At 50.8% G+C, this 57,671-nt stretch carries 39 protein-coding genes, 3 tRNA genes and 2 CRISPR repeat arrays (1 of these 44 only partly in view); of the genes, 17 read left to right on the forward strand and 25 right to left on the reverse strand.

Annotated features, from left to right (window positions below; translation table 11 throughout):
* Positions 1 to 7: 7 nt before the first annotated feature.
* From AC286M_RS19680 to AC286M_RS19710, 7 genes are all read right to left on the reverse strand, one after another.
* A complete protein-coding gene (locus tag AC286M_RS19680; RefSeq protein ID WP_488206007.1) occupies positions 8 to 1,435 on the reverse strand; it encodes a CHASE3 domain-containing protein in 1,428 nt (475 codons plus the stop codon).
* Positions 1,436 to 1,635: 200 nt separating this feature from the next.
* A complete protein-coding gene (locus AC286M_RS19685) occupies positions 1,636 to 2,784 on the reverse strand; it encodes a chemotaxis protein CheW (protein WP_488206008.1) in 1,149 nt (382 codons plus the stop codon).
* A 291-nt stretch (positions 2,785 to 3,075) separates the two neighbouring features.
* Positions 3,076 to 4,623 carry a CheR family methyltransferase gene (locus AC286M_RS19690; protein WP_488206009.1) on the reverse strand — a complete coding sequence of 516 codons (1,548 nt, stop codon included), beginning with the start codon at positions 4,621 to 4,623 and terminating at the stop codon, positions 3,076 to 3,078.
* Between the two features lie 225 nt (positions 4,624 to 4,848).
* Positions 4,849 to 5,139 (reverse strand): membrane protein insertion efficiency factor YidD, encoded by a 291-nt coding sequence (yidD, locus tag AC286M_RS19695; protein WP_488206010.1) that lies wholly within the window; start codon positions 5,137 to 5,139, stop codon positions 4,849 to 4,851.
* Positions 5,140 to 5,263: 124 nt separating this feature from the next.
* Positions 5,264 to 6,313: a tRNA dihydrouridine(20/20a) synthase DusA gene (gene dusA, locus AC286M_RS19700; protein ID WP_488206011.1), complete on the reverse strand. Its 1,050-nt coding sequence runs from the start codon at positions 6,311 to 6,313 to the stop codon at positions 5,264 to 5,266.
* A 221-nt stretch (positions 6,314 to 6,534) separates the two neighbouring features.
* Positions 6,535 to 6,732: a hypothetical protein gene (locus AC286M_RS19705; RefSeq protein WP_488206012.1), complete on the reverse strand. Its 198-nt coding sequence runs from the start codon at positions 6,730 to 6,732 to the stop codon at positions 6,535 to 6,537.
* Between the two features lie 241 nt (positions 6,733 to 6,973).
* Entirely contained in the window at positions 6,974 to 9,820 is a 2,847-nt protein-coding gene (locus AC286M_RS19710) for a cation-translocating P-type ATPase (RefSeq protein WP_488206013.1), read from the reverse strand.
* A 291-nt stretch (positions 9,821 to 10,111) separates the two neighbouring features.
* On the opposite strand from AC286M_RS19710, the gene AC286M_RS19715 reads away from it, so the two are divergent.
* From AC286M_RS19715 to AC286M_RS19735, 5 genes are all read left to right on the forward strand, one after another.
* Positions 10,112 to 11,206, forward strand: coding sequence for an ATP-binding protein (locus AC286M_RS19715; protein ID WP_488206014.1), 1,095 nt, complete (start codon positions 10,112 to 10,114; stop codon positions 11,204 to 11,206).
* 312 nt (positions 11,207 to 11,518) lie between these two features.
* A complete protein-coding gene (locus AC286M_RS19720; protein WP_488206015.1) occupies positions 11,519 to 12,373 on the forward strand; it encodes a SirB1 family protein in 855 nt (284 codons plus the stop codon).
* Between the two features lie 314 nt (positions 12,374 to 12,687).
* Positions 12,688 to 15,309 carry an alpha/beta hydrolase gene (locus tag AC286M_RS19725; protein WP_488206016.1) on the forward strand — a complete coding sequence of 874 codons (2,622 nt, stop codon included), beginning with the start codon at positions 12,688 to 12,690 and terminating at the stop codon, positions 15,307 to 15,309.
* Positions 15,310 to 15,950: 641 nt separating this feature from the next.
* Positions 15,951 to 16,940 (forward strand): sodium-dependent bicarbonate transport family permease, encoded by a 990-nt coding sequence (locus tag AC286M_RS19730; protein WP_488206017.1) that lies wholly within the window; start codon positions 15,951 to 15,953, stop codon positions 16,938 to 16,940.
* A gap of 374 nt (positions 16,941 to 17,314) precedes the next feature.
* Positions 17,315 to 17,641: a P-II family nitrogen regulator gene (locus tag AC286M_RS19735; RefSeq protein ID WP_488206018.1), complete on the forward strand. Its 327-nt coding sequence runs from the start codon at positions 17,315 to 17,317 to the stop codon at positions 17,639 to 17,641.
* Between the two features lie 18 nt (positions 17,642 to 17,659).
* Here the strand turns inward: AC286M_RS19735 and AC286M_RS19740 are convergent, their stop codons facing one another.
* On the reverse strand, positions 17,660 to 19,483 hold the full coding sequence (locus AC286M_RS19740; RefSeq protein WP_488206019.1) for a PhnE/PtxC family ABC transporter permease: 1,824 nt from the start codon (positions 19,481 to 19,483) through the stop codon (positions 17,660 to 17,662).
* 60 nt (positions 19,484 to 19,543) lie between these two features.
* Positions 19,544 to 19,616 (reverse strand) — tRNA-His (locus tag AC286M_RS19745).
* Between the two features lie 322 nt (positions 19,617 to 19,938).
* Here AC286M_RS19745 and AC286M_RS19750 point away from each other — a divergent pair.
* Entirely contained in the window at positions 19,939 to 20,364 is a 426-nt protein-coding gene (locus AC286M_RS19750; protein WP_488206020.1) for a DUF4359 domain-containing protein, read from the forward strand.
* A gap of 30 nt (positions 20,365 to 20,394) precedes the next feature.
* A complete protein-coding gene (locus tag AC286M_RS19755) occupies positions 20,395 to 21,189 on the forward strand; it encodes a sirohydrochlorin chelatase (protein ID WP_488206021.1) in 795 nt (264 codons plus the stop codon).
* Between the two features lie 66 nt (positions 21,190 to 21,255).
* On the opposite strand, the gene AC286M_RS19760 is transcribed toward AC286M_RS19755, so the two are convergent.
* The 5 genes from AC286M_RS19760 to AC286M_RS19780 all read right to left on the reverse strand — a co-directional run bounded on the left by AC286M_RS19760 (position 21,256) and on the right by AC286M_RS19780 (position 26,841).
* The gene (locus AC286M_RS19760) at positions 21,256 to 22,689 is read right to left on the reverse strand and encodes a dihydrolipoyl dehydrogenase family protein (RefSeq protein WP_488206022.1); all 1,434 of its coding nucleotides are present in this window, start codon (positions 22,687 to 22,689) and stop codon (positions 21,256 to 21,258) included.
* Positions 22,690 to 23,111: 422 nt separating this feature from the next.
* Positions 23,112 to 23,852: a sulfite exporter TauE/SafE family protein gene (locus tag AC286M_RS19765; RefSeq protein ID WP_488206023.1), complete on the reverse strand. Its 741-nt coding sequence runs from the start codon at positions 23,850 to 23,852 to the stop codon at positions 23,112 to 23,114.
* 252 nt (positions 23,853 to 24,104) lie between these two features.
* A complete protein-coding gene (locus tag AC286M_RS19770) occupies positions 24,105 to 25,271 on the reverse strand; it encodes a pyridoxal phosphate-dependent aminotransferase (protein ID WP_488206024.1) in 1,167 nt (388 codons plus the stop codon).
* Positions 25,272 to 25,586: 315 nt separating this feature from the next.
* Positions 25,587 to 26,324, reverse strand: coding sequence for a phycobilisome rod-core linker polypeptide (locus tag AC286M_RS19775; protein WP_488206025.1), 738 nt, complete (start codon positions 26,322 to 26,324; stop codon positions 25,587 to 25,589).
* 43 nt (positions 26,325 to 26,367) lie between these two features.
* Positions 26,368 to 26,841, reverse strand: coding sequence for a bilin-binding protein (locus tag AC286M_RS19780; RefSeq protein WP_488206026.1), 474 nt, complete (start codon positions 26,839 to 26,841; stop codon positions 26,368 to 26,370).
* 721 nt (positions 26,842 to 27,562) lie between these two features.
* On the opposite strand from AC286M_RS19780, the gene AC286M_RS19785 reads away from it, so the two are divergent.
* The 3 genes from AC286M_RS19785 (at position 27,563) to AC286M_RS19795 (ending at position 31,547) form a co-directional block, all read left to right on the forward strand.
* A complete protein-coding gene (locus AC286M_RS19785; RefSeq protein ID WP_488206027.1) occupies positions 27,563 to 28,594 on the forward strand; it encodes a hypothetical protein in 1,032 nt (343 codons plus the stop codon).
* A gap of 56 nt (positions 28,595 to 28,650) precedes the next feature.
* On the forward strand, positions 28,651 to 29,835 hold the full coding sequence (locus AC286M_RS19790) for an aldo/keto reductase (protein WP_488206028.1): 1,185 nt from the start codon (positions 28,651 to 28,653) through the stop codon (positions 29,833 to 29,835).
* Positions 29,836 to 30,098: 263 nt separating this feature from the next.
* Positions 30,099 to 31,547, forward strand: a complete 1,449-nt coding sequence (locus AC286M_RS19795; RefSeq protein ID WP_488206029.1) for a protein adenylyltransferase SelO — start codon at positions 30,099 to 30,101, stop codon at positions 31,545 to 31,547.
* A gap of 109 nt (positions 31,548 to 31,656) precedes the next feature.
* Here AC286M_RS19795 and AC286M_RS19800 read toward each other — a convergent pair whose 3' ends face one another.
* From AC286M_RS19800 to AC286M_RS19815, 4 genes are all read right to left on the reverse strand, one after another.
* Positions 31,657 to 34,842: a DUF6923 family protein gene (locus AC286M_RS19800; protein WP_488206030.1), complete on the reverse strand. Its 3,186-nt coding sequence runs from the start codon at positions 34,840 to 34,842 to the stop codon at positions 31,657 to 31,659.
* Positions 34,843 to 34,923: 81 nt separating this feature from the next.
* Positions 34,924 to 37,059 carry an OmpA family protein gene (locus tag AC286M_RS19805; protein ID WP_488206031.1) on the reverse strand — a complete coding sequence of 712 codons (2,136 nt, stop codon included), beginning with the start codon at positions 37,057 to 37,059 and terminating at the stop codon, positions 34,924 to 34,926.
* A 9-nt stretch (positions 37,060 to 37,068) separates the two neighbouring features.
* The gene (locus AC286M_RS19810) at positions 37,069 to 41,049 is read right to left on the reverse strand and encodes a TonB-dependent receptor (RefSeq protein ID WP_488206032.1); all 3,981 of its coding nucleotides are present in this window, start codon (positions 41,047 to 41,049) and stop codon (positions 37,069 to 37,071) included.
* Positions 41,049 to 41,999 (reverse strand): CLIPPER-2 domain-containing protein, encoded by a 951-nt coding sequence (locus tag AC286M_RS19815; RefSeq protein WP_488206033.1) that lies wholly within the window; start codon positions 41,997 to 41,999, stop codon positions 41,049 to 41,051. Before AC286M_RS19815 ends, AC286M_RS19810 begins: the two co-directional genes overlap by 1 nt.
* 695 nt (positions 42,000 to 42,694) lie before the next feature.
* On the opposite strand from AC286M_RS19815, the gene AC286M_RS19820 reads away from it, so the two are divergent.
* The 3 genes from AC286M_RS19820 (at position 42,695) to AC286M_RS19830 (ending at position 44,373) form a co-directional block, all read left to right on the forward strand.
* Positions 42,695 to 42,768 (forward strand) — tRNA-Val (locus AC286M_RS19820).
* A gap of 177 nt (positions 42,769 to 42,945) precedes the next feature.
* Positions 42,946 to 43,018, forward strand: a tRNA-Thr gene (locus AC286M_RS19825).
* Positions 43,019 to 43,197: 179 nt separating this feature from the next.
* Positions 43,198 to 44,373 (forward strand): Arm DNA-binding domain-containing protein, encoded by a 1,176-nt coding sequence (locus AC286M_RS19830; protein WP_488206034.1) that lies wholly within the window; start codon positions 43,198 to 43,200, stop codon positions 44,371 to 44,373.
* 1 nt (position 44,374) lies between these two features.
* Here the strand turns inward: AC286M_RS19830 and AC286M_RS19835 are convergent, their stop codons facing one another.
* Positions 44,375 to 44,842, reverse strand: coding sequence for a helix-turn-helix transcriptional regulator (locus AC286M_RS19835; RefSeq protein WP_488206035.1), 468 nt, complete (start codon positions 44,840 to 44,842; stop codon positions 44,375 to 44,377).
* Between the two features lie 207 nt (positions 44,843 to 45,049).
* Here AC286M_RS19835 and AC286M_RS19840 point away from each other — a divergent pair, with 207 nt between their 5' ends.
* From AC286M_RS19840 to tnpA, 3 genes are all read left to right on the forward strand, one after another.
* Positions 45,050 to 45,466: a hypothetical protein gene (locus tag AC286M_RS19840; protein WP_488206036.1), complete on the forward strand. Its 417-nt coding sequence runs from the start codon at positions 45,050 to 45,052 to the stop codon at positions 45,464 to 45,466.
* Positions 45,453 to 47,252: a hypothetical protein gene (locus AC286M_RS19845; RefSeq protein ID WP_488206037.1), complete on the forward strand. Its 1,800-nt coding sequence runs from the start codon at positions 45,453 to 45,455 to the stop codon at positions 47,250 to 47,252. Before AC286M_RS19840 ends, AC286M_RS19845 begins: the two co-directional genes overlap by 14 nt.
* A 134-nt stretch (positions 47,253 to 47,386) precedes the next feature.
* Positions 47,387 to 47,719: direct repeats of the CRISPR family, unit length 37 nt; unit sequence GTTTCAATCCCTGAGAGGGTTTGAGGGTGATCGCGAC.
* A 50-nt stretch (positions 47,720 to 47,769) separates the two neighbouring features.
* Positions 47,770 to 48,213: an IS200/IS605 family transposase gene (tnpA, locus tag AC286M_RS19850; protein WP_488202591.1), complete on the forward strand. Its 444-nt coding sequence runs from the start codon at positions 47,770 to 47,772 to the stop codon at positions 48,211 to 48,213.
* A gap of 67 nt (positions 48,214 to 48,280) precedes the next feature.
* A CRISPR array of direct repeats spans positions 48,281 to 53,059; the repeat unit is 37 nt; unit sequence GTTTCAATCCCTGAGAGGGTTTGAGGGTGATCGCGAC.
* 251 nt (positions 53,060 to 53,310) lie between these two features.
* On the opposite strand, the gene cas2 is transcribed toward tnpA, so the two are convergent.
* The 3 genes from cas2 to cas4 all read right to left on the reverse strand — a co-directional run bounded on the left by cas2 (position 53,311) and on the right by cas4 (position 55,360).
* Positions 53,311 to 53,583, reverse strand: a complete 273-nt coding sequence (gene cas2, locus AC286M_RS19855; protein WP_488206038.1) for a CRISPR-associated endonuclease Cas2 — start codon at positions 53,581 to 53,583, stop codon at positions 53,311 to 53,313.
* Positions 53,584 to 53,674: 91 nt separating this feature from the next.
* Positions 53,675 to 54,676, reverse strand: a complete 1,002-nt coding sequence (gene cas1d, locus AC286M_RS19860; RefSeq protein WP_488206039.1) for a type I-D CRISPR-associated endonuclease Cas1d — start codon at positions 54,674 to 54,676, stop codon at positions 53,675 to 53,677.
* 90 nt (positions 54,677 to 54,766) lie between these two features.
* Entirely contained in the window at positions 54,767 to 55,360 is a 594-nt protein-coding gene (cas4, locus tag AC286M_RS19865; RefSeq protein ID WP_488206040.1) for a CRISPR-associated protein Cas4, read from the reverse strand.
* A 75-nt stretch (positions 55,361 to 55,435) separates the two neighbouring features.
* On the opposite strand from cas4, the gene AC286M_RS19870 reads away from it, so the two are divergent.
* Complete coding sequence (locus AC286M_RS19870; protein WP_488206041.1) at positions 55,436 to 55,783, forward strand: four helix bundle protein; 348 nt, start codon at positions 55,436 to 55,438, stop codon at positions 55,781 to 55,783.
* A 60-nt stretch (positions 55,784 to 55,843) separates the two neighbouring features.
* Here the strand turns inward: AC286M_RS19870 and cas6 are convergent, their stop codons facing one another.
* The 3 genes in view from cas6 to cas7d are tightly spaced (at most 12 nt apart) and all read right to left on the reverse strand, a layout consistent with a single transcriptional unit that may run on beyond the window.
* Complete coding sequence (cas6, locus tag AC286M_RS19875; protein WP_488206042.1) at positions 55,844 to 56,770, reverse strand: CRISPR-associated endoribonuclease Cas6; 927 nt, start codon at positions 56,768 to 56,770, stop codon at positions 55,844 to 55,846.
* Positions 56,771 to 56,782: 12 nt separating this feature from the next.
* Complete coding sequence (gene cas5d, locus AC286M_RS19880) at positions 56,783 to 57,496, reverse strand: type I-D CRISPR-associated protein Cas5/Csc1 (protein ID WP_488206043.1); 714 nt, start codon at positions 57,494 to 57,496, stop codon at positions 56,783 to 56,785.
* A 2-nt stretch (positions 57,497 to 57,498) separates the two neighbouring features.
* On the reverse strand, positions 57,499 to 57,671 hold the 3' portion of the coding sequence (gene cas7d, locus AC286M_RS19885) for a type I-D CRISPR-associated protein Cas7/Csc2 (RefSeq protein WP_488206044.1). 838 nt of this gene lie beyond the right edge of the window; 173 of the gene's 1,011 nt are visible here — the last part of the coding sequence; its start codon lies beyond the right edge, outside the window; its stop codon occupies positions 57,499 to 57,501.

Consider the following 57,671-nt stretch of genomic DNA (forward strand, 5'->3'; position numbering starts at 1 on the left):
TATGATCTCATATTGAGATCGCTTTGGCTATTTTTCGAAGTACCCTAATACTGCTTGCCGTGTCCTTAGCGGCTAAATCCAGAGCCGTCATCACATCCACGACCTGGCTAATCGCAGTGGACTGCTGTTTTGAACTCAATGAAATCTGCTGGACATTGTTCACAATCGTATTAACTGCATCTGAAACGCGCTGAAACACATCGGCAGTTTGATGCGAAATTTCGGAACCTATCTGAGCGGTTTGAGTACTATCATCGGTTGCCAAAACAGCCGCCGTTAAAGCAGACTGAATATCGTTGACCAGGATATTAATCTTCTCTGCCGACACGCGGCTTTGATCAGCCAGTTTGCGAATTTCCGCTGCGACAACGGCAAAGCCTTTGCCATGTTCGCCAGCTCGCACCGCCTCAACCGCCGCATTCAGCGCCAGCATGTTGGTTTGATTCGCTAAATCGCTCACGAGAGCCGAAATATTGCCAATCTGGCTGGTTTGATCACTAAAGTGGGCAATCTGCTCAGCCACAGTTTGTACTTTTTGCGTGAGCAGCATCATGCTGTCTAAGCTTTGCTCAACTGCTTTATTGCCACTTTCAACTAGTTGCAGCACCTGCCGAGCACTTCCTGAAGCAATCTCAGCCTGTTCTGCGGACTGGCGTGACGAGATGCCGAGTTCTTCCATCGTGCTGGAGGTTTGGGTCACGGAGGATGCCTGTTGTGAAGCAGCCTGTTCCTGCTGCTGCACAGTGGCCGCCAGTTCAGTTGAGGAAGTCGCTAAATCAGTGGCAACTTGATTAATGGGACGAATCACTTGTCGATTAATAAAAAACAGGACGCCCAAGCCCATCAGCAGCACAAGGCTGACACCACCGATCGAAACGATTGAGGCCAAGTTGGCAGCGGCGGCATTATCGGCTTCTCGCTCAGCCAACAGTTCTTCTTCAATGGCCAGCATTTCATCTGTAAGTTGACGAATTTCATCCATTATCTCTTGGCCCTGCCCAGACGAAATCAGCGCCATTAGCTCCTCTTCCTGACCGCTGCGCTTTAGTTGAATCGTGGTAGTTATCTCGTCAAATTTGGCATCGGATAGTTCTTCAAGCTGATCAATATATTCAAGCTGAGTGGGGTTAATTGACAACCGCTGGCGGAGGTCTACAAAAACACCGTCAATGCGGGCCTTAGCTGCATCGTAAGGCTGTAGAAAACTATCCTGATTGGTAATAATGAAGCCTCGCTGTCCCGTTTCTGCATCAACTAGGGCTTCTTCAACTGAGTTAATTAAGCTGATTGCTCGATGGGTATGATCAACCCATTGACTGCTTTCTACTAAATGATTGGTAGTCAGTTTGGAAATGATTCCGACTCCTGCGATGACGATAAAGATGGAACCAAAACCGAACTGGACAATTTTGCCAAGTTTGTATTTTTGCTGCATGACTTTGATTTGTTTCCTTTGCCGAATAAATACCTGGGCGTAATTAAAAACCAGATCTTCAAACCCTGCGCTGCCCGATGCGCAGGCGGCGCAGGGTTTGAGGTTGTTTTGTATTTGATTGTGGTCAGCTACTTAGTTTAGGGATGGGCTGGATTGATAGGTTGATGAGATGAATTAAGGGGCTTTATTAAGAGATTTCGTTAGGGGACTTCATTCACATCTAATTCGCCGTTGGCTAAAATTTCAGGTAAATCTAAAACCCCTATAAATGAATCGTTATAGGCTACAACACCTCGCAAATAGTCTTGTTTGGCGGTGTGGACGGCAGTTGGAACGGCTGAAATGTTGGAGGGATGGATATACATCACGTCAAACACTTCATCGACTGCGATACCGGCTACTAGATCATTTAGCTTGACGACAACGGCTTTACCTGCGGAACGGCTGGCACTGCCCTGAAGCTGAAGTAAATGGCGAATATCGATTAAGGTCAACACTTCACCGCGCAGATTCATATTGCCGATGACGTGAGCGGGGCAACAGGGAACGGGTGTAACCTGCCGGATATCGGTAAACTCCTGGACGGCCTCTACACCAATGGCAAAACGTTCCTCCCCAAACCGAATCACAGCCAGAGGAGTTAGGCTGGCGGAGTTGTCTTGCTCTAGAGTAGACAGCAAGTTTTGAGCACGGGTATGCAGGACGGTGCGCTGATCGGGAGTTGCTGTTGGGAAAAAGTAGTCTGTCGTCGCGTCAGAACTGGTGGGGGGAACGCATGTAGCTGTTATAGGTACAGCCGACGTGGGCTGATTTCCATTTGCTGATTGACCTGATAATTTGTCAGGACTAGATAGCTCGGATTTCAGCGGTAATGGGAGAGAATGTGTGTTTGGCTTAGCTGATTTGGAGGAAATCGAGGTTTCACCCCAGCGCATCAGCATTGATGCATCAATCAAGTTAATTAGTTGCGAATTTAGCTTTGCTATGCCCGTAATCAGAGCTGTGTGGCGATGATCAGGTTCCAGCAAATAATTGAATTCAACATCCTGCGGTGTAATGAATTCGACTTCGTAGACGTGACTGACCACGAGCCCCACCCGTTGCTGCTGATTGGTTATCACAATGATGCTGTCTGTGGTGGCGAAATGGTGTAAGCGTCTTTCTAACCGCTGACTCAAATCGAAAATTGGCAGGATATGTCCCCGCAGGTTAATCACACCCAAAATGAGCGGAGAGGCTTCTGGGATGGAGGTGATTTCGGGCAGCAAAAATATCTCTTCAACGATATGAGCATCTAATCCATAACGCTTGTGAGTTGACTCAAAAATTAGATAGGGTTGGCTCTTCATTTCACACCAGTCACAAATTAAGAAATAGAACAGTCTAGTTGTGTAGAATGGGTCACTTAGACGATTTGCTCTAAATGCTCTAGATCTGTTAAATTTGGGGGCTCAAATTGCTGTTTGATTTCTGTTTTTATACCAAAATTTGTTGATTTATTAGCAAAACAATCTCTAACCTACGCCTTTAGACTTCCCTGCTGAATTATGTGATCTGCGATCGCAGATCAACCCGTAACCTTTATTCAAAGTCCTCAATATATAGCGATAGAAAACCCAGCAGTTGTTTTTCCAAACAGGCTATGCAATACCGATCTGCTGCAAATACTGGCGGGCATCGCCAACGGTCGTGTAGCTATAGCCCGGTATCGCGGCTGAATCGGGCATAGTCCTCAACAGCAAAAATGCATGGTGTAGTTGCTTTGTTGCCCGTTTTGGGTCGCCTTGTTGCTGATAGATCATCGCCAATTCCAGGTAAGCTGCTGCAGCATTAGGATCGAGATAAATAATTTTTTTGAGCAGTATTTTAGCCTGTTCTAGATCACCATTTTCTTCGGCTAAATGAGCCAGCAAATACAGTGGCTCAACTCGAAAGGGCTGAAGCTGAATCGCATATTGACAGGCAGATAACGCTTCTGCATATTCTCCTGAATCAGCATGATTTTCTGCTGCTTTTAAGTAATTGCGATAGGCCGATTCATTTTGCGAGTCAGGCTGATTGAACTGGCTGGCTGGAGACTGCAACTGGGCTGAATCAACTAGCGTATTCTGTTGCGCGATCATAGAGAATTGAAGCGGATATTTGACTGAGCGAGACGGTCGATTTGCCTGAACCGATCGCTGATGAACGGGTGGGTTTCCCACTGCTAATGATGCCGTGGTTGGCGCTTCAGCTAGCGCGTTGACTGGCAAGGGAGATGTCGAATTTGACCCGTGATAGGCTGTCTGATTGAGCGATCGCTGATACAAAATCGATTCCGGAAAGCAGCAAATCTGAAACGGCTGTGTTTGGATACCCTGCAGTTCCGTATGCCCCGTCATCAAATAGCCCTGTGGGGCCAGCGTGGTATAAAACTTGCGCAAGACCTGTGCGATCGCATCCGGGTGAAAGTAAATAAAAACGTTGCGGCAGATCAGAAAGTCAATCGTTTGTGAGCCAAGCTGAGGATTAGGTACGGTATCGCTGACTAAATTCAGCGGATAGAAGTGCACTATTTGCTTCAGTGCCTGGCTGACCTGCCAGCCTTTGGCCGTTCGAGTGAGGTACTGGGGTCGAACGGCGGGCTGGGTATGGCGAAACGACCAGTCCGGATATAGACCCATTCGAGCTTTTTCAATTGCGATCGCATTAATATCGGTGCCGATGATCTGAATATTCCAACTGCTCCAGTCCGGCAACAGTTCCTGTAGCATAATGGCCAATGAATAAACCTCTTCCCCAGTGGAACAACCAGCGCTCCAGAGGCGCAGCGATGGTCGTGCATGAGAAGAGGATGGAGCAGCGGTTGCGATTGCAGATTGTCGCTTTCGTTGAATGAGTTCAGGGAAAATGCGTGTCTTTAGTAATTCAAACTGCTTAGTATCACGAAAAAAATAGCTTTCACCAACGGTTAATTGATTAATTAACTGCTGCCATTCTTGAGTTGCCAAATTCTGAAAGCGCCAGTTTTTTTGTTCAGCGGAAACGGTTTGTAATAAGGCACAATAATCATCAATATGTGCTAACCGCAATCCTTTAGTTCTGACCTCAACATAACACTGTAGCGATGCAAGCTGTTGACCACTCATTTTGAGACCAATGCGATCGCTAATCAACTGAATCAGCGATGTTAGATCGTGATTTTCCATACAAACTTAGTACGAAAGCTATAGTTTGAGAACGCGTATCGCTTTTAGCGTTATCACCCTTAGCGTTCCCATTAATCCTAACAATGAGTTGCAGACTTCATACTCGGACGTATTACTTAAAAAAACGCATTGCATTAACGCGAAAGAGGTAATTCACTGGGTCTTTTGGCAGCAAATTACCTCTTTCTGTGTGAGAGAAGCTTGAGTATTTCAACTTGACTTGACTTAGATTGGAATGCAGCAGGGAATGATGATACATCCGCTGTCAGACTTCCGTTTCTGCATGGTTTGGGCGGCGGCTTTGCAGGCTTGAAAGCGCTGAGGGGCCAGTTGAATAGCTGCGGTTAAACTTTGGGTAGTCAAAATTCGTCTGACATAGTCAGAACACGATTCATCACCATGTAGCAATCGATGAGGACAGGAGAAACCCTTTCGGGGCGAAACATGGGTACGGTAAACATCAAGGGATGCGATCGCAACTTGGGTGGCAAATGACTCAAAGGTGTTAACAGCCATAGGCTTTGGCGGAGGTGTAAGGGACACCCCACTTTTATCTAACGCTACATCAACAAAACTCTATCAGGAGGTTCAACTTGCCCGGAGTGAGGATGAGAAAGGGTGGAGGGCTGGGTGCTAGGTGTTAGGTTTTGGGTGTTGAGAATGACATTTGCCTCAACGCTTCTCGAATCACGTCTGAACCGTTACCGATTCGGCATGAATTCTCGGTGATCACTCGTTTCCAAATGCGGCTACCGGGTTGACCGTAGAAGAGTTGCAGCATGTGGCGCGTAATCGTGTTCAGCTTAAAGCCTTGGGCGACCCAGCGATCGCAGTAGTCGAGCATTGCGATCGCAACGGCTTGCCGCGACAGGAGTTCAGTATCGGAGCCGTAAAACTGGTGGTCGGCTTGGGCAAAAATGTAGGGATTGTCGTAGGCTGCCCGACCAATCATCACGGCATCGACCGCTGGTCGCTGAACTTGAGCCTGTTCCAAGGTTTTGAAGCCACCGTTGATTTCAATCGTGAGCTGGGGAAAGTCTTGCTTGAGCCGATGCACATCTGCATAGCGCAGCGGCGGCACATCGCGGTTTTCTTTAGGACTCAGTCCTTGCAGCCAGGCTTTACGAGCATGAACAGTGAAGCGCTGACAGCCCGTTTGGGAGACGGTCTGCACAAAATGGGCCATGTCTTCGTAGCGATCGAGGTCGTCTACGCCAATGCGGTGCTTAACGGTTACAGGTAAATTCGTGGCGGCCATCATGGCGGCGATGCAGTCGGCCACACGCTGCGGCTGGGCCATCAAACATGCACCAAAGTTGCCGCTCTGGACGCGATCGCTGGGGCACCCCACGTTTAAATTAATTTCGTCATAGCCCCAATCCTGGGCAACGCGGGCACATTCGGCCAGTTCGGCTGGATTGTCGCCGCCCAGTTGTAGGGCTAGCGGCTTTTCAATCTCGGAAAATCCCAGCAGCTTATCCCGATCGCCATGCAGAATGGCGGCAGTGGTGACCATTTCGGTGTAGAGCAGCGTCCGCTTCGTAATCTGCCGCATGAAGTAGCGGTAGTGCCGATCGGTGCGATCCATCATGGGCGCAATGCTGAGCGGATATGCCGTTGCGGGCTGACCTACAGGTTGATCGAGGTTGGAATAGGAATGTGCGATCGCAGAAGCCGAGGAATTAACCATTAACAATCTAGAAGCGATAGATAAGCAGCTCAATTTCTAAGGTACCAGTTTGGTTGGGACATTGCTGGCAGTGACGTGAGTGGCACCTGTAGACATTGGAAAAATCGCTCAGTGACTGGATTGAGCAACGACCGCCGAAGCGTCGCTACCGCTGGCAGCGACGATAGGAGACTTGGCAATACGGATGGGGAGAGAATCTGAGAATGAATCGCGTGCGATCGCTAACCGTCTGGAAACTGCCAGCAGGCGATATGTTCAACATTGCTGCTGCCACAAGCACAATCTTCTGCCGAGGAGGCGACCCAAGTTTCGTCGCAATCGCGGCAGTGACAGAAGATGTTGTTGAGATTAGCCTGCTGCAGCCCAAACTGCCAGCGCTTCAGCTCTTCCGGCGTTAAATAAGACGGGGTGTCAGACATAATACGAAATGTGCGATCGCATTTTCTTGAGCAGTTTGGTTATAGCATTTCTCCGCTGAATACAGCGCTATGTAGACTGCCATAACTGCGCTAGCGCAAAATTAGCTCAGGTGTTTGCCACAGGCCATAACCCAACATACAAAGTCCGGTTAAACCCGATGATTTCTTTTTGTGAAAGCTTGACCTAGCCAAGCTTTCACAATTCACAAAAAGGAGTTGGGTCTTATAAATGGACTCGATATTAGGATTGCTTGCGCTTTAGCATTAGCTGAATGAACAGCTTTTCGAGTTCTAACCAAATGAAAATCAGCGCACTAAAGCCAAAGCAAACCGCCAGTTCCAATTGAGATAGAGGATACAAGCCGAAGAACTGCTGCAGTGCAGGCACATAGATCAGCAGAATCTGCAATCCCGTCGTTAGCAGCACGGCTCCCCATACATAGGGATTCGAGAGCGGATTCAGTTGAATGGTTAGTCGGATATCAGAGCGGGCTGCTAAGGCGTGACCCATCTGCGCCAGACAGAGCGTGGTAAACACCATCGTCTTCCAGGTATCGGGATTACCAGCATAGTCGGCAGCATGGGTATGGCGATAGGCCCAGGCCATCAATCCAATCGTCAGAACGGCCAGCAGAATGCCAACTCGCACCATGTAAGATCCCAGCCCGCGAGCAAAAATACTTTCCTTCGGGTCATGCGGCGGACGCTGCATCACGTTTGGCTCGGCAGGTTCCATTGCGAGTGCCAGCGCGGGGACACCATCCGTTACCAAGTTCATCCACAAAATTTGCAGGGGCGAGAGGGGAACGCCACCCAATCCCATCAGCGGTGCAGCCGCAATGGTCAACACTTCACCAATGTTGCTGCCCAGAATGTACTTAATGAAGCGACGAATATTGTCATACACGACCCGTCCTTCTTCAGTGGCGGCCACGATGGTAGTAAAGTTGTCGTCCAGCAGCACCATGTCGCTAGCTTCCTTACTCACGTCGGTGCCCGTAATGCCCATCGCAATGCCGATATCGGCCTGCTTCAGTGCCGGGGCGTCATTCACACCGTCACCCGTCATCGCGACAAACTCGCCTCGCTTTTGCAGCGCTTGCACAATTCGGAGCTTGTGTTCCGGTGCGACCCGAGCATAAACGCTAACCTGGCTAACCGTTTCCTCCAGCGCTTCAGTGGTGAGGTGGGTCAGGTCGCGCCCCGTCAGAATCGTGTCTCCCGGTTGGGCAATCCCCAGATTTTCTGCGATCGCTTTTGCGGTCAGGGGATGATCACCCGTAATCATGACTGGGCGAATCCCGGCGCGGCGGCAGGCGACTACTGCGTCTCGCACTTCAGGCCGAGGCGCATCCAGCATCCCCACCAGGCCCAGCCAAATCAGGTCTTGTTCTTCGGCTTCTAAATCCTCGGAGCTATTGGAGCGACCGTTAAGTGCTGTATTTTCCAACGGCTTCGTCGCGAAACCGAGCACCCGCAGTCCCCGTGAGGCCATCAGGTCATTCTGCTCCAGGATGGCCTGTTTTTTGGCCGACGTTAACAGTACTAATCCGCCTGCGGCTTGAGCCGACTGGCACCGCTCCAGCACTAATTCTGGCGATCCTTTGGTGAACATGACTGGATTAGCCTGATTCAGCGCAAACGCTTCTGGAGCATGGCTTTTCACCACGACGCTCATGCGCTTGCGCTCGGAGGTGAAGGGGATTTCAGCCATGCGATCGCACTGTTGGCTTAACTTATCCGCGTTGAACCCACCTTTACCCGCCAGCGCCAGCAGTGCGCCTTCGGTCGGATCACCCAAAATCGTCCAGAGGCTACCCGTGTGGCTCAGCGTCGCGTCATTGCATAATGCACTGGCGACCAGCAGCGCCTTCAGTGCGGCAGAATCTTCCACTTGAACGACTTGGCCGTGAGCCAGAATGCTGCCAAAGGGCGCATAGCCTTCGCCAGTGACCTGATACTCCGTATCTAAGGTCTTGACCTGCTGCACAACCATCTTGTTTTGGGTCAAGGTACCCGTTTTATCCGAACAAATGGTGGTGACAGAACCCAGAGTTTCAACGGCGGGCAGCTTGCGGATCAGGGCATGGCGACGCACCATCCGCTGCGTACCGAGCGCCAATGTCACGGTGATCACGGCAGGCAAACCTTCAGGGACAACCGCGACGGCCATACTGAGCGAGACTTCCAGCAGCTCGTCAAACAGGCTGAGGTTGCCCGTCCGCAGCAAGCCCACGGCTACGACTAGCGCCACCAGCACCAGCGAGCCGGATACCAGCACGTTGCCGAGCTGAGCCATTCGCTGCTGAAGGGGAGTGGGTTCCGATTCCACGGACTGAATTAGGCTAGCGATGCGGCCTAGTTCAGTCTGCATCCCCGTTTGCGTAACTAAAACCGTACCGCGTCCCTGCAAGATTTCCGTGCCTTGAAACACCAGGTTGAGGCGGTCGCCCAACGCCGACTCTTCTGGCAGAACGGCATCCGGCTGTTTGATGACGGCTTCGGCCTCACCCGTCAACGCCGCCTCCCGCACCTGGAGATTGGCAGCGTTCAACAATCGACCATCGGCAGGCACCTGTCCCCCTGCTTCCAGCAGCACAATGTCGCCGGGTACCAGGGCTTTGGCATCAATTTCCTGCTCTTGTCCCTGCCGCATCACCCGCACGCGGGGAGAAGTCATGCCCTTCAGCGCCGCTAGAGCTTTCTCCGCTTTGCTCTCTTGCAGATAGCCCAGTGCCCCGTTCAGTAGCACAATGGCAAAAATTGCGATCGCATCTTTAGGAAAGCCACCCTTCTGCAAGTCCAAAACCAAAGACACCAGCGCCACCGCAATCAGCATCAGCAGCATGATGTTCTTAAACTGATCCCACAGAATCTCCCAGGGTTTGCGAGTTGCACTCTCCTTGAGTTCATTCAAACCATAGATCTGCTGTCGCCGCTGTATTTCACTCGCACTCAGACCTTGGGCACTACTTTCTAGTAGAGTAACGGCTTGATGGGGGCTGAGGGTATGCCACTCATTGGAGAGTGGTTTAGCAACCGTACTGACTTCAGAGTCAGGAGAATCAGAGAATTGGCCGAGAACCATAAGATCCTGTCTACCTTAAAAGAATGAGTGGATAGTGTTTAAGTAGGTTGGCATAAATAAACGCATCTAAAAAACCGGGGGAGCGCCCCGGAGGAGCGCTCCCCCGGTTTTTTAGATATGCATTTCTTTGATATGCAGCTACTTATCATCTGGACTAGAGCGGTTTAGGCAGGTAACGGGGTCAAGTTGCCTAAACCGTTGGCATCTGGACTTGAAGACGATGGCTATACTATTGAGTAGTATTCAATATCTAGTTATAGCACTAAAAAATAGTGCAAACTCAAAAATTTGATGATGCACTTTTTCGTTTCCCAGCTACAAATATGTCGTGATGCAGAACTAGAGCGGGTTCAAATCCTGCTGAGGCGGGACAATGATTTTGTTGTGACCGGGGTGCCTGGCATTGGCCGACGATCCCTGATTCGTCACGCTGCAAAATTAGAAGGGATTCGCTGTCTAGAAATCGATTTTTTGCGCTGTCGTACCGCCAATCAGTTTTTGAGGGCGCTAGCAGACGGCTTGACGCGCACGTTTTCAGAACCGGACGAGCTGGCCAAAATTCAGCAGTGGAGCATCGACCAGCCCCTAACGCTCGATCAGACATTTGCGGCTCAAGCTCAGCTCGTTTGGCCCATGACGCCTGGTAAAGAATGGTCATTATTTGAAGGGCTGTTGGCACTGCCGCAGCAACTCGCTGAGTGGTTCAACTGCCAAGTCGTCATTGTCTTCTATAACTTCCCCCACATTCGCTCCTGGGATCGGAAAGGCAAGTGGGAAACCCATCTGCGGCAAGAGATTCAGCGCCACAGCCGCGTTAGCTATGTTCTGATTGCAACCGTGGCTGAACCCTGGATGTACGCTAGCCAACTACCCGTCATTCAGCTGGCTCCGTTAAGCAGTGCGGCACTGCAGCCCTGGATTATCAGCAGTATGGCGGCAGCAGGCTTAAAGTTCGATCCCGATAGTCAAGCGCTAGAGCTGTTTTTGAGCTACGTGCAGGGTCATACCAAAGATGCCATTGCTTTGGCCCAGCGGATTTGGTTAGACTGCACCGCGATCGCACCTCAGGGTGATCCTAAATTGGTTCAGGCTCATCGGGTTCACAGCAGCATGCTCGCCCTCGTGCAAGACATGAGCGTCACGTTTGAAGCCCTGATTTTGCTCCTGCCACTCGCCCAGGCCCGTTTGCTAGAGAGCCTGGCGCTTGATCCCACTGACAGTCCCCAATCCAATGCCTATATCAAAAAGCATCAGCTCTCTCGGGGCGGCGGTCTACAGGGTGCGCTTAATAGCCTGGAGCAGAAAGGCCTGATCTATGGGCCGCAGTTTGGCTATCACATTGCTTTGCCGCTACTGGATTTTTGGTTGAAGCAGAGATTGCGGTGAGGGGTTAGGAGTGTAAGAGTGCTAGTAATACGGTTTTTCAAGCTGTGGTTGCTTGTGAGGCTTCCCTGCCCCTTCTGTTTCTGTTCTATTTTCTTTACCGCTCTAGTGGTTTATTAACATTGCTGTAGTAGGTTTTGATGGTTGATAGCTTGATCAACGATCAGGATGGCTATTGACTCTAAAAACTAGTGCTGTGCTGATTGGCATGTTGGTTTAGATGCCCTCATGCGTTGCCGCTGCCGCATTGCTAAAACGGATTGTTGACTTCACTCGGAATAAGGTGATGAGCAGGTGCGTTTTTCGATAAGCTGCATGAGAACGCAACGCATCGGATATCAGCTAGGAGTCGAAATGGAATTTCCCCTGGGGCGACAGAATCTTTACCATGAACTACAGAAATCAGACGATAACATCGATTTAGCCGCTGCGGCGCTGTATATCGCTCAGGAAGAATATTCCACCCTCGACGTTGCCGAATATTTAAATGCTCTCGACACAATGGCCGACGAAGTGGCCGAACGGTTGCCCGATGAGCGCTATCCCATGCGGGTGCTCCAAACCATTAACCACTATTTATTTGATGACCTGGGCTATCAGGGCAACTCAGACAGCTACTATGATCCGCGCAATAGCTTCTTGAACGATGTGATTGAACAGCGGACAGGCATTCCAATCACGCTGTCGCTGGTGTATCTAGAGATTGCCAACCGAATTGATTTTCCAATGGCTGGCGTCGGTTTACCGGGACACTTCCTGATTCGGCCCGTACAGGGAGAAATGGGAATTTTTGTCGATGTGTTTCACAATGGCGAAATTCTGTTTCCCGAAGACTGCGAAGACCTGCTCAAGCAACTCTATGGGCCGTCGGCGCGGCTGCGGGATGATTTTCTAGAAACGGTAGACAAGCGTCACTTTTTGATGCGGATGCTGAGCAACCTGAAGGCGATTTATTTGAAACAGGGCGATCTGCCCAAAGCTTTGGCGGCAATCGAGCGAATTATGCTGGTTTTCCCCGAGAACATCATGGAGCAGCGCGATCGCGGGATTTTGTACTACCACACCGGACGCTGGACAGAAGCCAAGGCAGATTTGAGTCACTACCTAGATGCCGTACCGCTAGCACAGGATGCCGATGTCATTCAGCGGCTGATTGAACAGATGGATTAATATTAGACCTTATCGGAAATTGTTTTGTAGCGCGGCGGAGCCGCGTTACAAAACAATTTCCAACCCCAAAAACTTTATTGGAAATAAAGTCTATTGTTGCCTTTGAATAGGCTCGTTGGGGAGTAGTACTGTTTCTTGCTGTTTCTTTGAGTTATTACTACTCATAGCAATAAGGGAGCAGAGGAGCGAGGGGGCAAGAGAGCAGGAGGAGCTTTGTGTCTCTGGGATATTTTTATCCTTTCATAAAATAATCGCGGCTTTGCTGTGAATTCGGGATAACATCTGGCGAGAGAGTTTTTTGTGCCCCGCCCACTATGTTTGTTCTATCCCAGCTTGTGCGATTTGTGAGAGATCCGCGATGGTTGCGATCGCACTTCCACTTGGCTCACTTGATCCCCCCATCCCCCGATCTCTCCACCTGGCAATCCCATTTCCTTCGTCCAGGCGTAGCTGCTCTGGCCGCCATTCTCACCGCTGGCACCGCTGAAGCTGTGATGCCGCGACCAGGCATGAGTGCAGAAGAGATTCGGCTTTATGTAGATGGGCCAATCGTGTTGACGGTACCCATTGAAGCATTAGAAACCTTTGCCGCAACAGGAGAAACGACGGGCCGACTCAGTCTGCTGGCTCGATTTGTCGATGATTCCGCGATGGGCTTTTTGCAGCAGGGATTGCAGCGTCAGTTTACAACTGGGGTTGTGCAAGTCGATCATCTAACCTATTCGCCCCTGGGACGCGACTTTCTAGAGCAGTTGGGTAAGGTAATCCGCATCGACCCGCAGGTAAATGGGGCCACGGGATTAAGAGCCGCTTTGATTAATGCAGCAGCCCATGCCGATGAGTCGGGCTGGACAGCGCTCGACGTGCTGCGGGAGTTTCCGTCCCAGTCGATTGATGTGGATGTCAAACAGCTCCTAGCTCTGCGGCGAGAAGCATTGGCCTATCGAGATTACAGTCAAGCTGTGGTGCAGGCAATTGAGGCAGAATCAGCGAGTCAGGCCGCTGCCGAATTGGCGATCAAGGCTGATGATTTGGCTGCACTAGCCGATTTGAGTCAGCCTGGCTCTTACCCATTTGGTACTGAAACAATCACCGTCAGCAATCCCGCCCTGCGGCAAACAGCTAGAGGGCTATCGGTCAACTATGATTTTTCGGTAGATATCTACGTGCCACAGGGGTTAAATGAACCCGCACCAATTGTGATTGTGTCCCACGGCTTTGGAGCCGTGAAGGAAAACTTTGTTTCCGTGGCCGAACATCTCACGTCCCATGGCTTTGTGGTGATGGTGCCCGATCATGTGGGCAGCGACTTGGCCTATCGGCAGTCCTATTTACAGGGACGATTAAACACGCTGCTGAGTCCGGTCGAATTTTTGAATCGGCCCCAGGAGATCTCGTTTTTGATTGACGAACTAGAGCGATTGGTCACTAGCGATCCGCACTGGGCCGGTTTACTGAATCTGGATCAAATTGGCGTGATGGGTGACTCTCTAGGAGCAACGACTGTTCTATCGCTGGCTGGAGCCGAGATCAATTATGCGCGGCTGATGGAAACCTGTCAGGCTGAAACCGTGCAGCTTAATGTGGCGCTGTATCTCCAGTGTCGCGCCCAATATCTGCCGCCGGAAGACTTTCAACTGGGTGATCCCCGAATTAAAGCTGCGATCGCAGCTCATCCGCTCAGTAGCGGCATCTTTGGCCCAGAAGGAATCAGCCAAATTGAGATACCGATTCTGCTCACGGCTGGCAGTCGTGATATCGTTGCCCCGATGATGACAGAGCAGATCCATCCCTTCGTTTGGATGTCCGCAACTGAAAAGTACCTAGCTTTGTTTGATCCCGCTACCCACTTCATCACCAGCGAGCAAAGTCCCCAAGGGGCAGAGATGATCCCCAGGTGGCTGATCGGTGAGCATCAAGAATTTGGACGGGCGTACTATGGCGTCTTGAGTATTGCTTTCTTTAAAACCTATTTACGGAATCAACCTGAATTTGCCAGTTATCTCAGTTCCGCCTATGCCCAATTCATGAGCGACGGCAATTCTTTGGCTCTGGCCATGCTGCGCTCCTTAACCCCGGAGCAGTTGACGGCGGCTCATGGTGGCACACCACCATTTCCCATCATTCCGCCTGTCATCAGACCCGTGGCTACAGCCAGAAACGAACCCATTCTCGACCAAATTCGTCAGACGGGGACGTTGCGCATAGCCCTGCGTCGAGATGCAGCACCACTCGGCTACATCAACTCCGATGATCAGTGGACAGGCTACTGCAAAGACCTGGCCGTAGCACTCCGAGACGAAATTTCAGAGCAGTTTGGCTTTGGCATCAATGTCGAACTGGCAGAACTGCCGTCTACGCTCGACGATCGATTTGAACTTGTACAAAACGGCTACGTCGATTTTGAATGCGGCCCTAACACCATTCGCGAGGATGTTGATGGGGTCGTATTTTCCAACCCATTTTTAGGTACGGGCACTCGTCTGCTGGTGCAGGCTGCCGATCAAAATACGATCAATCCCAATCTGTCCCTCGAAGGTGTGCGAATTGGTTTGTTGTCCAACACAACCACAGAACGGTTTTTTCAGACCACTTATCCTAAAGCAGAGTTTGTCTATTTTGATCCGCCTGCTGGTTCTGTTGATGCGCTTGCAGCGTTAAATAGCCGTCAAATTGATGCCTTCGCCAACGACAGCGTTCTCTTAGTCGCTGAGGCGCTTCAGCAAAATTTGCCCCTCGAACAATATACGCTGGTGCCCGATTTGCCCCTCACCTGTGATTTTTATGGGCTGATTCTCCCAAACGATGATCCCGACTGGCGACGCTTCGTTAATCGCTTTTTGACTGGAGACACAGCTCGCCAAATCCAGAATGACTGGTTCGCATCCGTTGCTTCCTATGAACTTAATGAATTGTCTTATTGTCTAAATCGTTAGCCCTGAGGAGCGGACAGGGTGCAAGACATGAGAAGACCGATAACGAGCAGCACACTGCTTAAGACAAGCTAATGACTTGGCTCCTAGTCGATTTTTGACTGCTACAGTCTTCTAGACCGTGACTGAAACTATAAGTGAATTGACATTTTTTGTACCCAATCAAACAATCATTAGCGATCTTGTAGCGCTTCTTGCGCTAGTAAAGGGAGATTAATTTTTGAAAGCCACGCTTTGCGCGGCTTTCAAAAATTAACCTGTACCTCAGTAGCCTAGGAAAGGCTATAAAAATCATCATTCAATGACTCTAATCCTGTTTTTAGATCCATTTGAAGCGATAAATACGATTTTTATACTCACTATGCACGAATCTGCATCTTTACTATTGTCATAGATGTAAAATTAGTCATCTTTTTATTGCTGTTTATTATGATTCTTCGTGCAGCGATGGACTAAATCTTGCTGAGTGTTATCCAATCAAGTCACAGCCTAAAGTCGATTGGTGTGAAGGGTCAGCTAATATGTGGAGTGTTGCAACTAAGCTGCCGTCGCTTAGGCTAGATAGGGCTAGCTGATGGCCGTCTTTTCGCTGAACTGGGTTGCTGTTAAGAGCTACTCGTTTATGTTCGTTTATGTGTTGATATATGAACCCAAACCTCATTCTGTCCAACATTTTTAATCCGCCGATTCTGTTCTTTTTTATTGGCTTAGTTGCGGTTGCTGTTAAGTCTGATTTGGAAATTCCTCAGCCAATCCCCAAGCTATTTTCTCTGTATTTACTATTTGCAATTGGCTTTAAGGGGGGGCATGAACTGCATGAAAGCGGAATCACGCCAGAGATTGCGATCGCACTAATTGCAGCAGTGGTGGTCGCGTCGATTGTGCCCGTTTACTCGTTTTTTATCCTGCGCTGGAGGCTCGATGTCTACAATGCGGCTGCGATCGCAGCTACCTATGGCTCGATTAGCGCGGTAACGTTTGTCACGGCCAGCACCTTTTTGTCACGGTTAAACGTTGATTTTGGCGGCCATATGGTTGCCGCGCTAGCTCTGATGGAATCGCCCGCCATCATCGTTGGTTTACTGCTGGTGCGCGTGTTCATCAATCGAGACAAGGCCGAGGATGACGAGTCTGAAGAAGAGTTTTCCTGGGGGGAAGTCCTGCGGGAATCCTTCCTCAACGGTTCCGTCTTTCTCTTAGTCGGCAGTCTGCTGGTTGGGTTGGCAACAGGTGAGCGCGGCTGGGAGAGCCTCAGCCCGTTTACTGGCGACATGTTCTACGGCATCCTCACCTTCTTTTTGCTGGATATGGGTCTGGTCGCTGCCCGACGGTTTCAAGATCTGCGCAAAGGTGGCACCTTCTTGATCAGCTTCTCGATTCTGATGCCGCTGCTCAATGCCGCTATCGGCATTGCGATCGCATTTCTCATCCATATGTCCGTGGGTGACGCACTCTTGTTCGCTGTTCTCTGCGCCAGTGCATCCTACATCGCCGTCCCCGCCGCCATGCGTTTAACCGTCCCCGAAGCCAATCCCAGCCTTTATATTTCGATGGCGCTCGCGCTCACGTTCCCGTTCAACATCATCATTGGCATTCCGATTTATTTTCAGCTGATTCAGTTTATTTGGAGCTGATATTGGCAAGTGCTGAGGACGGAGTGCTGAGGATGGAGTGCTGAGTGCTGAGTAATGTAGAAAATTATGAAGTCCTCCACCTAGATCAGGTCAGCATTTCTAGATTAGGGATAACGGTCTCTAGTAGTTGAAGTCTGAATAAATCCTGATTAATGTACGTTAGCTAGCGCGATTTAACTCCTACGACCACGTTTTTAGCAATTGCCCTTTGTGCTGCATTGACCGTTTAGGTACCCGCTTTCCCAGCGTATTTAAATTGGTGCGCTCAGAGCCAGAATACTGAGTGATTGGTGCGATCGCAGTCATAAAACGTGAGGTTATCTCACTCCAGATTCAGCTATAAGCTTTCAAAACATAAAATTAGGACATTTAGTATGCATTTAGTTAAACGAATTGAGATTATTGTCTCTTCGCGGGAGATGCACAAAATTCTCGATAAGCTCGATGAAGCAGGCGTTCCTGGCTATTCCGTCATTCGCGATGTGGTTGGACGCAGTGCCTGGGGTGAAGTGACCGATGATTCTGATTTTGCCGCAACGACGTTGAGCAATGTCTACATCCTCTCGTTCTGTGCTGAAAATCAGGTCAGATCAGTAATCGAGCAGATTCGTCCGCTTCTAAATAAGTTTGGCGGCGTCTGTTACGTGTCTGATGCAATGGAAGTGCGCTCAACGCGCTGCGTGGCGACGTTGCCAGAATAGCGATAGACCTGCAAAACTCTACCTCAGCACTCGCCGCGCTGATGTGCTCACCCAGTCTACAGCGAACGTCAGCACAATAAAAACGCCCAGTGTCGTTACCACTCCGGCATAGTCAAAGCTGCTGATTTGTTCGGTTAGCAGACGTCCTAATCCACCTGCACCGACCAGACCCACAATGACGGTAGCTCGAATACACACTTCCCAGCGGTACAGGATATAGGCTAAAAAGCGCGGCAGATTTTGGGGCAATAGGCTATATAGCACAACAGCAGAGCCAGAAGCGCCTAATGCTCGGAGGGCACGGGCGGGTGCTTCGTCAGCGTTTTCATTCACTTCTGCCATTAAGCGGCCTAGAATGCCTAGATTATGTAATCCTAGTGCGATCGCACCGGGCAGGATGCCAGGAAATAGGACAAAGAGGCAAACCAAGGCCCAAATTGGGGCCGGAATGCCGCGAGCGACTAGTAGAATCACTCGACTAGCGAGCCAAATCACGCGTCCGACCATCGGATAGGGAGCAGGCCCCCCTGTAGGAGCGAGCCAGCTACTTTTGAGCAGGATCGTATTGGCGGCTGGGAAAGACAGCAAAATGCCGCCGACTCCCGCTAGGGTAATCGCCAAAACCGACATGGCGAGCGTCTGCGCTGAAAGCTGTAGCAGGCCAGCCCAACTCGCGTCTAGCTGCGGTGGAAAAGCGGCTTGGATGATTTCGACTAACTGCTGCACCGTGCGTGGGGAGACGAGGCGAGTCCATTCAATTTGCAGATAGGCAAAACAGGCCGGAATTGCGATCACAATTCCCATAATTGACCCACGCACAAACCAGTCGGTTTTGGGTTGAGGCGTGGCTACAGCCCATGTCGGTTCTGATTGGCTAGATGGTTGCGACTGGGATGGGTTCTGAAACGGTTTTCGGGACGGTTTTGGGGACGATTTGGAGCGCTGATTGAGATCTAACCGACTGGTGAAGCCCATTCGCTTACGCAGCGTTGCGCTCCAGCCATCGGCTAAGGCCGTCAAGGCAATCAGCGCGTAAAATCCTGTCCAAAGCTGTTCGTAGCGTAGCGACTGGAGGCTGAGAAAGATTTCATAGCCCAGTCCACCTGCGCCGATGATGCCCAGAACCGCCGCCGAGCGAATCGAGCATTCAAAGCGATAGAAGCAGTAGGACAGTAAGTTAGGCAACGCTTGAGGAACCAGTCCGTACAAGAATACCGCTAGTGGGGCAGCACCGCTGTTCACCAAGCTCAAAAACGGTTGACGCGGCGTTTCATCAATGATTTCGGCAAAAATTTTGGCACAAATCGCGCCAAATGGAACTGCGATCGCGCATAGGGCTACCAGCGGATCGAGGCCAAAAATCTGCACAAAAAACAGGCCCCAGATCAGCTCGTGAATGGCGCGTGGGATCGCTAATAGACCTCTGATCAGCCGCCAGCACAGGGTTGCGAATCGAGACGTGGACTGGGCAGAACCAGGCAGCAGCGCCTGCCACCACAGTTCCGACGAGAACAGGCCACCTACCAAACCCAGCAGGACGCTTAAGAACGTACCGCACAGCGCATAGGCCAGTGTGGTCACTGTTGCGCCCAGAATCGTCTGTAAAAACTCAGCCGACAGATCGGGATGCAGGCTCGCCGCAAAAAATTCTCGCAGCAGGCTAAGCCCCGCTCCGTTGACGATCGGCTGACCCCAGCCAATTTGCGTGAGAGACGCCGCGATCGCAGCGAGGGCGATGCTCAACCAAATCAGCTTTGCCCGCTGAGCCGGATGATCAACTCGATAATCAGAATGAGGCGAAACTTGCGATTCTGCTGACGATGAAAAATGAGTACGCGACACAGCCCGAGTACGAATAACGTGTCACTGTACAAACTACTGTACATTTGGACGAGATTGAAGGGCGGCCGATGGGAGTCGAACCCACGTATGGTGGTACCACAAACCACTGCCTTGACCACTTGGCGACGGCCGCCGTATTGCGATCTTGAATATAACATTTAGATTGAATCTGGTGCAAAAAATATTGGCAAATTTTTGAGAATAGTTTGCTGACCCATCCGCACCTGCGATCGCACTGGCTCTCCAGCTATGCCAATTATTGGTTTTATACTGCTCCGGTAGCCTGTCAGAATTTCTGTCCCCTCAAGCATTGCCACAACGGAAAACGTCCTTTAGGGTTTAAATCCAGGCAGGATAGGAAACATGCGATCGCGCTTTAGCTTCCATACGCCTAGCCCGTACGTGTAGTCTACCTGAACCCATTCGGCACCTTGCAGAACGAGTAACAAAAACAGATGAGCAAATGGTTGAAGAATAGTTTGATTCTAGGCGGTGCCGTCCTGGCCGGATTGGCAGGGGTTTTGGCGATCACCAATCCCAATCGGCAAGCCTATGAGAATTTTGCCACCGAGCAGCTCATGATCTACGCCAAGCAAGAGCTGTGCGACGATGTTTCTCAAGATTTGGGTGGTTTTTTGAGTAGTTCGTGTGAATCGCTGGTCGAAATCGGGCGTGGGCCAGCGCGGCAGATCATCCAGCAGCAAACGGAGCAGCAGAATTTTGGCCTGTTCAGTATCTACACAACGGATTTATCTGTTGACGAGTTTATTCCCAGCGATTTAATTGCTCTCATCGGTGAAACCCCACCCGCCTACCACGTTGAATCGGTTGGCATTCTGCAACAGTTCATTATTTACCGAATTGAGGAGCAAAACCGCTAAGCTCAAAGAAGCTGTCGCATTCCTAGCCTGATGTTTATGCCCGCTTCCCACCGTTCTGCATACCTGCTGGTATCCCACGGTAGCCGCGATCCGCGTCCCGATGCTGCGATCGCACAGTTAGTTACCCAGTTGCAGCACCAGCTCGCATCATATACCCCGCAGGACAATCAGGAGTTCATTCCCCTGATTGGAGCCGCAACGCTAGAACTGGCCGACGAACCGCTGCATCGTCAAATTGAACAGATGGCCTATCTCGCCAGCGCCGAAGGCTATACCCAACTCAATCTGCTGCCGCTGTTTTTGCTGCCGGGTGTCCATGTCATGGAGGATATTCCCGCCGAAATCCAGCAGGCGCAGCAGCTTTTGCTGCATTCGCCAGCGGCGGATATTGCCCTCCACTGCTCTCCCTATCTCGGTAGCCATGCGGAACTGGTGCAGATTTTGCAGACAACCCAGCAGCATGCCGAAATGGACGCTTGGATTCTGCTTTCCCACGGGAGCCGTCGTCCGGGCGGTAATCAGCCCATTGAGCAGCTCGCTGATCAAATCCAGGCCGCTCCCGCCTACTGGTCAGTTGACCCACAGTTGGCACATCAAGTCGAACAACTGCTTGAGCAAGGCCATCGCCGAATTGGTATTTTGCCCTATTTCCTCTTTGCAGGCGGGATTACGGATGCGATCGCAACTTTAGTCAACGATCTAGCCCAGCGTCATCCCCAAGTTACGTTTCAACTCGCTCCCGTTCTCAGCGACCAGGCATCACTGTTGCCGTATCTGATTGACTTGATGGGGACTGACATAGAAGTTGCGATCGCGCCGCGCTGAGGTAAGTGAGGAATGAGGGGAGCAAGGGAGTAGGGGAGCTGCTTTGCTCGACTGTTATCAGCCAAATTAGCCGCCAATCGACCGCCGGAAGTTGAAAAACTTGGTCAGGATCGTCTGTAGTCGCGTATTTTTGGCATACTTTTGCTTGGTAAGCTGCAGCGCGGTTTTGCTGTTGATTTCGGCCAGGGTGGGATAGATGTGAATCATACCTGTCAGCGCTGAAACCTTCAGTCCTTGGGTCATGGCCAGCACCACCTCATGGATCAGTTCGCCTGCCGATGGCCCGACCATGTGGGCACCCAGAATTTCGCCGTTGCCTTTGGTGATGAACTTAGCGAATCCGGCGGTTTGGCCTTCGGCCTGCGCTCGATCCACGTCAGCAAAATTTTGCTTTAGCACGTAAATATCATCGCCATAGCGATCGCGAGCTTGCTTTTCAGTCATGCCCACCCGCGCCAGTTCGGGATCAGTAAACGTGGCCCAGGGGATCACTTCGTACTTGGCTTTCGTCAGCGGGAAGAATAGAGCATTTTTCAGCACAATAGCTGCTTCGTAGGAGGCGACGTGGGTAAACTGATAGCCGCCAATCACGTCACCGCAGGCGTAGATGCGGGGATTGGTCACCGATTGCAGCTTTTCATTCACCTTGATGCTCTGCTTGCCGACCTCGACTTCAGCCGCTTGCAGATTGAGGGAGCTGACGCTGGGCACCTGTCCTGCCGCTAGCAAAATGTCGTCAGCAATGACGTTCTCTTTACCTGCCCAGATGTGTTTTTTACCGTCGATCACCTCTACGCGCTCTGCTTTGGCATTGCGAATAATCCGGATGCCTTCCGCTTCCAACTGTTTCTCAACCACAGCAGCGACTTCAGGTTCCTCTTTGGGCATGATACAAGCGCGACTGGAGATGAGCGTCACCTGTGTGCCTAAGCGTTGAAAAGACTGTCCCAGCTCGCAACCAATCGGGCCAGCACCAATCACGACTAGGGATTCAGGTTGCTCAGTGCGGGTGAAAACGGTTTTATTGGTGATGTAGCCCGCTTCCTGAAGTCCTTCAACGGCAGGCAAAAACGGATGCGATCCGGTGGCAACCACAAACGCCCTGGCTTTTAACTTGCGGCCATTGACTTCAAAGGTGTTGCGATCGCAGAATTGCCCCTCACCAAAAATTACCTCAACCCCAAGCGATTCGAACCGTTCGGAAGAATCATGCACCTCAATCGTGCGAATCACCTTCTGCACGTGCCCAATGGCTTCAGCAAACTCAATCCGAGGCGGTTGAGTGTACACGCCAAAGCGATCGGCATGTTGAACATCATAGGCAGTCCGAGCAGCATGAATCAGGGATTTACTAGGAACACAGCCATAGTAAAGGCATTCTCCACCCAGTCGCTCACGTTCCACCAAGGCAACTTTGGCCTTGATTTGAGCTGCGGCACTGGCAACGACGAGTCCGGCAGACCCACCGCCAATAATTACCAAATCATAGTCAACCGCCATGATCTTCTCCCTTATGCTTGAGGTTATCTGTTGAGGTCGGTTACAGGCTCATCTAAATGATGAACTTCGATGGCTAAGGTTATGCTAATTCTGTCAAATAAGTTTTTCCTGAGAGGAAGGTGGGGTGGGGGTGAGTTTTGAGGGAGAAAGTGCGGAGTGCGGAGTGCGGCGTTATGTAGAACTTGCGATCGCAAATAGTTATGTTTTTACCCGCAGATCATCCAAAGCAGTTATTCTTGTTTTTTATTGACAGTGAACTCAACGACACTGTAGTTGAAAACTAAATCTACAGTCGCCTTAGAATTAGATAATGTCCAAATTGGATGGATAGAGGCAGGTGTTTCTGATAGCGGGATAAAAGAAACTTTCCTCGAAGAATGGGAGCAAAATTTAAAGAAAACACAGTCTCTAAAACATAATCTCTAAAACCATGACAGCAAATGCCGCTGGTTCCAAACCATAAAGGCACCGCTTAGAGCCACAAAGGTTAGCACAACCTGCTGAAACTGATCCCCGCTCATGCGCTCTAGAATCAGCTTCCCTAACCAATTGGCTGGAAATGCTGCCACACCAATTACGACGCCATAGAGCAAATACATCGGATGTAGCGCCCCCAGCAGCCAGTAGGTAATCAGCTTCACCACATGCACCATCACCACATTGACTGCCTTGGTTGCGATCATCTCTTCCTTGACCAAGCCATAGTTAAGATAAACCGGGTTCATCACTGGGCCAGTGCTGCCCACCAAGCCAGAGCCAAATGCATATAAAAAGCCAATTGGCAGAAATTGCCACGCCTTCACCGATAGGGGTGGTTTAGCCTGTCGGAGCCAGTGATTGACGCCAACCAGTAACAACGCGATCCCCAACAGAATCTGCATCCATTCGAGCTGGATTTTGGTAAACGCATAGGCTCCCAAAATCGCGCCAACTAATGCTCCCGGTGCGTACCAGCGAGTCACTGTCCAATCAATATGCTGCCAGAACATGCCGATTCGCTGCATGTTGCCCAGCATCATCCCGGTCGTAATCACGGGCGCAACCGACTCAGCTCCATACCAAAAATTAACGAGTGGAATCAGGATGAACGGACTACCGCCACCTGCCAGCATGCTAATGAACCATGATGTGAAACTTGCTAGACCCAACAGCGCAATCGGCATGCTCAATGACATTAAGGCGACAATCATAAATACTTAACATAATTTTAACCCTCTTCATGTGTGAACTTGAGTTGTTATAACAGTAGTCACATTGATTAGGACGTTGGAAAACTCTGAAAACGTTTAGACGTCTGGGTTAAATATTAGACTTTATTGGAAATAAAGTTTTTGGGGTTGGAAATTGTTTTGTAGCGCGGCTCCGCCGCGCTACAAAACAATTTCCGATAAAGTCTATTGAATTTTGTACTCAAATTAAGCGACGCCCTTCAGTCCGGTGATCAGGCGATCTAATCCGCTCAGTAGCGTGTTGGCCTCTAATGCGCCGTAGGCGACTCGGATGTAGCAACCGTGATCCATGCCGAAGGTTGTTCCTGGAATGACCGCGACGTGATGTTCACGAATTAGGTACTCGGTTAGTGCCATTGCGTCCAACTGAGTATGAACTCGAATAAATAGATAAAATGCACCTTGAGCCGGAGCAACTGTACAGATCCCTTGCTCCACTAGCGGTTGCAGCGAGGCAAGAATTTGCTGACGGATTGCATTCAAAGGAGCAATGCGATCGCAACAGTACTGCCGTCCCACCTTCAGAGCGCCCAAGGCAGCATACTGCGAGACAACGGGTGGACAAATCAGAATCGTGTCCTGAATTTTCTTCACCGCATCGAACAGGTGAGCCGGAATTACCATGTAGCCGATTCGCCAGCTGGCAAATCCGTATGCTTTCGATAGGCTAAACAGCGAGATCGTAAAGTCTTGGCTATCGGCAAAGCGACCGGGCGAAACGTGGGTTACACCATCGTAAGTGAAGTATTCGTAAGCTTCATCGCTGATATGATACAGTCCGCGATCGCGGCAGAGATCATTTACGGCCTGTAGGTCGGCTGCTGGATAAACAGCACCCGTCGGGTTGTTGGGCGAAATGGTAATGATGGCGCGGGTTTGAGGGGTGATGGCCCGTGCGATCGCATCTAGCTGCAACTGGTACTGCTCATTGGTTGGTACGCAGACGGCTCGGCAACCCGCAATTGCGATCGCCATTTCGTGATTGAAGTAGTAGGGCGTTTGCAGAATAATTTCATCACCAGGAGATGCGATCGCCAGCACCGCATTCATAAACGCCATGTTGCTGCCTGCGGTCACCACAATGCGCTGGTCGTTGGTCAGAACCATGCCGTTATCGGTTTCCAGTTTGGCGCGAATCACCTCCAGCAGTGGCGGAATCCCTTCGACGGCTTTGTAAATATGGTTGGCGGGGTTAGCGGCAAAGCTTTGCAGCATGACAATGCTTTCCGGCGGTGGTGGGTAGGAGACGACGCCCTGACCCAGTGAAATTGTGCCGGGATGCTGGCGAATTAGCTCACCTACGATGGGAATAATCGGTGACTGAACAGCCTGCATCCGTGATGAAATGGACATTTGCTGGACTCAACTTTGGGTGCTAAACGAATCAGACGTATGGTTTGCTTCCTTCTGCAGGATAGACCACAAAGACAAACTATCTGTAGCTCTACTAAATAGCTAGTGAACTGAATTGATTATGAACAGGCCACCCCAGCGGGGCGGCCTGTTCATAATCAACTGAAGATTGCTGTAGAAACTGAAGATGTAGAAGAGGCATCATGTGTCACGTTACACCGTACGATGCTGCTCGTAGAAAAACAAAAAAGTGTATTTTGTCACCAGTCACGGTGACAAAATACACTGTCCATACCGAATCTAACTAAGTCTAAATTAATGAATCGCCTGATAAAGCGCCTGCTTTTGTTTTGGCGTCATGGAGGCAATGAGCTGACGTGCTTGAGCGGGGCCTAAAGCCTTCAAAAATTCCATTAGCTCGTCTGGCATCATCTCGTCGGAAGCTGCACTGGGCGATTGATTTGTATGGGCAAATTCACCATCGACTTCTGGATGGCAAACGCCCGCATCACAGTTGAGCCCCAGGGAATGCCAATACATCGTTGGAATGACCCGCTCCCGTTGACTGAAATGTTCGTGGGTCAAGATATTGGTCTCCCAATAGGCTTTTGGTGAAGCATAGTGGCTTTGTTCGTATGTGTGAGGCACCGTAAAGTTGCCAAATACCTTCCGATATTCTTCTGAGTCTAGCAGCACAGTAATGAGTTCTTTAACGCCTGAACGCATCAGAATATCACAGTAGTATTGAACTTCTTGTTCATCTTGAGGAGCGCGACCCATAAAGTGCTTAAAGCACCAGTCTAAAAACTTGAGGTTGGATGAATTGTGATAGTAAGAGTCTAGATAAATTTCAGAGTGGCCAAGGCATTTTAGGAAGCGCTTAACGCTACTTTTACCCTGCAAGAAATCCTTTTCTGCATCGGCTAAAATTTTACGCTCATACTGATAGGGTTGGCGGCCTAAGATTTGGGTGTAAATCTGGTACAGGGCAGATTCCCGTTCTTCGCGGGATGAACGATTATTTAAGGTAATTGAATTATCATATTCCTTCATATTCAACTTCCTAATCTTGTTGAAACTGCGTCTAATTAACAACTTAAGCGTGGGACTTTAGGGTCATCAGCACAACCTCGATATAGGGGCGAACGAGGGTGGCATCGGTAGGCGGCAGCGTAGTTGCGATTGCATCTTCCAGATACTGATACGCTTTAATGCACTGCTCCTGTTTGTGGTGGGCAACCAAGATGGTATCTAACCAAGACACCATTGCTTCCTTGAAAAACATCTCGTCATCTCTCAGCACAGACAGGGCTGCATAGCGTAACACTTCTGCCATATCGTATTTACAGCGCTTGCCGTGCTTTTGAATCAGTTCTGGATAAACTTGAGCTAATTTCCGCAGGGCTTGTAACACTAAGGCATCGCTTTTTTCTCTTAGCAAGGCATAGGTTTCTAGCCGCTGATTGTAGCTCTTGAGATATTGCTCTAATGGGTAAAGTTCTTGAGCATTGAGATAGCGACCATCTGCGTCTAAGACGGAGCGCTCAATTGTATGATTCAGGGTATGCATAAACTCAACTCCAAAGCTTAATCCAACCGCGATGAGGTAATAACTGTGTTACAAAACTAAAAAAATAGACGATGTTTAGCTCAGCCTGTTATGGGAGCAAGAGCACTAAATCAACTCATGAATCAAAACTGAATTTGATTACTTGCTGACTATTTTCAGATTGCCCGACCCTCCGTAAGTCTCAACTTGATGACGTAATTCTTTACATATAGCCAAACTCAAGTTGATGACTTAATTTATCTCAGGAAAAAATTCGGTTGCTAAACCAACTAGTGCTGTGTTAAATCAGTTTTGATGGTTGATATGTCGCGCAAAGCGCGACATATCAACCATCAAAACCCACCAAAACAACGTTGGCAAACCACTAGGTTTTAGATTGGGCAAGCCGAAACTGCGAAGTCATTGCATGTCGGTTCAGTGATTTTCTAAGTGATTTCACCATTTTGAAAACAATGATTTTCAAACAATAGGAAAACTATCCCTGTGAATTTTCGTAGGTCAACACAACTTAAATGAATAATTACAACGTCCAGAATTAGAATCCAATATCAGAACTCAGCATCAAATTCTAAATTGCGATTGCACCTTGGCTCGATTTAAAGCAAAGTTATGTTGTGTTATTTGAACGTTTGTAAATTCTCTCAGTGGAGCTACAAGGATTTGTATGAGAATTCAACGCTTTGTCACAAGTCGCATCGCGAATCGCTGAGATTGCCGCAAGATGAAGGCAAGGCTTGCGCTATTAGCAAGTTCATTTTGCGATCGCAACTGCAATTCACCGCAATCAACCGCTACGCATCAGGCGCTTATGGTTTATCCGGTATCTTGGACTGCTCAGCCCCAACGCCAGCCCCACCCTCTGTCTGCCATTGATGAGTCGCCCGTCGATGCCGCCGAGCTGCGAGAGCGGATCGTGCTGGCACTTGCGATCGCAGATGAGGCGACGTTGCGATCGCTGTTTGTCGATTGCTATCCGCAGGTGGCTCCAGCGCATCGAGTGGGACATATTCGAGCCACCCTAGGCGTGCCTGTTTCCCATGCCCAGGTGATTGACGGAGTGCTGCACTATGACGTAGTCAACTGCGTTCTAGCTGACACGGTACATACCGCTCCATCAGCTCAGGCGGCCTGCTGCTCCACGGTAGATTACCAGCAGGTGACGCGCTGCCAGTCGCCCACGCAGACACTGGGCCGCAATATTGTGCGATCGCAGGTTGAAGCAATCCTGGCCGCATCCGGATTTTCCCATGAACAAATTGCCACGATTTTGCATTTACCGGAAGCCGCTTGGCATAAATCCTGGTGGTATGTGCTGGATGACCTGGGAGAACCGGATGTCCTGTTCCACCGCCGCATTCGCACCCGCCATTACTCCGACGGCACCTACACGCTACAGTATCAGGATTACTTTGCTCAGGAATCGCCGCCCTGCTTTCAAAATCAGCCGCAGCGGGTGCTGATTAAGATTCACGACAGCAGTCAGCGCTTTAGCCAAGTGCTGGCCAACATCAACGCTGCCCGTCAGCACTTGGGCATTCATACGGCCATTCTGATCAGCGACTCCATTTCAGAACTGGAAGCGCAGGGATATATCAACCAAGACATCTATCTCTACGCCACGCATCAGCTGCTGCGTCCAATTCAGGCCGATTGCCTCTTCTGCACCAATCAGCAGTGCCCCATGCAGGGACGCCCCGATTCTCCTGTCCGCATGTGCGATCGCTTTTGTCTGGATGAATGCGACTTTCGGTAATGCATTGGGTCTGCGGTCTACACTGTAAAGAAACCTAAAAGACGAACCCAATCTTCATGATGCAGTATCGACGATTTGGCCGCACGGAGTTGCAGATGCCCGTGTTTTCCTGTGGGGGGATGCGCTACCAGCATTCATGGAAAGATGTTCCCCGTCGGCAGATTTCCAAGCAGAATCAGCAGAATTTAGAAGCGACAATTCACCGCGCTTTCGAGGTCGGGATCAATCATATCGAAACCGCCCGTGGCTACGGCACATCTGAAGTTCAGCTTGGTCAAATTCTGCCCAAGTTTCCCAGGGATCAAATCATCGTTCAAACCAAAGTCAGTCCTAAGCCTGATCCCAAAGAGTTTCGCCAAACCTTCGAGCAATCGCTGCAAAATTTGCGGTTGGATTATGTAGATCTCCTGGGACTGCACGGCATTAATACGGATGAAATTCTAGAGTGGAGTCTGCGTCCCGGCGGCTGCATCGACATAGCCCGCCAGCTTCAGGCCGAGGGCAAAGTACGACACATTGGCTTTTCCACCCACGGCCCCACGTGGGTGATTGTGGATGCAATTCGCAGCGATCAGTTCGACTACGTGAATCTGCACTGGTACTACATCAACCAGTTCAACTGGCCTGCGATCGCAGCCGCAACCGAACACGACATGGGCGTCTTTATCATCAGTCCTTCCGATAAAGGCGGCAAGCTCTACAATCCGCCCCAAAAGCTAGTGGATCTCTGTCGTCCGCTCAGCCCAATGGTGTTCAACGACCTGTTCTGCCTCAGCCATCCCCAGGTTCACACCCTCAGCGTCGGCGCAGCGCGACCCACGGATTTTGATGAGCACTTAAAGGCTGTACCGCTTTTAGATCAGGTAGATCAGGTATTGCCGCCGATTTTAGAACGATTAGAAGAAACTGCGATCGCAGCCTTGGGACGCGACTGGCTCCGCAGTTGGCATCAAGGTTTACCCGATCCGGAAAATACGCCCAACGGCATCAATATTCCCGCCATTCTCTGGCTGCGAAATTTGGCCCTTGCCTTTGACATGACGGAGTACGCTCAGATGCGCTACAACCTGCTGGGCAATGGCGGCCACTGGTTTCCCGGTCAACCTGCTAAAAATGTTCACCAATTAGATCTCAGTCACTGCCTCGCCCGCAGCCCCCACGCCGACCAAATTCCCGCCCTGCTTATGGAAGCCGATCAACTGCTTGGTGGTAAATCAGTACAGCGACTCTCTCAGTCGTAGGCTGTAGGGCTGTTTTATTAGACTTTATCGGAAATTGTTTTGTAGCGCGGCTTCGCCGCGCTACAAAACAATTTCCAATCCCAAAAACTTTATTTCCAATTAAAGTCTATTAAATGCGATTGATGTGATGCGGTTGATGGAATGCGATTGATGGAATGCGATCGCACCTGTAGGGGCAGGTTTAGCTATTCAATTTTGCAACTCAATCGAAACGATTCGTCAAAACCTGCCCCTACCCAAGACTGACATCCAAACACAACCCTATGACTCACAATCCCTTTCTGCATCAGCTTGACTACGAACCCGCGCTCGAAATTCTCGGCGATGACTACTATGACATCGTTGACGCGGCAGAATTTCCGCAGCATCAGCTCCGCTTTCGCAATGATGACCTGCTGTCGCAAATTGGTCTCGATCCGCAGCAGGTAAAAGACGAGCATTTTATCGGCGCGTTTGGCAAATTCGAAGCGATTCGTCCTTTTCTCGCGCTGCGCTATCACGGCCACCAGTTTGGCGAATATAACCCATTCCTGGGCGACGGTCGAGGCTTCATTTATGGTCAAGTGCGCGGCGTTGATGGCGAGCTGTATGACTTTGGCACCAAGGGTTCCGGGCGCACACCTTACTCGCGGACTGCCGATGGCCGCTTGACGCTGAAAGGTGGCGTGCGGGAAGTTCTGGCCGCCGAAGCGCTGCACTATCAAGGCGTACGCACCTCCCGCTGTTTAAGTTTGATCGAAACGGGCGAATCCCTCTGGCGTGGCGATGAACCCTCGCCAACCCGGTCTTCGGTTATGGTGCGATTTTCGCGATCGCACATCCGCTTTGGCACATTTGAGCGGTTGCACTACTACGGGCGCAAAGACCTGGTGCAAATTCTGCTCGACCACGTAATTGAGCAGTACTATCCTCATTTACTGGGCGATCCAGATTGCTATGCCCGCTTTTACGCTGAACTGGTTGAGCGAATGGCCGACTTAGTCGCACAGTGGATGTCCGTTGGCTTTTGCCATGCGGTGCTAAACACAGACAATATGTCCATTACGGGCGAAAGCTTTGACTACGGCCCCTATGCGTTTATTAATACCTATGACCCGCGCTTTACTGCGGCTTATTTTGACTACATGGGGCGCTATCGCTACGGCAATCAGCCGCTGATGTGCCGCTGGAACCTGGAGAAGCTGCAAATCCCGCTCAAAATGGTGATTCCAGCTGCCAATCTAGAGGCTGGACTGGAAGGTTACGAGGATCGATATCGCGCCACCTACCAACAGCGAATGCTGAACCGTCTAGGCTTTGGTGACTTGGGCTACGACCATCTGCCGATTGAAATGGCCGATGAACTGCTCGAATCGACACTGCGGCTGCTAAGTGAAACGGAAGTGGGCTACCACGAGTTTTTTGCTCAGCTCCGTCAGCAGTTTTTGCCCCAGTGGCGCGAGGATGCACAGTCGATCTTCCCTGCTGTGATGGAACAGTCTGATCCAGCGGCGGCTCAATGCCTCGACCAGTGGCGTTTGCTCTATCAGCACTGTCTCGCCCATCTTACAAATGATGAAATGGATGAAGTAGCACAGCGACTCGAACGTCATAATCCAATGACTGTTTTAGTTCGTCCAGAAATTGAAGCGGTTTGGGAACCGATTGCGGTAGACGACAACTGGCAGCCGTTTTATGACTTGCTGAAACAGATCCGCACCCAAAACTGCTGAGCTGATGCCTCGACCAGATGACCCAAAAAATTATGGCGATGGCATGATTAGATCGATCACAAAAGGGGAGCACTTGGTGCTCCCCTTTTGTGGTGTTTAGCTGCTGAACTTAATCAACTTGGCTGCTAAACCGAATAAACCCAGATTGTCCGGCTGGAATATTACCGACATTAACTAGTACCGAACCATTGGGATTCATGCTATTTGCACAAGGCTGAGGTGCAGGCGTTAACTCAGGCAAAAACTGTCCTCCATCTCCATCATTAGCATCGCTGAGCTGAGTGGGATTTGCAGTCCCCGATGCGGTTGACAGAGTGTTAGCAACATAGGAGGTTCCAACGGGAATGGCGTCACAAATCTGGACATTATTGGCCGTTGTGCCACTCGCTAAGTAATAGATGGTGTATTCCACCACGTCTTGACTAGTGACCTGAGCCGATGGAGGTAACGACACCTCACCCACAAATCCAGGCCGCACCGGATTAGCGACGGGTTGAGTAAAGCGAGTTACCGCCCCATCTTGAACCAGCGCTGTAATTCGCTTCTGCAAAATCAAATCAGGCGAAATACTGACGGTAATCGTGCCGTAATCATCCTCATTCGGATCGCGGTTGTTCGGTGTCGAATCCGGATCCGTTTGGTCAACACTCGAAACTTCGGCCACGTTGGTGACAGAATCAGCCGTGAGTCGCCCAGTTAATAGTAGAGAGGTGCTTTCTCCGCTAGCCAAACTGGCAATTGACCAGATATTGGTTGTTTCATCGTAGGTTCCTGTCGCTGGTCGAGCTTCGACAAACTCAAATCCATCTGGAAAATCATCGGCAATTTGAATATTAGTTGCCGTATCAGGGCCACTGTTAGTCAGCTCAATCTCAAAGGTAATCACATCGCCAACTGCAATTTCGTCGGTGTCAACTAGCGTTTTTTCCAACGATAAATCTGCGGTTACAGATGGAACTTGAACCCTTGATATGTTGTTGGCTAGATTCGGGTCAGGCACACTCGAACCTGTAATTTCAGCGACATTTTCAAACGGCGTACCGTCGAAGGTTCCCTGGAGGGTTAGGACAACAAACTGACCTGCATCTAGATCTGGAACAGACCATACTCCCGTTGCTGCATTGTAGGTTGTCCCCGCCGGAGCGGTTGCCGTAAAACCAGCGGGCAGGTCTTCTTGAACCGTGACGTTGGTTGTATCACTTGGCCCCAAGTTACGCAGGGTAATGGTGTAGGTAATCGTATCGCCAATGTTGGGATCTGGATTGTCGACTCCTTTTTCAACTGCTAAGTCTGCAATCTGTGGCGTAACAACGGTCGGTGTATTCTCATTTGGATCGCCAGGATTACCGTTGTTATTGGGGTCTGGCTCTTGTCCATCGTTTGATTGATCGGTAACTGGATTACCACTCGGATCGGTGCCAGTTGCGATCGCAGTATTGTTGTAGGGGCCATAATTACCATTGGGTGTGACCCGCACAATGAAGAAAACAGAACCAATCTCTCCAGGGGCTAATGAGTCATTACCTTGCAGCAGGTTTGGATTAGCCGGTGTTCCAGCAAAATTCGGATTCGGAGTTAATCCATCCACACTTCGAGGAGACTGACTAATCTCAAACGTGGCTGGAGAGATAAAGGTTTCTTGGGTAAAGTCTTCCGTAATTTGGACATTGTTGACTGTGACTGATCCCAAGTTCTCAACGATCAGCGAGTACTGAATATCAATCGTACCGTCGCTGTTAACCGCAGGTTGACCAGCCCGTTTGGCAATACCGATTGCCCCCGTTGCAGAGGGTGTTGTGTCAATTGGGGTGGGGTCTGGAAAATTATCGGGTGTGTTCGGATTATCGGTTCGGGCTACGATGCGAGGATTGATTTGCGTCGGTGGGCCACCACCAGGCGGAATGATAGTAGCCGTTGTTGTTTCAACAACAGCTTGATTTTCGAAGGTACCTGCTGGTGTGCCAGGAGCAATTTGCACATCTACCGAAAACGCACCTGTTGTGCCAGGAGATAAAGTAATGCCGTTAATCACAAGATTATTGGCATCGGCACCCACACCATAGTTGTTTGTCGTTGTGCCATTTAAGATATTGCCGCTGATAGTTTGCAGCGATCCTGGAACGAATGTCCGACCGTCTGTCGCACCATTTGTCAGCAGCGTATCAGTGAATGTGACGTTCTGTAAGTCAACAAAATTAGAGTTTGTAAAGCTGTATGTATAAGTGACAATGTCTCCAGCTTGTACAACGGTACTGGATGCTGTTTTCTCAACTAGAGGGGCATAAGGACAAGATGCACCATCGTTATTGCCGACCCCTGGTGGACTAGAAAGTAATTCAAATTGAATGAAGTTGTTGCCAGGCTCAACTTGCCCTCTGTAGAGCTGGCCATTATTTGCATAGAGAAATATCCGTCCGAAGGCATCAAAAAATGTTCCTCCAACAATTTCTGTACCGGGGGCATTACCAGTTGCGGCAAGTGGCACTGCACCAAGTACGCCAGGAGCTATCGGAGTATTGACATCAATTCGGACAATATCGCCTTCTTGCCGATCAAAACCATAAAGTTGACCATCTTCAGGGTTAAAGGCAACATCGAATAATTCTGGGACATTGCTGTTATCCGTACGTTGAACCGTAAAAGAGTCGATTACAGTTGGCGGAGCTGTCGTTACATCTATTTCTGTTAATAATCCTGATGGTGCACTGCCTGCTGTGATCTGAACCGGAGCATAGACGTAAAGCGTACCGTTTGGTCCAACATCCCCAGCAAAATAATCGGCATTAGTAATGCCTGGTGGTACGCCTAGTGAGGTTACTGCACCTGTACTATCAATTCGATAGATGGTTGAGCGAGGTTGTGTAGCAGCAGCAGGGGCGGGAAGGCCCCGGTTATTGGGGCGAATGGCATAGATAAAGCCATCTTGGGGACGGAAACCAGCTGCGTTATAAGTAAATGAAGGTGGCGTTTGATTCAAAACGGGATCGATGTCAAAATCGCCGCTAGTATCTAAAAAATCTAAACGAGTTGGATCTTGATCGGTCGGAGCGTTCGTAATGTATAACGTTCCATCACAGTTAAATGGAGCCGTAGCCTGAGCACGGGATGGAGGTGCATAGCCAAACGTTGCGATCGCAAAAATCACAACGAGTACAAGACTGCGTAGAAAGCGCGACCAGCTAAATCGACCAGAACGGCTCGTCGTCTTGTGTAATGAGAGTGAGCTAGGCTGGCGGGTCGAAGACGGCTGTGACGCAATAGATGCGAGTTGTGACGTTCGGAATGGCAAACCCATGAGTTCAATCCAATTCAGATTTAGAAACTAGAGACTTGAGACTTCAGAGAACAGCGAAATAAAGTGCTAGTACGCGCAACTCTATTGACCTTCAATTTGCAGGTCGCCTTCTTGGCGCTCAAAGACAATATCGAGGCCGCGCAGGTCGCGGAAGATGACTTCGACTCTGCGATCGCGAGCGTAATCAACCACGCTATCACCCGTAGTGGCGCGCTGAGATTCACTGAGGGCGCGAATTGTCATCCGCTCGTTGGCGACGCCTTGGGACAGGAGGTAATTACGCACAGCCAGAGCGCGTCGGTTGGAGAGATCCAAGTTGTACTGATAGCTGGCTCGCGGATCGGTGTGGCCTTGCAGTTCAACCGTAATAAACGGATATTCCAGCAGGACTGCTGCAATTTCGTCCAGCACGGCCTGGCTTTCCGGACTGAGAGTGGCTTGATCGAGGGCAAAGTGGACATTGCGCGGCACGTTGAGCACCAGCGGTTCGGGAGCCGGGGGTGGTTCTGGCTCAGGCTCAGGGGCTGTGACGCACTGAGGAATCTCGGGCGTCGCTGGAACAGGAGTCCCCACATTGCCGATGGCGACAAAGGGCGAGGGTTCTGAGGTGCCATATTCGGGCAGGGTTGCGATCGCACTAATCAGATCGCCTGGTTCCAGTTCCGCTGTAGTGGAAAATAAACCATCAGCATCAGCTTTTACAGATGCAATTGGCTCTAGCAGATCGCCATAGCCGGGAAAGCGGTTAGTCGGTGGATCAAAGGCAGGCGCAACGCGGTAAATCACGACATCGGCATCCGGTGCGGCTTCCCCTTGCAGCGTCACTAAGCCACCTGCTGCCGCTGCCTCATCGAGCTGTAGCTGAGGCGAATTGATAGCGGCATTGCCTGTGTCCTGGCGGCGGTTTACCGAATTACGCGGCGGATTGGGGCCGTCGCCCCAGGCGTATTCCTGCACACCCGTGGCGTTAAACATGACCAGGTCAATACTCAGCCCTTCGTTGCCGAGGAACTGGTTGCCCTGAATGACGTTGCCGATGCTGGGCGGGTAGGCTGCGATCGCAACTCCGGAACCTGTCTGATAGGTAATCGCATTGTTTAAAACCTGGTGGTTGTCGCCCATCAGATATACGGCAGCGCGACGCAGGCGGCGACCGTTGTACTTGATGTCGTTTTCGCGAATCTCCACGGAACCATCAGGCTTGAAGGCATAGATACCGCTGCCATCGCTGCCGCAAATCACGTTGCCCTGAATCAGCGAGTCGCTGATGTCGCCTTCCAAGCGAATGCCGTCGGGCATTCCGGCAATGCCGTTGCCGACAATGGCGTTATTGATTACCTCTAAATTTTGTGCCCGTACCGAGGTAATAATGCCGCTGCCTTCGTGGTTGGCGATAAAGTTATTGCGGATCGTCGCGCCCTGGCTATTGAAGACGTAAACACCAAACGAAGACGGTTGGGCTGGGAAATCACCATCGGCCATAATGCCCAGCCAGTTATTTTCAATGGTGACGTCCTGGGGCGGGATGTCTCGCTCATTAATGAACGCAAACGACCGGGCCGGAGGCTGCTGATCACGGGTATCCGGTGGGGGATCGGGGTGAGCGATGAAGATATCAGCGGGTGGCGTAGTCGCAGTGCGGCCAATTGTGGAGGTGAAGCCGTAGAGGCTCAATCCTCTAACTGTGACGCCATCGGTCACAATCGTTAACCCCCGCAGTACCTCCTGACCTGCCGCAGGCGTGATGCTGACTAGTGGAATCGGCATATCCACTTCTGCGATCGCAGAGGTCTCGGCGTCATACCCCGCTTGCGTTGTACCATCCAGTACGAGTCCAGGCGAGGCTAACGGCGGCAGCATTTCCTGAAGCTGAATGACGGTTTGATCGGTAGGTAAATTAAAGCCAATCTGCGAAGTAGCGCTGGGAGCTAATGCTTCAACTTGGGCCTGTTCGGCGGGACTCAGATCTGCGATCGCAAGTTCACCGTTGGCCAGGAGAATTGCTTCACGTAGCGTCAAACCGCTATCGGGGGTTACCGTATCCTGATCGCTGTTGACAATTGCCTGCACCGGAACGGTTTCGACTGCAACGGAGTCAGACTCCGCATCAGCCTGACTCAGCGTCGGACTGGCGGTCAGCAGCAGAGTGGGTACAACGGCCCAGCCTAGGGAATGAATGCTAACTTTGCGCTTCGATATCGATGCCTTTGAGTTCATGCTGATCCTTTACTCCTCCCCTAGCCCAAGTTTGAGTGCCTGCTTTGACTCCAAATCAGCTTCTAGTCCCGAATGAGACGCAAACGCCAGGGCATCAGCCGCCGAACCAGCCGTCGATGAACTAACATCAGTAGGCTCTGCCTCGGCTGAGACATCGGCTTCATCCTCATCCGCCACGCCTGCGTCGGCTTCAATCACTGTTTCCTGAAGCTGTTCCGGTGAAATATCCGGTGCACCAAAGCGCTGGAGCAGCTCATTCACCTTCAGATTGACCGCCAGATATGGCCCACCATCGGAGCGATAGCCTTCAAAGCCATCATCATCGACTGCACCAAAGCTATAGCCAACGCCCAGCCGTAGATCCGGCGTCACATAGTAGCCCAGCTCTAGCGCAAATCCGGTTTCGTTGAAGCCCGAATCGGTTTGACCAATCCAGCGCACGTCGCCCGCTACATCCCAGCGATAGCCCAGGCGATAGGCCACCCGGCCCTGCGCCAGGTGAATCGCATTGGAAACCGTCAAATCATCGGCGATAAACGAGTTGGTGTAGCGCAGGGCATACTTGCCATAGAACTCCCAGCGCCAGGTCGGTGCATAGATGGCCTCTAGCCCGAAGGTGTGATCCTCTGAACCGCGACCGGAATCCACCAGAATCGAATCAGGTGTGGTACCCGGATTGCGCCGATAGTCGTAGCGCAGTAGAGCGTTGAATGCGTCACTGTCCGGATCGCGGTAAGCCAGACCGACCCGCAGCGTGGACGTATCGCTCAGCAGTCCGGTCAGAATTTGGTTCGAGAAATTGGACTGTTGATAGCGAGCCAGCACCGTCAGCTCCGGCGTCAAGCGTCCCGCTGCCGCCGCATACCAGACCGTATTGTCGCCCGCTTCCGAGTCCCGATGCTCAAACCGCGCACTGGCTTTGAAATCTGGGTCATCAGTATAGTCAAGGCCGATGCTGTAGCTGTCCGCCTCCTGAAGCCCTAAGACGCCAGAGCTTTGCGCCACAGTATAAGGCTGTCGATACTGCTGCCCCACAGCCGTGTCGGCAAAAATATCACCGCTAATTCGCTCATAGCCCAGATTCAGGCGCAGGCCCGGAGCAACCACCCAGGCGTGATTCAGCCCCAAAGCAGACTGAGCGCGAATGCCGTTGATACCACCAATAATTGAGTAGCGATTGCGCAGTGTCGTATTTTCATCCAGCTCCTGCTCAATTACGGTATCTAAGCTGGTGATTGACGTATCATCAAACGAATCGCCGTAGAGGAACTGCTGCGTTAACCGCAGATTGACGCCGGGGAATGCCGCCCAGTTTAAGCCCAAAGCGGTGCGATCGGGGTACAGTGGGTCTTCGCCATCGCTAAGGCTGAGTGCATTCAGCGCCTGGAACGTTAGTCGTTCCGCCAGCGGCACCGTTAACTGAGAAACGAGCTGACTAGAACTGGTATCCAGTGCGGATTCGGGTGCGATGCGATCATTGCGATCGCGATCCACATAGCTCAAGTTGAAGATGGCTCGACCAATTTCCTGCTGAACCCCAACTCGGAAGGTACTCAGCGTATTGTCAACCGCTGAACCGGGGATTGGCTGTAAGCCCGGATTGAGCAGCGTGTCTAAATCCGTAATTACCAGCGGTGCAATGCCGAAATTTTCCTCGAAGTCGTACTGGAGATTGACCCGTGTGGTGGACGTAACCGCTGCTGACAGCGCTCCACCGATCCGGGTTTGCCCCGGCGTAAAGCTGAACGTGGAATCGTTAGCAAAGGTTTCATCCACCGTCCGATAGTAGGCGCGCAGGGCAATGACCTCATTGAAATTAGCGCTGGCCTCTAGACGATAGGCATTGCCAGAAACATCGCCAAACGTCAGTGAGGTGTGGTCAGAGTGGGCATATTCCCCTTCGATGAAGGCTACATCACCAATCGGCAGCAGGAAGTCGAAGCCAAACAGCTCAAAGTCCTGATCGCCTTGGTCTTCATTTAAGTAGCTGACGCCCACCCAGCTCGGTCGGTCAAACCCATAGGCCAGGTTGTACTGAAGGCGGCCCGCTATCAGGTCGGAGTCGCCGCCGCCGCCGCCTTCATACTGGTAGGTGACAACAATTCGGCGCACCAGGGAGTTACCAAAAATGTCAAACTCGGTGGCTTGAATGGGATCCCGGAACATAATTGCGCCCCGGTCATAGTCAATTTCGTAATCTGGCCCCCGCTGGAGTCGTTCCCGCTCCACCACTACGCCGGGACGGCCCAGTTCCTCAAACTCAATAAAGACCTGTTCACTGCCCGGAATCACCAGTCGGCGCGAGACAAAGTAGTAACCGCTGGTGCCATCGGGTGGAATCGTGTCCCGCTGGAATCCGTCTACGTTGTCAGCGTATAGCGCCGTAAGCTGGAGATTGCCCAGACTGTAGTTAGCCTTGAAGCCGTGCAGATTCCGACTCGTAGCCGTGAACAACTGTGAGGCGCGGGAAAACTCGCTGGTGCCGTAGTCGCCCCACATGAAGAAGTCCGGCTCGGCCCCAGGAGTAAGCGAATCCCGCTGGAAGCGGATAAACAAGCTGTCCTGGGATGGCGTCAGCGTATCCACGGTTGAGCTGTCGCCATAGACCGGATACTGATCTTCACAGAACTGAGTATCGCGGAACAGCCGATCGCCACCGTCGCAGGTTTCGTTCAGCGTCCGCTCGCTGTTGTAGGCGGCCAGGAACTGCCATTCGCCAATGGAGCCAATGCCAAAAACGGCAGAGGACAGGTCAAACGCGACGCCATCATCCAGTTCATCCGGATTGAGAAACTCGCGGAAGCTGCCCCAGTAGTCCGTACCCGCTTCACCAATCCGCAGGTTGACCGTACCCGCTAGCAGCGTAGGCCGCAGCTCGGTGACAAACTCAACCTGCGTAAACGCTTCTAATCCCGGCGCAACCGCTGTCGGCGTAGCGTACTCATTCTCATACAGCCCCGTACTGAAGCGATCGTCTTCATACAGCTCGCGGAATTCCTCTTCGTCTAACTCCAGCGCGTCCAGCAAATCATTGCGCGCGATCGCAGCTCGCACCCGCACCTGCTGCGCGTCTAGACTTGACTGCAAACCCGCCACAAAGCGACCCTGCCGCGCCACCACCTGGAAGCCCGGTCGATCCGGTTCCTGGTCGGCTCCCGGAAATTCACCTGCCGTTGCCGTCAGCGTGACGATCACGGGTTCTAAGACCAGCGACCCGTCCGGGCCAAGCACTATCCCTTCCAGTTCAACTAGAGAACGGCCATTTGCGATCGCACGACCCAACCCGATTGGATAAACTTCGATGCGAAATCCTTTATCTTCCCCACCAGGAGCCGCAGGTGCTGGCAGGACTGGATTATCCGGTAAGTCAAATAGTCCCTCATAAGCCGTTGGTTCGGAGACACCCGCATCGGGCCGTCGGAAGCGCTCCCCGGTAATCTCATCCACTCCCGCTCCCCACGGATCAGAGGAACCGGGTAATGCATTGTTGAACGGCGCTTCGAACAGATCGTTATTGCTAGTGCTGTTGCCGATGCCAGTTCCAGTCGAGCTGCCTGTGATATCCCGCTGCCGATTGGCGGGAGTCGCCTGTTCGCCCACGGGAAACAGCACCCGTCCGCCTGTTTCCTGATCAAAGAGATTGGTCGCCGGATGGGGAACTAGTACTGGCTGAGCTGTTTGGGGTTCAACCTCATCTGTGGTTGATAGATGAAATCCCTCCTCCTCAGCCGGATCAAAGCCCAATTCTTCAGTTGTGGTGCTGAAGGTTGCCTCCGCAGGCAGCGGCTCACTGGGCGTGATCTGGCGCGATCGCAACAGATCCTCTGCCGTATTCGACGCCTCCGCCTCGTTTTTCCAGTCCGACAGCCGAGGCGGTTCAGCGGAGCCGGATGCCACCTCCTGCGCAGAAGCCGCCGAGAGGGAGCCAAAGATCGCCAGGATTGACGAGAGCAACCAGAGTCCTAACTTGACATTCATGAGATATCGCATTATTGCTGTCCTTCCCCATACGCAGGCGTGACGGCAAAGTTCATCCGGGCCAAACCACCCGGCTGAAGTCGAACAAGACGGGACTGGCTATTGCCTTCAATCCAGTAGAGATTTGGAGCCAGCGTGTATCCCGGTAAGCTTGTCAGATCCAATGTGCCGGAGCGATTTCCGGCAATCACGTTAGCCAGCGAGAACAGACCGTCGGCATCGGTGACAATCCGGTTGCCATCGTCCATAAAGATGACCGCATTTGGCACACCCGCCTCACCAGGCTGCTGCTGTCCGTCAAAGTTCTTATCCACAAACACCCGACCCACAATCGTGCCGCAGTCCGACAAAATGCCGGGGCGAATGAAGACGCGATGGCTGGCGGTATTACTGGTGATGGTCTGACCGTTCGGTGTCGTACCCGATGCCACTGCCAAGTTGCGGCCCGATCCTCGAATCGCGTCAGGCGTTAGCAAAGCAGCATAGGCAATCGAGATCGATTGATCCGGCAGCAGCGTTTGATTCGTAACAAATTGCAGTGTGCGTCCAGTGGCAGTGGGATCTGCGATCGCAAATTCGGCTGAATTGCCCTCTACACCAATCGCTCCCCGTGCCGAACCCTCAACGTAGCGCAAGCCGAGCGGCAGTTCGTCTTCCACTGTCACATTATTGATAGGAACAGTGCCAGTGTTGCGGATCAGCAGTCGATATACGACAACGTCACCTGGCTCAGCGGCAGACCGATCAGCGGTCTTAACAATTTGCAAGCCGGACTCTTCCACCACTGCCGTAAACGTTGTGGTATTGGATGTCACGGTTTGAAGAGTCCCACCTGGAGGGGTAAAGCTGGCCGTTGCAACATTCTCAACCGTCAACGTTGCGGTCTGCGATTCCTGAGCAACCGCCGGAAATGACGCTTGCTGAGCATAGCCGAGTAGCAGACTCAGTATCAGACCTGCCAAAAATAGCCAGACAAATCTGGCCTTACGTATTAATAAGTTCACTCCACACACCTGGTCACACGACGACATTGCAACTGACAGTGCTTAACACACTACGAAATCTGCAATCGTAACGCCCGAATAAAAAGCCGTCAAAGATTAATCGAACAGATTATTTCTGAAAACTACCTCTTATCTGCTTATCGTTTTATTTAATTGAATAAGCAGAGCCACACCGCTGATGATTCTGAGCAATGATGCCTTTCCAAGTAATTCCACTGAAGTCATTACGAGGAATGATGGAATTTACTGGAGTTTATCATTAGTTTCTACGTACTTACACAAACAGAAAAAGTTTTTCTTCTACATAGAACACACATCTAGGGCCGGATATTACCAGACATTTTCAGTGAGAACAAGGCTTGCATATTTACCTCAAACGTGCTCAAAAACGACGCAATACGTAAAATCCGCTGAACAAACCCCTGCTTCAGATTGGATAACGTCTACTGCTTCTTCGCTAGTTAGGTTTGAACGTTCAGCCGGGGAACTGCTCACATCTCACGTTCCAATTCAATTGGCAAAAAATGTGCAAGCAAATTTATGTTACAGAGCATTGCATAGAGTAAAATTGAATACATAATCGGCAACGATTTCGGTACATGGAAGCTGCTTGCACTAATCGAGAGCTTCATGCTATCTTTGAAAGTCCGTTAGGACGTATAGCTCAGTTGGTTAGAGCGCCACGTTGACATCGTGGAGGTCACTGGTTCGAGTCCAGTTACGTCCATCTTGAAAAATTGCCCCAAAGTACCCCTATGTCTGCACCAGTAGAAGATTGATATTGGTATCGTCTTCTCTTCGTGTCAGAGCCTATGTGCGTGTCGAGTAGGCAACTATTTAACGTTGGATTAACGTTGAATCGTAATTTAAGTTGATGCTAATCTGCTATAGTTAGAAAACGTTTGCTGGTGTAGCTCAGTTGGTAGAGCAGCTGATTTGTAATCAGCCGGTCGCAAGTTCGAGTCTTGTCACCAGCTTTTATGTGAAACGAGTAAAATCCTTGCTAGCTAGGGGCTTTACCTGTTCTTTTTGGGACTGAGGACGAAAACAGTTTGAGCTTTTTGGGAAGAATTGGGCCAGATTGAGATAAAGATTGAGATAAAGATTGAGATAAAGAGAGCTAAACTGATATTTATCTACTGTAGGGTCTACCCACATGGCTCAAGTCCTCTCATCTCCAGCTAAAAAGCGTCGAAAAGCTAGGTCTGGGACGGTTCAAGTCAGAAGTAGCAATAATCGACTTCAGTTGGTCTTTACGGTTGAAGGAAAGCGCCATTTTCTATCAACAGGGCTGGGAGATACTCCCTTCAACCGTAAGCAAGCACAGGATAAGGCCCTAGAAATTGAACGGGATATTGCCTACGGAGAGTTTCAACCTGAAAATCTGACACGATATAAACCTGAGTCGCCTCTCACACCAGAAGATTCCGAACCTTCACTCATAGATCCAGCGATTGATCTATTAGACATTTGGGTTAGATATACGGATGCGAGAAAAATCGGCAAATCTCCTGCCACTCTCAGAATGTATGACTGGGTAGCCAACCATATTGAGCGTTGCCCGTATAACTCTCCTGCTGAATCACAGGCTATTTTTGACTGGTTAAGCGCTCATGTGCCTGCTGGCTCCTCAAAGCGGATCCTGATGCACTTGTCGGCAAGCTGCAAATGGGCCAAGAAATCTGGTTTGCTAGGCTCCAATCCTTTTGATGGGTTATCTGGTGAAGTCAAGGTCAAAAAAACGAGCACGGAAGAAGAAGAGATTTTCCCCTTTACTCGTGAAGAACGAGATAAACTCATTCACGCATTTGCGACCAACAAATATTACCAGCACTACACTCCGCTCATTAAATTTTTGTTTTTGACTGGTTGCCGCCCGTCTGAAGCCGTCGCACTCCAATGGAAGCATATAACTCCATCTCATATCAGCTTTGAACAGGCACTGATTTACTCTGGCAAACGTGGCCTCGTCTTAAAAAGTGGTCTGAAGACACAGGAGCGCAGAAAGTTTCCGATCAATGGCCAGTTAGCAGAGTTGTTGGAGTCACTGCGTAAAGAGCAATCTGATTCAGAAGCGCTGGTTTTTCCGAGTCCAAAAGGGAAACATATTGATTGGCACAACTTTACGAGTCGAGCCTGGCAATCTGTCCTTGCTAAGCTACCCGAGATAGAATATCGAAACCCATATCAGACAAGACATACTTTCTGTAGCCTTTGCCGAGAAGCTAATATTGCCAGTGTCCAAATTGCTAAATGGGTTGGGAATTCGGCGGCAATGATTGATCGAGTTTACGCAAAACCAGTTGACCAAATCCATGTCCCTGAGTTTTAGTCTATAACCGATTGGTTGACTTTTTTGAGTTCTTCAGCTTCTGGGGATTCTGAGAACTTAGTAGAGATGCTTGTTGGTTTTCAATAGCACGTTTGTGTGCTGCTGGATTTTGAATATTGTGCATCCAATCGTCAATTAGATCTAAGTTGTACCGAGTGCAGCGACTATTGATGCGAATCCAATGAATACCTTCAATCCAAACCCCTGACAGGCGATACCGTTTCAGGGTTGTATCGCTGAGTTTAAGGTGCTGTGAAATTTCTCGTTTGCTCACAAACTGAGTCATGGCCTCTCCTAAAGCCAGCCAATGCGGCCTGAATAAAGGAACCTGGATGCAACAGGATCTGGCCTGTCCTTGAGCGGCAGGCTGTTTGTGAATCCTGGCAGAGATCTTTAATAGGGGACGCGGCAGACTTTGACGAAGTCCAGTGGCGTAGCAGGTACCAGCAGAGCACTGTTCAGAAGTCATACGTTTGGCCTATATGTGCTTACTCTACGTCGAAATTATGGCCAAGCTGTGAATGATGTCCGCTAATTTGATGACCAACTAATGTGACCCAACTGTCCCAAATCTTCCATATTGAGGTCACATCCTCTCTTTAGAATTTGCTCATTACGGTCGTTTCTGTCGCATTGAGCAATTGAGCAGCTTGAACTATTTCTATTGAAAAATTTTATGAAGCACACTTCAAATCTGAATGAGTGGTCGCTGTCTGAAGATGCGATCGCACTCCTCAATCAAGAACCTGAAATCACGGATGCTTTAATGATCGATCGCCAGAAGCATCCTTTTCCGTCTGGGTACACCCCAGCCGTGGTGGATATTCTCTTTGATGACGTTCTGTTTATCCGTAGCGAGCGGGGGCAAATTACTTTTCTCAGGCCCTGTTCGGTGAACTATCAGCCGCCTTTCGTTGAGGTTCGCTTCGATGATCAGATGGCGCTGTTTTTAATCAAGGGTGAAATTGTGGTGAATCGCATCCAGGTCATGGCCGAGTTAGATCAGTTACTGGGGCGATTAGCTCCATCCCCGCTTTCTCAAGCCTTACTTACTCCAATCACTTCAGGAGATTCATCTCATGGAAATGGTTAGTCCGTCTATAGATACGATTCAACCGATCGCTGGCTCAGCTCAAGATAGGCTGATGCAAACGTTAGCTGAATCCACCGCAACCGAAGAGACCCTCAAAATCTATCTGGGTAGACGAATTGTATTGGGTGAGTTAGCTTCTGGAGAGCAACGACATGAGCTAAGCGAAGACCGGGCTGAGATGATTCTGACGGCATTGATTGAGCCTGTAGATCCCAGAAGCTCAGTCGCTCTAAACAAAGTGCCCGCGATTGAGATTCGGCAGGGAGATGAAATTCTCTTTCGGCAGGAGCGGGACGGGGGAGTTTCTGTAAATGTTTTTCAGCAGGAGCAAACAGCTGAGGCCGTTACGCCTGTGGAGTTGTCGCCTGACCCTGAAAGCCCAATTATTGATCCTTGCATAGGGCTAGATGAAGTTGTGGACTTAGATGCGATCGCGCAAATCGCTCAGGCTTTGATTGACCCACTTGATGGACAGGCTTCTCTCACCGAAGCCAGCTTAGGTGACCTTGACCTTCACCAGGAAGGGAACTTCCTAAGTTTAGTGCAGGATGATAGCGTGCTCTTGACGGCAGTAAATGGCTACGTTGAGATGCCAGAGCAGGTTTCACCTAAGGCAGCTGAGACCCTTCAGGGTTGGATCAAGGAGCAGGTCTGGATGTGGCGTGAGATGCCGAAGGCAGAAGCCGTTCCAGAGAATAGTTTTGGTCTGGAGCCAATGATTGAGGACACCCCCGAAGCTGATACAGCCCCACCATTGAAGGAACCCTCCGTTCAACCTGGTCAGTCAGGCGACTTCTCTATAAAGCCCCAATTAGAAACTGCCGAACCCAAAACGAATCAGTCTTTAGGTGCAATCCAAGTGATTCAGATGCAGTGTGCGGCGATGGTAGAGGGAGCTAGTCGCCAATTTTTCCAGCGATTGGCTGAAGATTTGGGAGAACAAGCGACTAAATCTATGGGTCAGCTTCGCAAAGGATTAGAGAGTGAGGAGTTCAAAGCTTTGCCACAAACCCTGTCGAATGCAGCTCAGGAAGGTCTCACCAAAACGGTTGAATCGATGGGGCATGGCTTAGAGAAAGGAGGGCAATGGATTGCATCAAGACCGGATGCCCTGAAAGAAACCATCGAAACCTTTGGGAAGCGGCTCGAAAGGGCAGGACAGTGGCTATCCTCAAGACCTCAGGCAATTCAGGAGCAACGGATGGCCCGGGCGGCACTGGAGGTTTTTGATCGGGGCTTTGCCCGCACTCAGGAAAAAGCCTATGAGTATCAGGGCTTCCAAGTTGAGGCGCAGGGACAAGATCGCTTCACTCTCTCAGATGCCCAGACTCAGACAGCCCTGCTTCAGTTTGAGGTAGAGAGGGCAGATGCTGCGGGTGACTCACCGAAGGTAATGGTTACGAATCGAGGTGATATTGCCCTTGAGCAGCAACGGGTGATCGCAGCGATGCGCCATAGTCCTGAACCTGTTCTAGGGAGTGTAGAAGCGGAGCAAAAACATGCTGAGCAGAGTCAGCGGATTGGATTTCTGGCGAAGAGTCTCGCAGAGGCTTTGGGTACCGATGACTACCAGGGAAAACATTATCGGGTGCAAGTAGGAAGAGATGCATTGAAAATCATCGCTAACGAGGGCAGGGGTATAGTGTTTAGTCAGTCCGAGAACCAGTTAGATTCAAAGCTGGAACAGCGAGATTTTCAGCGGTTTGCACAGATTACTCAAGCGATGACCGTAGGGGGAGCGGCGATCGCTGCAGTACCCTTAGCAGAAGAATTATCCTTTGATTAAGCGACGTGACGCTAGCCGAGACTGAAGCCGTCGTCACCAGCAAGCTTAACTTTTGGCAAGATAAGAGATTGAGTGACAGGGGTTTGGGGGTTGTTGCGACGTGAATGTGCCGAGCTTCACCAAGGGCTACAGGCGTTTCAATCCCTGAGAGGGTTTGAGGGTGATCGCGACTCTAGAATCCGTCTGTAACGTCTCGCCATAATTGGTTTCAATCCCTGAGAGGGTTTGAGGGTGATCGCGACTTAAAGCCATCAACGCCGTACCATCTGGAGTATGTAGTTTCAATCCCTGAGAGGGTTTGAGGGTGATCGCGACATGTGGTCAACCTTGGGACTCCTTCGTTTGGCTTTTCTGAAGTTTCAATCCCTGAGAGGGTTTGAGGGTGATCGCGACACGGCAAGGTTGATGTTGCCATTTCAGCAATTAGAAGTTTCAATCCCTGAGAGGGTTTGAGGGTGATCGCGACTTGAATCTCTTGGGGTCCATTCCCCGCCGCTCTGCGGCGTAAGATCTAAGAATGAGTGAGTACATCCACAAGAGTCATAACGTAACAGTTTTGCTATACCACTTAGTGTTTCCAGCAAAGTATCGACGGGTTGTGTTTGATGAGCAAGTAGATGCGGTTCTGCGAGAGGTCTGCCTCGAAATCGAGAAACGCTACGAGGTGAAGTTTGTCGAAATTGGAGTGGACAAAGACCATGTCCATTTTCTAGTGCAGTCCGTGCCGACCTATAGTGTGACCAAACTGGTAACGATGCTGAAAAGTTTAACTGCACGAGAAGTCTTCAAACGATGCCCTCAAGTGAAGCAGAAACTTTGGGGAGGCGAGTTTTGGAGTGATGGATATTTTGCGAGTACAGTAGGCCGCCACGGGGATGAAGGAATGATCGCCAAATATGTTCAAGCCCAAGGCAAAGATTACCTCAAATTGCATCGGGATAATCAACTTGCTCTTTTTTGATTCTGATACCCCGTCCGCTTGCGGCGGGGTATTTCATTGGTTTATCCCTAGCGCTGAATATAGAGAAGTTTCAATCCCTGAGAGGGTTTGAGGGTGATCGCGACGTCTGTCCCAAATGTGTTGAATACTGCCTCAGTGCCGTTTCAATCCCTGAGAGGGTTTGAGGGTGATCGCGACTCAGACTCAATTAACGGCATATCACCCCGCGTTCTGTTTCAATCCCTGAGAGGGTTTGAGGGTGATCGCGACATGGAGCTAAACAGCTTGCCCAAAAAGTCGATAATGGTTTGTTTCAATCCCTGAGAGGGTTTGAGGGTGATCGCGACTGCCGCAGCTCGCGCTGACCGTAAAGCTCAAACAGCTATCGTTTCAATCCCTGAGAGGGTTTGAGGGTGATCGCGACCAGTACCGCTCGGCAGGCAATTGGTGCCGCAGCTCGCGCTGTTTCAATCCCTGAGAGGGTTTGAGGGTGATCGCGACCTTCCTCACTTGCTAATAGAGAGTGCCCGTCTGTAGTTTCAATCCCTGAGAGGGTTTGAGGGTGATCGCGACCTAGAACGATGCGCTGTGTGCCGCCCCAAGCTTCAGTTTCAATCCCTGAGAGGGTTTGAGGGTGATCGCGACTGCCCGTCTAGTCCCATTTCTGCTCTCTCTCTCGAATTACAGTTTCAATCCCTGAGAGGGTTTGAGGGTGATCGCGACGTGATTTTGCAGGGCGGCGTCTAGCACATCCAGATTGAGTGTTTCAATCCCTGAGAGGGTTTGAGGGTGATCGCGACTGGTGGACAGCTCACTGTCACTGTTGAAGCTGGAGTTTCAATCCCTGAGAGGGTTTGAGGGTGATCGCGACGTTCGATCCACCTGCGATCGTTCGTGCAGAACCCGGTTTCAATCCCTGAGAGGGTTTGAGGGTGATCGCGACAATAGTGGTCACCAGGACGGTCTTTGAATTCTCTTGTTTCAATCCCTGAGAGGGTTTGAGGGTGATCGCGACTTGAGGAACTTGTAGTGGGTTGCCATCAAGCCCAAATGTTTCAATCCCTGAGAGGGTTTGAGGGTGATCGCGACGCGGGAGCACCGGGAGAACAGTTTTATTTTCTAGGCGTTTCAATCCCTGAGAGGGTTTGAGGGTGATCGCGACGACGGCCAGCCACACCGGGGCGACCAGCAGGGCCAGGTTTCAATCCCTGAGAGGGTTTGAGGGTGATCGCGACCTGGCGACGGCGAGCGCCAGCGTCATGGCCATCAGTGTTTCAATCCCTGAGAGGGTTTGAGGGTGATCGCGACTTGACGACTGATTGACTCGCATCGGTATGCGGCCTGTTTCAATCCCTGAGAGGGTTTGAGGGTGATCGCGACCGTCTTTACTAACAGTCTTATCATCATTAGGGGGGTGGTTTCAATCCCTGAGAGGGTTTGAGGGTGATCGCGACGAGAGGGCGATCCGGCCTGCTAACCAGTAGATCGGTTTCAATCCCTGAGAGGGTTTGAGGGTGATCGCGACGTTGTCTACTGTCAGCTTTTTGGTGTGATGCACTAGGTTTCAATCCCTGAGAGGGTTTGAGGGTGATCGCGACCTTTAACTGGTGGAGTCCTGAGCGTCAACATCACAGTTTCAATCCCTGAGAGGGTTTGAGGGTGATCGCGACGCAGTTTGCTTGGGGGGTGTCTGTGGCTGCATCGTTTGTTTCAATCCCTGAGAGGGTTTGAGGGTGATCGCGACGTTTTGGGTGAATCTAGAAGGCGACCGAGGAAGCGTTTCAATCCCTGAGAGGGTTTGAGGGTGATCGCGACGTGCCGGATTTTAACGGCGGAATCTTCAGGGCGCTTCAGTTTCAATCCCTGAGAGGGTTTGAGGGTGATCGCGACAAACAGGAGTCCTTTATGTGGCTGATAACCAGTGGAGGTTTCAATCCCTGAGAGGGTTTGAGGGTGATCGCGACTAGCTGCAATTGGTATCCTTCTTCCCACGAAGTATAGGAGTTTCAATCCCTGAGAGGGTTTGAGGGTGATCGCGACAGCATTTCATCTTTGTAGGCATCGATAAGCTGCTGGTTTCAATCCCTGAGAGGGTTTGAGGGTGATCGCGACTTTTAGCGTGGCAATATCCTCCGGATCATCATCAAGTTTCAATCCCTGAGAGGGTTTGAGGGTGATCGCGACTTATTAGATCCTCAAACTTTTGCCCAACTAGCCCGTTGTTTCAATCCCTGAGAGGGTTTGAGGGTGATCGCGACTCCGATTTTGGGGATTGGTTTTGAACTGATCCAGTAGGTTTCAATCCCTGAGAGGGTTTGAGGGTGATCGCGACTTGACTTGCTGCCAGTCTGTTTCGTCTGGATAGCGAAAGCGGTTTCAATCCCTGAGAGGGTTTGAGGGTGATCGCGACCTGAAGAATCCATGAGCGATCGGATAGTCCAGATGTGATCGCGACTTGACTTGCTGCCAGTCTGTTTCGTCTGGATAGCGAAAGCGGTTTCAATCCCTGAGAGGGTTTGAGGGTGATCGCGACCGAAACGGTTGATTGGCGGGCTGTTGAGAATATCGGTTTCAATCCCTGAGAGGGTTTGAGGGTGATCGCGACTAGGAGCCAAGGCAGCCGCAAACGCGGACTTGGCTGGTTCTTGAATTTCAGTTTCAATCCCTGAGAGGGTTTGAGGGTGATCGCGACCTGCTGATCGCCACTCACAACGGAGTGGGCGGCAAGTTTCAATCCCTGAGAGGGTTTGAGGGTGATCGCGACACTGAGCTTTGTTCAGCGCCGTTTCAATGCTGGGGCTGTTTCAATCCCTGAGAGGGTTTGAGGGTGATCGCGACGTATCGTAGAGGTGCTGATGGTACTTGGGAGCATCGGTTTCAATCCCTGAGAGGGTTTGAGGGTGATCGCGACCGATAGCTGGGCCGTAACCGCCAACGCAGTTTTTTGTTTCAATCCCTGAGAGGGTTTGAGGGTGATCGCGACAATCTTAAGCCCTTAAATATTGGAATTTTAGCTCTGGTTTCAATCCCTGAGAGGGTTTGAGGGTGATCGCGACCTTTTTTTAGCTGATCGCATTCACTCATGACGAGGTTTCAATCCCTGAGAGGGTTTGAGGGTGATCGCGACACCCAAGAACATCGACCGTTCTCGGTTGACCATCAGCGTTTCAATCCCTGAGAGGGTTTGAGGGTGATCGCGACCTCTTCAGCTCTAAAGCAATAGGTGAAAACCATTCAACATGTTTCAATCCCTGAGAGGGTTTGAGGGTGATCGCGACTCCCTCGCCCGCTGGGAAAATATCGCGGATCAGCGGCTTGGTTTCAATCCCTGAGAGGGTTTGAGGGTGATCGCGACCCAGGATGTTTTCGATGGGTAGAAGCTGCCCGCTAGAATCGGTTTCAATCCCTGAGAGGGTTTGAGGGTGATCGCGACTAAACGCCATCGAGCATCAATTCGGCAATGATTTGTTTCAATCCCTGAGAGGGTTTGAGGGTGATCGCGACCGTCAGTGTTGTTGCCGTTCTTATTGCTGCGAAGCGTTTCAATCCCTGAGAGGGTTTGAGGGTGATCGCGACTACAACGACCTTGGCCTAACCGATGGCGACCTAGACGTTTCAATCCCTGAGAGGGTTTGAGGGTGATCGCGACCAAACATCGCGGGAAGCCTCCAGTAGGTTTTGCTGTTCATGTTTCAATCCCTGAGAGGGTTTGAGGGTGATCGCGACCCTGCCCGCGATCGCAGCGCCGCTTAAACGGTCAGATTGTTTCAATCCCTGAGAGGGTTTGAGGGTGATCGCGACGCGACAAGCGATCGCGATCATCCTCAACACGCCGCTCGGCAATCGCGATCGCAGCGCTGCTTAAACGGTCAGATTGTTTCAATCCCTGAGAGGGTTTGAGGGTGATCGCGACTTTCTTGCGAGCCATCTGGCTCAGGTCATAGCGACAGTGTTTCAATCCCTGAGAGGGTTTGAGGGTGATCGCGACCCCTAATCATCGGTCAAGCCGGCTCAGGCAAGACTCATGTTTCAATCCCTGAGAGGGTTTGAGGGTGATCGCGACAATGCTCGTCAAGGCCGCAAGTATGGTTGCTTCTTTGTTTCAATCCCTGAGAGGGTTTGAGGGTGATCGCGACCTGGAATATCAACGGCGTACTGGTACCAGATTGAGGTTTCAATCCCTGAGAGGGTTTGAGGGTGATCGCGACTTTGTTAGCCCCGCTTAGGTGGGATAAAGATGGCGTTTCAATCCCTGAGAGGGTTTGAGGGTGATCGCGACTGTACCAAGGGTTACGCATTCGAGGATGACCCTTTTTGTTTCAATCCCTGAGAGGGTTTGAGGGTGATCGCGACTGGCCCAGGCACAGGATTTAATTTGCTCAATCCCGAGTTTCAATCCCTGAGAGGGTTTGAGGGTGATCGCGACTCCTTAGCCGCGTTGAACGCTGAGCCAACACTGTCGTTTCAATCCCTGAGAGGGTTTGAGGGTGATCGCGACAGGGGTGCGCTGCAAGCACCTTTGAGGTACAAGCTACAGGGCGTTTCAATCCCTGAGAGGGTTTGAGGGTGATCGCGACCTCGCGAAGAGTGCTTGCAGCGCTGGCAGCAGGTGGAGTTTCAATCCCTGAGAGGGTTTGAGGGTGATCGCGACCAATTGGGGCAGTGGTGGGTGCGATCGCACTGCTGTTTCAATCCCTGAGAGGGTTTGAGGGTGATCGCGACGGCAATTGGGGGGTTGGTCACGGGCAAGGGGCAGGGTTTCAATCCCTGAGAGGGTTTGAGGGTGATCGCGACGGTTTCAACGGAAAATGGAGCGTTGGAAGATGGCTTGTTTCAATCCCTGAGAGGGTTTGAGGGTGATCGCGACAGCGGGAGGCCGTACTGCTTATTATATTTAGTTTTCAAGGTGCGAATGCGCGAATCGCTCATATTATCGTATCGAAACTGGAGAGCGATGGAAAACCACATCAGTTAAAAATCCTAAATGCCTTGTCGTGTCTATCGTTCAGCCATTGCGCGAACCCTAATCTCAGTTCAATCATCTGTATCCCTTGCCAGGTAAGCCATTCAGCCTGCTTTAGTCCGAATCGCAGATTTGAGACCACCCCATCCGCGCAATCAGGCAAAGAAGATGGAATCATCGCGAACCGGCTCCCCACCAATCCGTTCTACCTTATTGGAACAGCAGGCGCACAGAAAATAGAACCGGATACTGTCCTGCTCTGGCTTAATCATTCGATTCAGCCGCGATCGCAACTTGGCATATTCCGTCTCCGTTACATCACACTCAAACAAACTGAACTGCATCCACTGCCCATAGGACTTGAGCACCTTATGAATACGAGTGCGGCGCTTATCGTCTGAGATATCGTAAGAGACAACAATGTGCATGGGAGTAGATGGGTAGACGGGTGGGAGGGTAGATGGGTGGGAGGGTGTTTACAGTTCACTCATCCACTCATCTACTCATCCACCCCTTTACTTATTTCAAAATCAGCGGTGGATACTTCTCAATGTCCTGCATCAAATACTTCGCTAGCAGTCGAGCCTGAATCTCAAACGCCTCTTGGTACGTACATTGTCGGCCCATGACTGGATGCTTGAACTTCGACTGCTTTTTCTGTTCGTACAGGCGCAAGAACGTGCGGCGACCCTCATCCGACAGTGACACGGCTCGACTCAACGGCTCACTCTCGAAATCCTTTGGCAGCAAAGACTTACGGTTGATCGCTGTCAATACTACTGCATCCACCACCAACGGACGAAACTCTTCCATCAAGTCCAGTACGAGAGATGGTCGGCCATAGCGCTGGGTATGGAGGTAGCCCAGATAGGGATCAAAGCCAACGATGTTAACGGCGCTTTGAATATCGTGTCGCAGAATCGCATAGCCAAAGCTCAGCAAGGCATTCACCGGATCGGTTGGTGGCCGCCGCTGGCGAGTCTTGAATGTGAAATCCGGCACGCGAATGAGCTGATTGAAGCTACCAAAGTAAGCCGCACTGCCTGCGCCCTCCAAGCCCCGTAGCGAGTCAATCGATTGAGTCTTGTTGATCGGTGCAATGGTCTGTTCCAGCTTTGTGATCGCCGAGTGCAGATTCGCCCCCGTATCCCGTTGCGATCGCAACAAGCTATTGCGATAGTTCTTCAGCTTGCCCCGGATAAAGCCTTGGACGACATGAACCGCTGGCTCCGTCTGCCCCGCTGCCTGCCACTGAGCGGCTCGCACAAAAATATTGTTGGTCAGAGGCGGTTCCAAACGCCCCAGATAGCGCCCGGTTCCGGTCAGAAAACTGAGCGGAATCTTGCGTTCAAGCAGCTCCATCAACGCCGCTGGTGACACCGTAGCCCGCCCCAGCACCACCACACCATCGACCTTGATCATCGGCACATCCAGAATCGTCTGCCGATTCGAGCGGACGCGCAGGCGCTCGTCGGTCTTGCCAATGAAGGCATCATCGGTTGTTATGTAGACGGTTCCCATTTCTTTAATTATTAATTATTAGTTTTGAGTGTTGAGTTTTGAGTTAGCAATTCAAAATTCAACACTCAAACCTTTTAACTTCTAACTTTTTTAATCGCTTTCTCGATATCGGCTCACTTTTTGTTGTGCTTGGGGTAAACACGGCTGATATAAACTGCAACCCCGGCAGCGTTTGCTGTAGATGGCAGGCGGCATTTTGCCCGTTTGGAATAGAGTTTGTACGGCCTCAATCGTTGCGATCGCAGTCGCTCGGAGTGACTCAGAAATCTCAACTAATTGCCGCTGATGGGACTGGGCGTAGTAGATATAGCCTTGGCCAATCGATTGCCCCGTCATATCTTCCAAACACAGCGCTTGAGCGCAGACTTGCAGCTCATCATTATCAAACTCGCCCCGTTTGCCGCGCTTGTACTCGACCGGATACAGGGTGCCATCCATCTCTTCAATCAGATCCGATTTGCCAATCAAGCCATAGCGATCGCTTTTGAGCCACACCGCTCGCACTTGCCGCGTTTCAGGACGACTCTCCTGCCCCACGGTATGCACCCGGTCATGCAGGCTCGTGCCTTCAACCGTGTATTGATTATCCACAAAGCCATCGGTACAGAACATGCGCCAGCAGCGATGGGGACAGTAGGCATATTGGTTAAGGGCAGCGATAGGAACTGGGTCGGGTTTAGTCATGAGTTTTGAGTTTTGAGTTTTGAATTTAGAGTTCATGAGTTGGGAATTCTAGGTTTTTGGGTATAGGGTACGGTTGTGGCTGAAAGCGTTATTCAGAGGAAAAGTTTTGAGTTTGCTTTAAGGATTATTGAGCTTTATCAAAAGCTGGATAAGCAGAAAGAGTTCGTTCTTTCTAAGCAGTTGTTACGCAGCGGAACTAGCATAGGTGCCAATGTTGAGGAAGCAACAGCAGCCCAAAGTCGTCGAGACTTCTTATCTAAAATGTCGATTGCCTCAAAGGAAGCACGAGAAACCAAATACTGGTTAAGACTCCTACAGGAATCAGAGTTGACCAATCTCGATCTAACATCAGAAATTGATCAAGCTGACGAAATCATTCGCATTCTTACCGCAATCGTAAAAACCACGAAAATCACCTCCTAAGTAGCTGCATGTAAATAAATGCAGCTACTTAACTCAAAACTCAAAATTCCTAACTCTTAACTAAATCCTTTTGCACATCCCCATACCCATCGTCGTCTTTCGACCCACGCCCGCATAAAGGGCAAAGTCAGCTAGCGTATTCAACTGCTTGATCGTGCTGGCATCAACGTTACCTAGAATCTGGTACGTTACCGTGCCAACGCAGCCCATGAACTGATTGCAGGGACTCGTTTTCGCGCCCGTATGCTGAAACTGGTCGCGCGGATCGGTGGCGACTTGGGTTTCAATATCAAATTGGCTCGGCTGAATCACGTGCAGAATCTCATCCGAAAAGGACAGCTCGCTGTACTGGTTCCAGCGTCGCAGTAGGCTGCCAAAGACGCGCTCTGGAGTGGGCAGAGCCGAGTCATATTTACCCTGACGAAAAGCCGTCGGCGTATAGAACTGGAGCGTCAGTTTGCGAGCGTCCTTCGAGCTAACTGCGTCAACACGCTCAGAAGCCTGCTCATAGAGCTGCTGATAGTTGCAGAAGTTGGCCCAGGGCTGCGTACTTTGGGGCGTACCTAGGATACTGGTGATCTGTAAATCAGCGGGGCCCAGATGCCAGGGTTGATTGGGATTGAGATTGAGCCAAAGCTGACTTAAGCGACCAAACAGGCGATCATCCAGCAGCGAAATGCGCCACCAGCAGGGAGTTCCAGGTGAAACCGGTTGCCGATATTGCCATCTCATCAAACTCGGAGACTGTGGCTTGGCAGTGCGGGTAGTTTTAGGCTTGGGCAAGTGCGATCGCGATGAATGCTGTGCAAGCTGTAGGGGGCTGAGGGTAAAGGATTTGTTGCTCCGATTCGCGTGCAGTTGGTTGCCCATCTCAACATCGACGGAGCTAACCAGATTGAGAAAGAGGGCATGCAAATGTTTACCAGAAGTGAAGCCTGGAGGAATAGGCGATTCGGGTAAAAGATTGAGGACAAGACTGTGTGGCATGGTTCAAAGAAATTAGCTGCTAAAGCGATATTCCATCTGTGCAGGAAGTTTTAGAGGCTCTCTCAATCCCTCAAATGAGTAAAACTCGCCGATCATGCGGACATTTCGGATAAGGCTTACGGGTGGCATGTTCAAAGTGTCGTAGCTCAACACCTGATTGGTAAACATGACATCCAGCGGATTGAGCGGATAAGGAAAGGTAAACTCCCTGGCAAAACTACGTTTTGGGTTTGGTAGCTCCTTTACGGCAACTTCGGCCTTACTCATCCACTTGCCCAACCGAATCCAGCGAGGAAAGGTTAGAGGCCGCTGGGAAATAGCAAAAAACTCAAATTGGCTTTCAGGGGCAATTTCCTTAGCCCGACCAAAGCTAGGAATGTTCTTCTGGGTTTTCTGCATCTCAACGTGGTAGCGGTTGTCTGCATACTTCCAGGTGTTAAGTACAGCAGCATGACGAACCGCTCTGGCAGGAGTAATGTAAATGCCCTGCTGATTGAGCGGCGTGAGATGGGCCTCATACATGGGCACCTGTTCAGGGCAGAAATAGCGATAGCTATGGTCTTCGCCTACAGTCGTGGCATATTTTTCGCTATCCACTAGCCCCAAGGCATAGCAGAGCGCGTAGTTATGCAGCACTGGCTCCGTTTCGTAGAGCCGCCCGATTTCCCGCGTAGCATAGTAAAGGCTGTCGTGCAGTTCTAAGGTGCCGCGATAGACCTGGGGCATGGCTATGACCTCGCGCTAGCAGTCTTTTTCTTACCAATGTGTTTCTCAGCATAGGCTTTAGCCTCGTCATCAGCTTGTTTCAGGATGGATTGAATTCCCTCTTCGCTAGCGGTCAAGGACTTTACTTCTGCCAAAAGTGTTTGAAAGTCATCGCCAATGAAATCGGTATGCACAA

It is taken from the genome of Thainema salinarum CENA647, from assembly GCF_057732415.1.

What these genes read in the sequence shown, in the direction of transcription:
- AC286M_RS19680 (WP_488206007.1), bottom strand. Translation starts at nt 1,435, where the DNA reads ATGCAGCAAAAATACAAACTTGGCAAAATTGTCCAGTTCGGTTTTGGT.
- AC286M_RS19685 (WP_488206008.1), bottom strand. Translation starts at nt 2,784, where the DNA reads ATGAAGAGCCAACCCTATCTAATTTTTGAGTCAACTCACAAGCGTTAT.
- AC286M_RS19690 (WP_488206009.1), bottom strand. Translation starts at nt 4,623, where the DNA reads ATGGAAAATCACGATCTAACATCGCTGATTCAGTTGATTAGCGATCGC.
- yidD (WP_488206010.1), bottom strand. Translation starts at nt 5,139, where the DNA reads ATGGCTGTTAACACCTTTGAGTCATTTGCCACCCAAGTTGCGATCGCA.
- dusA (WP_488206011.1), bottom strand. Translation starts at nt 6,313, where the DNA reads ATGGTTAATTCCTCGGCTTCTGCGATCGCACATTCCTATTCCAACCTC.
- AC286M_RS19705 (WP_488206012.1), bottom strand. Translation starts at nt 6,732, where the DNA reads ATGTCTGACACCCCGTCTTATTTAACGCCGGAAGAGCTGAAGCGCTGG.
- AC286M_RS19710 (WP_488206013.1), bottom strand. Translation starts at nt 9,820, where the DNA reads ATGGTTCTCGGCCAATTCTCTGATTCTCCTGACTCTGAAGTCAGTACG.
- AC286M_RS19715 (WP_488206014.1), top strand. Translation starts at nt 10,112, where the DNA reads ATGATGCACTTTTTCGTTTCCCAGCTACAAATATGTCGTGATGCAGAA.
- AC286M_RS19720 (WP_488206015.1), top strand. Translation starts at nt 11,519, where the DNA reads ATGAGAACGCAACGCATCGGATATCAGCTAGGAGTCGAAATGGAATTT.
- AC286M_RS19725 (WP_488206016.1), top strand. Translation starts at nt 12,688, where the DNA reads ATGTTTGTTCTATCCCAGCTTGTGCGATTTGTGAGAGATCCGCGATGG.
- AC286M_RS19730 (WP_488206017.1), top strand. Translation starts at nt 15,951, where the DNA reads ATGAACCCAAACCTCATTCTGTCCAACATTTTTAATCCGCCGATTCTG.
- AC286M_RS19735 (WP_488206018.1), top strand. Translation starts at nt 17,315, where the DNA reads ATGCATTTAGTTAAACGAATTGAGATTATTGTCTCTTCGCGGGAGATG.
- AC286M_RS19750 (WP_488206020.1), top strand. Translation starts at nt 19,939, where the DNA reads ATGAGCAAATGGTTGAAGAATAGTTTGATTCTAGGCGGTGCCGTCCTG.
- AC286M_RS19755 (WP_488206021.1), top strand. Translation starts at nt 20,395, where the DNA reads ATGTTTATGCCCGCTTCCCACCGTTCTGCATACCTGCTGGTATCCCAC.
- AC286M_RS19760 (WP_488206022.1), bottom strand. Translation starts at nt 22,689, where the DNA reads ATGGCGGTTGACTATGATTTGGTAATTATTGGCGGTGGGTCTGCCGGA.
- AC286M_RS19765 (WP_488206023.1), bottom strand. Translation starts at nt 23,852, where the DNA reads ATGCCGATTGCGCTGTTGGGTCTAGCAAGTTTCACATCATGGTTCATT.
- AC286M_RS19770 (WP_488206024.1), bottom strand. Translation starts at nt 25,271, where the DNA reads ATGTCCATTTCATCACGGATGCAGGCTGTTCAGTCACCGATTATTCCC.
- AC286M_RS19775 (WP_488206025.1), bottom strand. Translation starts at nt 26,324, where the DNA reads ATGAAGGAATATGATAATTCAATTACCTTAAATAATCGTTCATCCCGC.
- AC286M_RS19780 (WP_488206026.1), bottom strand. Translation starts at nt 26,841, where the DNA reads ATGCATACCCTGAATCATACAATTGAGCGCTCCGTCTTAGACGCAGAT.
- AC286M_RS19785 (WP_488206027.1), top strand. Translation starts at nt 27,563, where the DNA reads ATGAAGGCAAGGCTTGCGCTATTAGCAAGTTCATTTTGCGATCGCAAC.
- AC286M_RS19790 (WP_488206028.1), top strand. Translation starts at nt 28,651, where the DNA reads ATGATGCAGTATCGACGATTTGGCCGCACGGAGTTGCAGATGCCCGTG.
- AC286M_RS19795 (WP_488206029.1), top strand. Translation starts at nt 30,099, where the DNA reads ATGACTCACAATCCCTTTCTGCATCAGCTTGACTACGAACCCGCGCTC.
- AC286M_RS19800 (WP_488206030.1), bottom strand. Translation starts at nt 34,842, where the DNA reads ATGGGTTTGCCATTCCGAACGTCACAACTCGCATCTATTGCGTCACAG.
- AC286M_RS19805 (WP_488206031.1), bottom strand. Translation starts at nt 37,059, where the DNA reads ATGAACTCAAAGGCATCGATATCGAAGCGCAAAGTTAGCATTCATTCC.
- AC286M_RS19810 (WP_488206032.1), bottom strand. Translation starts at nt 41,049, where the DNA reads ATGCGATATCTCATGAATGTCAAGTTAGGACTCTGGTTGCTCTCGTCA.
- AC286M_RS19830 (WP_488206034.1), top strand. Translation starts at nt 43,198, where the DNA reads ATGGCTCAAGTCCTCTCATCTCCAGCTAAAAAGCGTCGAAAAGCTAGG.
- AC286M_RS19835 (WP_488206035.1), bottom strand. Translation starts at nt 44,842, where the DNA reads ATGACTTCTGAACAGTGCTCTGCTGGTACCTGCTACGCCACTGGACTT.
- AC286M_RS19840 (WP_488206036.1), top strand. Translation starts at nt 45,050, where the DNA reads ATGAAGCACACTTCAAATCTGAATGAGTGGTCGCTGTCTGAAGATGCG.
- AC286M_RS19845 (WP_488206037.1), top strand. Translation starts at nt 45,453, where the DNA reads ATGGAAATGGTTAGTCCGTCTATAGATACGATTCAACCGATCGCTGGC.
- tnpA (WP_488202591.1), top strand. Translation starts at nt 47,770, where the DNA reads ATGAGTGAGTACATCCACAAGAGTCATAACGTAACAGTTTTGCTATAC.
- cas2 (WP_488206038.1), bottom strand. Translation starts at nt 53,583, where the DNA reads ATGCACATTGTTGTCTCTTACGATATCTCAGACGATAAGCGCCGCACT.
- cas1d (WP_488206039.1), bottom strand. Translation starts at nt 54,676, where the DNA reads ATGGGAACCGTCTACATAACAACCGATGATGCCTTCATTGGCAAGACC.
- cas4 (WP_488206040.1), bottom strand. Translation starts at nt 55,360, where the DNA reads ATGACTAAACCCGACCCAGTTCCTATCGCTGCCCTTAACCAATATGCC.
- cas6 (WP_488206042.1), bottom strand. Translation starts at nt 56,770, where the DNA reads ATGCCACACAGTCTTGTCCTCAATCTTTTACCCGAATCGCCTATTCCT.
- cas5d (WP_488206043.1), bottom strand. Translation starts at nt 57,496, where the DNA reads ATGCCCCAGGTCTATCGCGGCACCTTAGAACTGCACGACAGCCTTTAC.